This window comes from Agrobacterium tumefaciens (assembly GCF_009649785.1).
Classification (GTDB): Bacteria; Pseudomonadota; Alphaproteobacteria; order Rhizobiales; family Rhizobiaceae; genus Agrobacterium; species Agrobacterium tumefaciens.
Genome location: NZ_WJOK01000031.1, coordinates 1 through 56,590, shown reverse-complemented (window position 1 = coordinate 56,590; position 56,590 = coordinate 1). Strand labels below are relative to the sequence as shown.

54 protein-coding genes (1 of these 54 cut by a window edge) are annotated in these 56,590 nt (G+C 59.0%); 32 read left to right on the top strand and 22 right to left on the bottom strand.

Features of this window, described 5'->3' with window-relative positions; genetic code table 11:
- From chvE to araD1, 4 genes are all read left to right on the top strand, one after another.
- Positions 1-497 carry the final stretch of a sugar ABC transporter substrate-binding protein ChvE gene (gene chvE, locus GH784_RS24235; protein ID WP_003513717.1) on the top strand. The gene continues 568 nt to the left of window position 1, outside the view, so 497 of the gene's 1,065 nt are visible here — the last part of the coding sequence; its start codon lies beyond the left edge, outside the window; it ends in the stop codon at positions 495-497.
- A gap of 90 nt (positions 498-587) precedes the next feature.
- Positions 588-2,126 carry a sugar ABC transporter ATP-binding protein GguA gene (gene gguA / locus GH784_RS24230; protein WP_003513716.1) on the top strand — a complete coding sequence of 513 codons (1,539 nt, stop codon included), beginning with the start codon at positions 588-590 and terminating at the stop codon, positions 2,124-2,126.
- Positions 2,123-3,319, top strand: a complete 1,197-nt coding sequence (gene gguB / locus GH784_RS24225; protein WP_003513714.1) for a sugar ABC transporter permease GguB — start codon at positions 2,123-2,125, stop codon at positions 3,317-3,319. Before gguA ends, gguB begins: the two co-directional genes overlap by 4 nt.
- A 115-nt stretch (positions 3,320-3,434) precedes the next feature.
- Positions 3,435-4,430, top strand: a complete 996-nt coding sequence (gene araD1 / locus GH784_RS24220) for a 2-keto-3-deoxy-L-arabinonate dehydratase AraD1 (RefSeq protein WP_013636674.1) — start codon at positions 3,435-3,437, stop codon at positions 4,428-4,430.
- Positions 4,431-4,492: 62 nt separating this feature from the next.
- Here the strand turns inward: araD1 and GH784_RS24215 are convergent, their stop codons facing one another.
- From GH784_RS24215 to GH784_RS24185, 7 genes are all read right to left on the bottom strand, one after another.
- Complete coding sequence (locus GH784_RS24215) at positions 4,493-5,125, bottom strand: histidine phosphatase family protein (protein WP_065702268.1); 633 nt, start codon at positions 5,123-5,125, stop codon at positions 4,493-4,495.
- 24 nt (positions 5,126-5,149) lie between these two features.
- On the bottom strand, positions 5,150-5,560 hold the full coding sequence (locus GH784_RS24210) for a VOC family protein (protein ID WP_065702269.1): 411 nt from the start codon (positions 5,558-5,560) through the stop codon (positions 5,150-5,152).
- Between the two features lie 40 nt (positions 5,561-5,600).
- Positions 5,601-6,065 (bottom strand): GNAT family N-acetyltransferase, encoded by a 465-nt coding sequence (locus GH784_RS24205; protein WP_065702270.1) that lies wholly within the window; start codon positions 6,063-6,065, stop codon positions 5,601-5,603.
- Between the two features lie 82 nt (positions 6,066-6,147).
- Positions 6,148-6,744, bottom strand: coding sequence for a class I SAM-dependent methyltransferase (locus GH784_RS24200; RefSeq protein WP_065702271.1), 597 nt, complete (start codon positions 6,742-6,744; stop codon positions 6,148-6,150).
- A gap of 4 nt (positions 6,745-6,748) precedes the next feature.
- On the bottom strand, positions 6,749-7,564 hold the full coding sequence (locus GH784_RS24195) for a transglutaminase family protein (RefSeq protein ID WP_003513702.1): 816 nt from the start codon (positions 7,562-7,564) through the stop codon (positions 6,749-6,751).
- A gap of 21 nt (positions 7,565-7,585) precedes the next feature.
- Positions 7,586-8,527, bottom strand: a complete 942-nt coding sequence (locus GH784_RS24190; RefSeq protein WP_003513700.1) for an alpha-E domain-containing protein — start codon at positions 8,525-8,527, stop codon at positions 7,586-7,588.
- 3 nt (positions 8,528-8,530) lie between these two features.
- Positions 8,531-9,940 (bottom strand): circularly permuted type 2 ATP-grasp protein, encoded by a 1,410-nt coding sequence (locus tag GH784_RS24185; protein ID WP_003513699.1) that lies wholly within the window; start codon positions 9,938-9,940, stop codon positions 8,531-8,533.
- A 482-nt stretch (positions 9,941-10,422) separates the two neighbouring features.
- Here GH784_RS24185 and GH784_RS24180 point away from each other — a divergent pair, with 482 nt between their 5' ends.
- From GH784_RS24180 to GH784_RS24165, 4 genes are all read left to right on the top strand, one after another.
- On the top strand, positions 10,423-11,319 hold the full coding sequence (locus tag GH784_RS24180) for a DMT family transporter (RefSeq protein ID WP_065687111.1): 897 nt from the start codon (positions 10,423-10,425) through the stop codon (positions 11,317-11,319).
- 78 nt (positions 11,320-11,397) lie between these two features.
- On the top strand, positions 11,398-12,015 hold the full coding sequence (locus tag GH784_RS24175) for a L,D-transpeptidase (RefSeq protein ID WP_153793915.1): 618 nt from the start codon (positions 11,398-11,400) through the stop codon (positions 12,013-12,015).
- A gap of 241 nt (positions 12,016-12,256) precedes the next feature.
- Positions 12,257-12,646 (top strand): DoxX family protein, encoded by a 390-nt coding sequence (locus GH784_RS24170; protein WP_025594242.1) that lies wholly within the window; start codon positions 12,257-12,259, stop codon positions 12,644-12,646.
- A 163-nt stretch (positions 12,647-12,809) separates the two neighbouring features.
- Positions 12,810-13,718, top strand: coding sequence for a DMT family transporter (locus tag GH784_RS24165; RefSeq protein ID WP_013636669.1), 909 nt, complete (start codon positions 12,810-12,812; stop codon positions 13,716-13,718).
- A 91-nt stretch (positions 13,719-13,809) separates the two neighbouring features.
- Here GH784_RS24165 and GH784_RS24160 read toward each other — a convergent pair whose 3' ends face one another.
- Complete coding sequence (locus tag GH784_RS24160) at positions 13,810-15,288, bottom strand: DEAD/DEAH box helicase (protein ID WP_003513690.1); 1,479 nt, start codon at positions 15,286-15,288, stop codon at positions 13,810-13,812.
- Between the two features lie 465 nt (positions 15,289-15,753).
- Between GH784_RS24160 and GH784_RS24155 the strand changes: the two genes are divergently transcribed.
- A complete protein-coding gene (locus GH784_RS24155; RefSeq protein ID WP_065702272.1) occupies positions 15,754-19,452 on the top strand; it encodes a response regulator in 3,699 nt (1,232 codons plus the stop codon).
- Positions 19,453-19,485: 33 nt separating this feature from the next.
- On the opposite strand, the gene mnmD is transcribed toward GH784_RS24155, so the two are convergent.
- The gene (gene mnmD, locus GH784_RS24150) at positions 19,486-20,229 is read right to left on the bottom strand and encodes a tRNA (5-methylaminomethyl-2-thiouridine)(34)-methyltransferase MnmD (RefSeq protein WP_065702273.1); all 744 of its coding nucleotides are present in this window, start codon (positions 20,227-20,229) and stop codon (positions 19,486-19,488) included.
- On the opposite strand from mnmD, the gene GH784_RS24145 reads away from it, so the two are divergent.
- The 9 genes from GH784_RS24145 to GH784_RS24105 all read left to right on the top strand — a co-directional run bounded on the left by GH784_RS24145 (position 20,228) and on the right by GH784_RS24105 (position 26,194).
- A complete protein-coding gene (locus tag GH784_RS24145) occupies positions 20,228-21,454 on the top strand; it encodes an NAD(P)/FAD-dependent oxidoreductase (protein ID WP_236768930.1) in 1,227 nt (408 codons plus the stop codon). The two genes, mnmD and GH784_RS24145, sit on opposite strands and share 2 nt — an antisense overlap.
- A gap of 93 nt (positions 21,455-21,547) precedes the next feature.
- Positions 21,548-22,255 carry a DUF1045 domain-containing protein gene (locus GH784_RS24140; RefSeq protein WP_065702275.1) on the top strand — a complete coding sequence of 236 codons (708 nt, stop codon included), beginning with the start codon at positions 21,548-21,550 and terminating at the stop codon, positions 22,253-22,255.
- 209 nt (positions 22,256-22,464) lie between these two features.
- On the top strand, positions 22,465-23,388 hold the full coding sequence (puuE, locus tag GH784_RS24135; RefSeq protein WP_003513682.1) for an allantoinase PuuE: 924 nt from the start codon (positions 22,465-22,467) through the stop codon (positions 23,386-23,388).
- The gene (uraD, locus tag GH784_RS24130; protein WP_065702276.1) at positions 23,388-23,885 is read left to right on the top strand and encodes a 2-oxo-4-hydroxy-4-carboxy-5-ureidoimidazoline decarboxylase; all 498 of its coding nucleotides are present in this window, start codon (positions 23,388-23,390) and stop codon (positions 23,883-23,885) included. Before puuE ends, uraD begins: the two co-directional genes overlap by 1 nt.
- A gap of 53 nt (positions 23,886-23,938) precedes the next feature.
- Positions 23,939-24,229: a nucleotidyltransferase family protein gene (locus GH784_RS24125; protein WP_003513679.1), complete on the top strand. Its 291-nt coding sequence runs from the start codon at positions 23,939-23,941 to the stop codon at positions 24,227-24,229.
- Positions 24,226-24,588 carry a HepT-like ribonuclease domain-containing protein gene (locus GH784_RS24120; protein WP_003513677.1) on the top strand — a complete coding sequence of 121 codons (363 nt, stop codon included), beginning with the start codon at positions 24,226-24,228 and terminating at the stop codon, positions 24,586-24,588. The genes GH784_RS24125 and GH784_RS24120 overlap by 4 nt, the downstream gene beginning before the upstream one ends.
- 3 nt (positions 24,589-24,591) lie before the next feature.
- Positions 24,592-25,092 carry an ureidoglycolate lyase gene (locus tag GH784_RS24115; RefSeq protein ID WP_019565157.1) on the top strand — a complete coding sequence of 167 codons (501 nt, stop codon included), beginning with the start codon at positions 24,592-24,594 and terminating at the stop codon, positions 25,090-25,092.
- A complete protein-coding gene (uraH, locus tag GH784_RS24110; RefSeq protein ID WP_003513673.1) occupies positions 25,089-25,445 on the top strand; it encodes a hydroxyisourate hydrolase in 357 nt (118 codons plus the stop codon). Before GH784_RS24115 ends, uraH begins: the two co-directional genes overlap by 4 nt.
- A 5-nt stretch (positions 25,446-25,450) precedes the next feature.
- Entirely contained in the window at positions 25,451-26,194 is a 744-nt protein-coding gene (locus tag GH784_RS24105) for a metallophosphoesterase family protein (protein WP_065662187.1), read from the top strand.
- A 3-nt stretch (positions 26,195-26,197) separates the two neighbouring features.
- On the opposite strand, the gene GH784_RS24100 is transcribed toward GH784_RS24105, so the two are convergent.
- Complete coding sequence (locus GH784_RS24100; protein ID WP_025594233.1) at positions 26,198-27,475, bottom strand: D-alanyl-D-alanine carboxypeptidase; 1,278 nt, start codon at positions 27,473-27,475, stop codon at positions 26,198-26,200.
- A gap of 190 nt (positions 27,476-27,665) precedes the next feature.
- On the opposite strand from GH784_RS24100, the gene GH784_RS24095 reads away from it, so the two are divergent.
- Together GH784_RS24095 and GH784_RS24090 are read left to right on the top strand one after the other, a co-directional pair.
- Positions 27,666-28,250 carry a TetR/AcrR family transcriptional regulator gene (locus GH784_RS24095; RefSeq protein WP_083211486.1) on the top strand — a complete coding sequence of 195 codons (585 nt, stop codon included), beginning with the start codon at positions 27,666-27,668 and terminating at the stop codon, positions 28,248-28,250.
- Positions 28,247-28,591 carry a DMT family transporter gene (locus GH784_RS24090; protein ID WP_025594230.1) on the top strand — a complete coding sequence of 115 codons (345 nt, stop codon included), beginning with the start codon at positions 28,247-28,249 and terminating at the stop codon, positions 28,589-28,591. Before GH784_RS24095 ends, GH784_RS24090 begins: the two co-directional genes overlap by 4 nt.
- 203 nt (positions 28,592-28,794) lie before the next feature.
- On the opposite strand, the gene GH784_RS24080 is transcribed toward GH784_RS24090, so the two are convergent.
- Complete coding sequence (locus GH784_RS24080) at positions 28,795-29,928, bottom strand: alpha-hydroxy acid oxidase (protein WP_065702278.1); 1,134 nt, start codon at positions 29,926-29,928, stop codon at positions 28,795-28,797.
- Between the two features lie 148 nt (positions 29,929-30,076).
- On the opposite strand from GH784_RS24080, the gene GH784_RS24075 reads away from it, so the two are divergent.
- Entirely contained in the window at positions 30,077-30,691 is a 615-nt protein-coding gene (locus tag GH784_RS24075) for a hypothetical protein (RefSeq protein ID WP_236768929.1), read from the top strand.
- A 19-nt stretch (positions 30,692-30,710) separates the two neighbouring features.
- On the opposite strand, the gene GH784_RS24070 is transcribed toward GH784_RS24075, so the two are convergent.
- From GH784_RS24070 to puuD, 3 genes are all read right to left on the bottom strand, one after another.
- On the bottom strand, positions 30,711-31,433 hold the full coding sequence (locus GH784_RS24070) for a sulfite exporter TauE/SafE family protein (protein WP_080580902.1): 723 nt from the start codon (positions 31,431-31,433) through the stop codon (positions 30,711-30,713).
- A 210-nt stretch (positions 31,434-31,643) separates the two neighbouring features.
- Positions 31,644-32,954: a guanine deaminase gene (gene guaD / locus GH784_RS24065; RefSeq protein WP_065702279.1), complete on the bottom strand. Its 1,311-nt coding sequence runs from the start codon at positions 32,952-32,954 to the stop codon at positions 31,644-31,646.
- Positions 32,951-34,213 (bottom strand): urate hydroxylase PuuD, encoded by a 1,263-nt coding sequence (gene puuD, locus GH784_RS24060; protein WP_065702280.1) that lies wholly within the window; start codon positions 34,211-34,213, stop codon positions 32,951-32,953. Before puuD ends, guaD begins: the two co-directional genes overlap by 4 nt.
- Before the next feature lie 556 nt (positions 34,214-34,769).
- On the opposite strand from puuD, the gene GH784_RS24055 reads away from it, so the two are divergent.
- Positions 34,770-35,108: a hypothetical protein gene (locus tag GH784_RS24055; protein ID WP_003513656.1), complete on the top strand. Its 339-nt coding sequence runs from the start codon at positions 34,770-34,772 to the stop codon at positions 35,106-35,108.
- Here GH784_RS24055 and GH784_RS24050 read toward each other — a convergent pair.
- From GH784_RS24050 to GH784_RS24030, 5 genes are all read right to left on the bottom strand, one after another.
- Positions 35,084-36,010, bottom strand: a complete 927-nt coding sequence (locus GH784_RS24050; RefSeq protein ID WP_065702281.1) for a LysR substrate-binding domain-containing protein — start codon at positions 36,008-36,010, stop codon at positions 35,084-35,086. The genes GH784_RS24055 and GH784_RS24050 overlap by 25 nt on opposite strands.
- Before the next feature lie 238 nt (positions 36,011-36,248).
- On the bottom strand, positions 36,249-37,097 hold the full coding sequence (xdhC, locus tag GH784_RS24045; RefSeq protein ID WP_065702282.1) for a xanthine dehydrogenase accessory protein XdhC: 849 nt from the start codon (positions 37,095-37,097) through the stop codon (positions 36,249-36,251).
- Positions 37,098-37,108: 11 nt separating this feature from the next.
- A complete protein-coding gene (gene xdhB, locus GH784_RS24040; protein ID WP_065702283.1) occupies positions 37,109-39,448 on the bottom strand; it encodes a xanthine dehydrogenase molybdopterin binding subunit in 2,340 nt (779 codons plus the stop codon).
- Between the two features lie 3 nt (positions 39,449-39,451).
- Positions 39,452-40,921: a xanthine dehydrogenase small subunit gene (gene xdhA / locus GH784_RS24035; protein ID WP_065702284.1), complete on the bottom strand. Its 1,470-nt coding sequence runs from the start codon at positions 40,919-40,921 to the stop codon at positions 39,452-39,454.
- Between the two features lie 124 nt (positions 40,922-41,045).
- On the bottom strand, positions 41,046-41,822 hold the full coding sequence (locus GH784_RS24030; RefSeq protein WP_025594214.1) for a 3-hydroxybutyrate dehydrogenase: 777 nt from the start codon (positions 41,820-41,822) through the stop codon (positions 41,046-41,048).
- Between the two features lie 232 nt (positions 41,823-42,054).
- Here GH784_RS24030 and GH784_RS24025 point away from each other — a divergent pair, with 232 nt between their 5' ends.
- From GH784_RS24025 to sbmA, 4 genes are all read left to right on the top strand, one after another.
- The gene (locus GH784_RS24025; RefSeq protein WP_003513642.1) at positions 42,055-43,116 is read left to right on the top strand and encodes an LLM class flavin-dependent oxidoreductase; all 1,062 of its coding nucleotides are present in this window, start codon (positions 42,055-42,057) and stop codon (positions 43,114-43,116) included.
- 54 nt (positions 43,117-43,170) lie between these two features.
- Complete coding sequence (map, locus tag GH784_RS24020; RefSeq protein WP_003513640.1) at positions 43,171-43,923, top strand: type I methionyl aminopeptidase; 753 nt, start codon at positions 43,171-43,173, stop codon at positions 43,921-43,923.
- A gap of 324 nt (positions 43,924-44,247) precedes the next feature.
- The gene (locus GH784_RS24015) at positions 44,248-45,438 is read left to right on the top strand and encodes an MFS transporter (RefSeq protein WP_065702285.1); all 1,191 of its coding nucleotides are present in this window, start codon (positions 44,248-44,250) and stop codon (positions 45,436-45,438) included.
- 191 nt (positions 45,439-45,629) lie between these two features.
- Entirely contained in the window at positions 45,630-46,898 is a 1,269-nt protein-coding gene (gene sbmA / locus GH784_RS24010; protein ID WP_003513636.1) for a peptide antibiotic transporter SbmA, read from the top strand.
- Positions 46,899-46,953: 55 nt separating this feature from the next.
- On the opposite strand, the gene GH784_RS24005 is transcribed toward sbmA, so the two are convergent.
- Positions 46,954-47,937, bottom strand: coding sequence for a polysaccharide deacetylase family protein (locus GH784_RS24005; RefSeq protein WP_153793914.1), 984 nt, complete (start codon positions 47,935-47,937; stop codon positions 46,954-46,956).
- Between the two features lie 151 nt (positions 47,938-48,088).
- Here GH784_RS24005 and GH784_RS24000 point away from each other — a divergent pair, with 151 nt between their 5' ends.
- The 4 genes from GH784_RS24000 (at position 48,089) to GH784_RS23985 (ending at position 51,778) form a co-directional block, all read left to right on the top strand.
- Positions 48,089-48,673 carry an NnrU family protein gene (locus GH784_RS24000; RefSeq protein ID WP_065702287.1) on the top strand — a complete coding sequence of 195 codons (585 nt, stop codon included), beginning with the start codon at positions 48,089-48,091 and terminating at the stop codon, positions 48,671-48,673.
- A gap of 154 nt (positions 48,674-48,827) precedes the next feature.
- Positions 48,828-49,499 (top strand): tetratricopeptide repeat protein, encoded by a 672-nt coding sequence (locus GH784_RS23995; RefSeq protein WP_013636645.1) that lies wholly within the window; start codon positions 48,828-48,830, stop codon positions 49,497-49,499.
- A gap of 33 nt (positions 49,500-49,532) precedes the next feature.
- On the top strand, positions 49,533-50,963 hold the full coding sequence (gene der, locus GH784_RS23990) for a ribosome biogenesis GTPase Der (RefSeq protein ID WP_003513631.1): 1,431 nt from the start codon (positions 49,533-49,535) through the stop codon (positions 50,961-50,963).
- Positions 50,964-51,169: 206 nt separating this feature from the next.
- Complete coding sequence (locus tag GH784_RS23985) at positions 51,170-51,778, top strand: DUF2026 family protein (RefSeq protein ID WP_065702288.1); 609 nt, start codon at positions 51,170-51,172, stop codon at positions 51,776-51,778.
- 190 nt (positions 51,779-51,968) lie between these two features.
- On the opposite strand, the gene GH784_RS23980 is transcribed toward GH784_RS23985, so the two are convergent.
- Positions 51,969-53,018, bottom strand: coding sequence for a bifunctional monoglucosyl/glucuronosyl diacylglycerol synthase (locus tag GH784_RS23980; protein WP_013636642.1), 1,050 nt, complete (start codon positions 53,016-53,018; stop codon positions 51,969-51,971).
- Between the two features lie 210 nt (positions 53,019-53,228).
- Positions 53,229-54,149, bottom strand: coding sequence for a sugar kinase (locus tag GH784_RS23975; protein ID WP_003513625.1), 921 nt, complete (start codon positions 54,147-54,149; stop codon positions 53,229-53,231).
- A gap of 155 nt (positions 54,150-54,304) precedes the next feature.
- Here GH784_RS23975 and bglA point away from each other — a divergent pair, with 155 nt between their 5' ends.
- Positions 54,305-55,969 (top strand): beta-galactosidase BglA, encoded by a 1,665-nt coding sequence (bglA, locus tag GH784_RS23970; protein ID WP_065687128.1) that lies wholly within the window; start codon positions 54,305-54,307, stop codon positions 55,967-55,969.
- Positions 55,966-56,421 carry an aminoglycoside 6'-N-acetyltransferase gene (gene aac(6') / locus GH784_RS23965; protein WP_065702289.1) on the top strand — a complete coding sequence of 152 codons (456 nt, stop codon included), beginning with the start codon at positions 55,966-55,968 and terminating at the stop codon, positions 56,419-56,421. Before bglA ends, aac(6') begins: the two co-directional genes overlap by 4 nt.
- Positions 56,422-56,590: the final 169 nt, after the last annotated feature.

Here is a 56,590-nt window from a genome sequence, read left to right as displayed (position 1 = left end):
TGGTCGTAAAGTCGGGCCAGATGGGCATGGACAAGGTCGGTACGCTGCGTTGGGATCCGGCAACGGCCCAGGCTCGCATGGATAACCTCCTGTCGGCTTATTACACGGACGCGAAGGTTGACGCTGTTCTGTCGCCCTATGACGGTCTGTCCATCGGCATCATCTCCTCGCTGAAGGGCGTTGGTTATGGCACGAAGGACCAGCCGCTGCCGGTCGTTTCCGGTCAGGACGCTGAAGTTCCGTCGGTCAAGTCGATCATTGCTGGCGAACAGTATTCGACCATCTTCAAGGACACTCGCGAACTCGCGAAGGTTACTGTTGGCATGGTCAACGCCGTTCTGCAGGGCAAAGAGCCTGAGGTGAACGACACCAAGACCTATGAAAATGGCGTCAAGGTTGTTCCGTCCTACCTGCTCAAGCCGGTTGCCGTGACCAAAGACAACTACAAGCAGGTTCTCGTCGACGGTGGTTACTACACCGCAGATCAGCTGAAATAAGCCTGCAACACATGCGGGGATGGCTTGGCGCCGTCCCCGTTTTTCCATAAAAATAAAAACGCCTGAATTAATCGGGCGCTGGATTGCGATATGGCCAATACCATTCTCGAAATGCGGAACATCACCAAGACGTTTCCGGGCGTAAAAGCGCTTGAGAACGTCAACCTTAAGGTAAAGGAAGGTGAGATCCACGCGCTCGTTGGCGAGAACGGCGCTGGAAAGTCGACCTTGATGAAGGTCCTTTCCGGTGTTTATCCCGCTGGTACCTATGAGGGCGAGATCCACTATGAAGGTGCTGTGCGAAATTTTCGCGCCATCAACGACAGCGAAGATATTGGTATCATCATCATTCACCAGGAGCTTGCGCTTGTGCCGCTCCTGTCGATTGCCGAAAATATTTTCCTTGGCAACGAGGTCGCTTCGGGCGGCGTGATCAACTGGCAGCAGACCTTCAACCGTACCCGCGAACTTCTGAAGAAGGTGGGCCTGAAGGAATCGCCGGAGACGCTGATTACGGATATCGGCGTCGGCAAGCAGCAGCTGGTCGAAATCGCCAAGGCGTTGTCGAAGAGCGTGAAGCTTCTCATCCTTGATGAGCCGACCGCCTCGCTCAACGAGAGCGATTCCGAGGCTCTGCTCAACCTTTTGATCGAGTTCCGCAAGCAGGGCATGACGTCGATCATCATCACCCACAAGCTCAACGAAGTGCGGAAGGTGGCCGACCAGATCACCGTGCTGCGCGACGGCATGACGGTGAAGACGCTCGACTGTCATCAGGAAGAAATCAGCGAGGACGTCATCATCCGCAACATGGTGGGACGCGATCTAGAAGATCGTTATCCGCCGCGCGACGTGCCGATCGGCGAGACCATTCTCGAAGTGAAGAACTGGAACGCCTATCACCAGCAGCACCGCGACCGGAAGGTCCTGCACGACATCAACGTCACCGTGCGCAAGGGCGAAGTCGTCGGCATTGCCGGGCTGATGGGGGCAGGGCGCACGGAATTCGCCATGAGCGTGTTCGGCAAGTCCTACGGTCACAAGATCACCGGCGACGTTCTGATCGACGGCAAGCCCGTGGATGTCAGCACCGTTCGCAAGGCAATCGATGCCGGTCTTGCCTATGTGACCGAAGACCGCAAACATCTCGGTCTGGTGCTCAACGACAACATTCTGCACAACACCACGCTTGCCAATCTGGCCGGCGTGTCTAAGGCCAGCGTCATCGACGACATCAAGGAAATGAAGGTGGCGAGCGATTTCCGCACACGCCTTCGCATCCGCTCTTCAGGCATCTTTCAGGAAACGGTCAATCTTTCGGGCGGCAACCAGCAGAAGGTCGTGCTTTCCAAGTGGCTCTTCTCCAATCCTGATGTCCTGATCCTCGACGAGCCGACACGCGGTATCGACGTTGGCGCGAAATACGAAATCTACACCATCATCAACCAGCTCGCTGCCGACGGCAAAGGCGTTCTGATGATCTCATCGGAAATGCCTGAATTGCTCGGCAATTGCGACCGCATCTACGTCATGAACGAAGGCCGCATCGTCGCTGAATTGCCGAAGGGAGAGGCGAGCCAGGAAAGCATCATGCGCGCTATCATGCGCTCAGGGGAGAAGAACTCATGAGTTCGGCAAACACCACAAACGAAGAAAGCAACGTCATCTCGGTCGGGTCGTATATTCGCTCCAATATCCGCGAATACGGCATGCTGATCGCGCTCGTCGCTATCATGGTTTTCTTCCAGTTCTATACCGGCGGCATTCTGTTCCGGCCCGTTAACCTGACCAACCTCATCCTGCAGAACTCGTTCATCGTCATCATGGCGCTTGGCATGCTGCTGGTCATCGTTGCCGGACATATCGACCTTTCGGTCGGTTCCATCGTCGCCTTCGTCGGCGCGATTGCGGCCATATTGACCGTGCAGTGGGGCATGAACCCGTTTCTCGCGGCGCTGATTTGTCTTGTCATCGGCGGCATCATCGGTGCTGCCCAGGGTTACTGGATCGCCTATCATCGCATCCCGTCCTTCATCGTGACGCTGGCGGGTATGCTTGTGTTCCGCGGCCTCACGCTTTTTGTGCTCGGCGGCAAGAACATCGGCCCGTTCCCGACGGATTTCCAGATCATCAGCACCGGCTTCCTGCCTGATATCGGTGGCATCGAAGGTCTGAACACGACGTCGATGATCCTGACATTGGTGATTACGGTCGTGCTGTTCTATCTGGCGTGGCGCCGTCGCGTGGTGAACGTGAAGCACGGCATTGACGTGGAGCCGTTCGGTTTCTTCATTGTGCAGAACCTGCTCATCTCAGGCGCTATTCTGTTCCTTGGCTACCAGCTGTCCACCTATCGTGGCCTGCCGAACGTCCTGATCGTGATGCTGGTTCTGATTGCGCTTTACAGCTTCGTGACGCGCCGCACGACCATTGGCCGCCGCGTTTACGCCATGGGCGGCAACGAGAAGGCGACCAAGCTTTCCGGTATCAACACCGAACGCCTGAGCTTCCTAACCTTCGTCAACATGGGTGTACTGGCCGGTCTGGCCGGCATGATCATCGCGACACGCCTCAACTCGGCAACGCCGAAGGCAGGCGTTGGCTTCGAGCTTGATGTGATCGCGGCCTGCTTCATTGGCGGTGCTTCGGCCTCCGGCGGCGTTGGCAAGATCACCGGTGCTGTTATCGGTGCCTTCATCATGGGCGTCATGAACAACGGCATGTCGATCGTCGGCCTCGGCATCGACTTCCAGCAGATGGTCAAGGGCCTCGTGCTGCTCGCTGCCGTATTCTTCGACGTCTACAACAAGAACAAGGGCTGATTGCCCAGCCAATATAGCAAGTCAAAAAAGTGGCCGGTTTCCGGCCACTTTCATAAGGTGAAGGCGCAGCGCGCCGAAGAAGATAAGGCGCGTTGCGCCGCAGGAAGGAAATCCCGTGCTCATTTCACAGATCAAGGATGCCAGTGGCAAAATAACCGTCGCCGTTCGCGAAGAAGGCGGACAGGCGCACGCCGTCAACGGCGCTCAATCGGTTTACGCGCTCGCCATGGAAGCTGCCAATGGTGGCAAGAGCCTTGCCGATGTTGTGTCCGCCCATGGTCTCGGCGATGCCGTCGATCTTGAAAAGGCTTACGCTGAAGGTCGCTTTCTGCCGCCGATCACCCATCCCGATCCGGCGCATCTGCATCTGACAGGCACAGGCCTGACCCATCTCGGCTCTGCCGCTACCCGCGACAGCATGCACAAGAAGACCACGGAAGCCGCCGAGGAAAGCCTGACGGATTCCATGAAGATGTTCCGCATGGGTCTGGAAAATGGCAAGCCGAAGGCTGGCGAAAAGGGCGTTCAACCCGAGTGGTTCTACAAGGGCAACGGCTATGTCGCAGCGGCACCCGGTGCTGCTCTCACCTCTCCGTCCTTCGCGCTTGATGGCGGCGAAGAGCCGGAAATGGCCGGCATCTACGTGATCTCCGACAAGGGCGAACCCGTGCGCATCGGCTTTGCCGTGTCGAACGAATTTTCCGATCACGTCACCGAGCGGATCAACTATCTCTACCTCGCCCATTCGAAGTTGCGCCCGGCAAGCTTCGGCCCGGAAATCCGCGTCGGCGTTGCGCCGTCGGATATTCGCGGCACCTCGCGCATCCGTCGTGGCGACAAGGTCATTTTCGAAAAGCCGTTTGTTTCGGGTGAGGACAACATGTCCCACACTTTCGCGAACCTCGAATATCACCACTTCAAATACGGCCTGTTCCGCGCACCTGGTGACGTCCATGTGCACATGTTCGGCACCGCGACGCTCTCTTTTGCGGAGGGCATCAAGCCGGAAGCGGGTGACGTGTTCGAGATCGAGGCCGCTGGTTTCGGCCTGCCGCTGAGGAACCCGCTTGCGGTTAATGCGGAAGAAGAAATCACGGTTCGGCAGATCTGATCTACCGGGGCTGCACGTTAAACGGTTGAGGGAGGGGGTCGCTCAGCGTCCCCCTCTCGACGTCATCCCCGGCTTGTCTTCAGGTGGGACACATCCGCCAAAGCGATAACGCCGCGGTTTTGCCAGTAATCGTCTTGTCTTAGGTGCGTAATGCTGCCGGAAGACGCCGGAAAGCTGACATAACCGACGCTGTCGATCGGCATTTTGATCCATGCCGCGATGACGAAGGTAAGAGCGAAGCCATGGGTAACGATGATCTGCGTGGGGCAAGGACGCGATATAATCGTGTCCACGGCGCGGTACACTCTTTCGGCCAACTCTCGTCTCGTTTCGCCATCAGCAATTCCGCCACGATGATCCATCCGGTCGTGATGGGGGGCCGGTATCTGACGGGCGTCGAGCCATTGCTGCGGTATACCACCCGCCGAACCGTAGCTGATTTCCCGCAGGCCATCCGTGGTTTCAAAAGGGGACTTGAGGTGTTCAGCAATGATTGCCGCAGTCTGGGAGGCCCGCAGAAGATCGGAACTGAAGATTTCGACTGATGCGTTGCCGATCAAGGCCACAAGTTTCTCGGCCGTCGCCTGCGCATCGGCTTTTCCCTTGGGTGTCAGTTCGGTATCATACCAGCCACCAACCTTGTTCTCGACATGATGGACGGACTGGGTGTGCGTGACGACAAAAATGTTCTTCATAGTGTTCTTCCGGGTATCTGGGGCTTACTCGAACCCCCACAGCCTGCCTTCGCCCACCTCCACGGAATTGCCGGCCGGGTCGCGGATGTAGACGGAATAGCTGTCATTCGGCCAGCGGTGATAGTGTTCGATGGGAATTCCAAGCTCCTCGAAGCGGGCTTTCCAGTCGTCCACTTCCGACTTGTCTTTCGCATAAAAACAGAAATGGCCTTGTCCGGTGGCGCCGTGGCGCGGGATCGGATTGTCGGGGGTGGCCGTGCGCGATTGTTGCGGATCGAAGACCAGCAGCATCTGGCGGCCACATTTGAAGAACACGAACTGGCCCGGCAGCCTGCGCACCACCTCCAGCCCGAAGACATCGCGATAAAAGGCCTCGGCGGCGTCGAGATCGTTGGCGTAGATCGCCGTTTCCATAAGGGCGGTTGGCGGTTTCATGGTTCCTCCCTGATGTCCGGCAACGGATATAGCGGACAGTCTATGTTTTCGTGCTGTAGGTCAGCACCGTCAGGTCGTGCTTGCCAACACCACGTTCCAGAACGGTCCAGCCGCAGTTCGTATAATAGGTTTCGAGACGGCGCTGGCAGCACAGGTAGCTGATGTCGTGACCAAGTTCGGCGGCCCGTTGTGTTGCGGCCTGCATCAGCGCCCGGGCGACACCTGAGCGTCTGCTGTTTTCCTCCACCCAGAGTGCGGCAACCCATGGTAGATATTGTGGCCGCTCCTCCAGATCGCAATGGATAAGAAAGGCGGAGCCGACGTAACCCTTGTCGTCATGGGCGACGAAGCCGGTTGGCAGGGCATGGGGGTTCACCATGTCCTTCAGATGTTCAGCCACATCGCCGACCTGGAGGCCACTATCCTGCCACCATGCCGTCCAGACCCGTTCCGCAATGATGGGTCCATGGGACTGGCAGTCGCGATAGTCGGAAATACTGTACAAAAAGCCCTCTCCCTGATCGGTTGCTGCGGCGATTTAACCGGTCACGGCGGGCTTTCGCAACCCACAGGTTGTTGAAAGCGGATCAGGGTTTCGTTGCCGTCACATGCAGCCAGTCGGTTGGCAGCTTGTCGTAACCGCTGCCGTGCCGTGCTTCTATTTCCACCCCTGCCCAGGCGAAATGCCCGTACAGGTCCTCAAGCCAGGTTTTCGAAGGATAGTTGTAATAGCGGCCGAACGTGTCGCGGCCTTCCGCTTCTCCGGCCTTGAAGCTGGCGTAAAAAACGCCGCCCTGTTTCAGCGCCGTATGGATGCGGCGGATGATGCCGGAAAGAGCGGGGCGGGGGACATGCAACAGGCAGGCATTTGCCCACACGCCGTCATAAGTCTCCACGTCGCAGATATCTTCGAACAGCAATGTTGCGACGGGAATGCCGAGCCGCGTTTCGGCCGCCTTGGCGATTTCGGGTGTGCCGTCCGTCGGGCGCACGTCGAAGCCTGCAGCGAGCATGAATTCACTGTCCTGCCCGCCACCGCACCCCAGTTCGAGGATGGTCGCGCCTTTGGGCAGGCGCGTCAGGAATTTTTCCAGATGGGGAAGGTCCGGCGTCTGCCCTCTCGACGTATAGGCTCCGGCATTATCCGTATAAAAGCCGATCGTTTCGTCGTCTCTGCCGGCCATTGTCTCAGCTTTGCGATTGGCTCTGCGATTGCTGCACGGTCACCGAAACGTTCAGCGTTTCGCCGGCCGGGCCGATCCGCATGCCCGATATCGGCGCGCAGTCGCGGTAGCAGAGGCCAAGGGCAATGCGCACGTAGCGATCGTCAGGGCAGATATTGTTGGCGGCGTCAAAGCCAACCCAGCCGAGGCCCTGCAGATGCACCTCGGCCCAGGCATGGGTTGCCGTCTGCTCCGCCACGTCTTCCATCATCAGATAACCGGAAACATAGCGGGCGGGCAGGCCCATCAGCCGGGCGGCGGAAATGAGGATATGGGCATGGTCCTGGCAGACGCCCTTGCCGGCTTCGAGTGCGAGTTCGGCGGTGGTTTCCGTGTCGGTCGAACCCGGCACATATTCTACCTTGCTGTTGATCTTCTCCATCAGGTCGTGCAGGCGCTCGAGCTCGCTGTTGCCGGTGCTGGCCTTCGCCAGTTCGCGCACGAGTTTGCCGGGCTTCGTCAGCGGCGTCTCGCGCAGGAAGAGCCATAGCGGCGCACTGCCGGTATGGGGGCCGACCATGCCGGCCCTGTCTTCGGTTATGACGAGGCCACCAGCCACGACCTTGACCCTGCGTTGCGGGCCTTCGGTCTCGACCAGTGCGACACGGTTGCCGAAATGGTCGTCATAGCTCACTTCGACGGTGGCGCCGTCGACCGATACATCCCAGTCCTCCACCGTCTGGCACGGGCCGGTCTGTGGCGTCAGGCGCAGCCGCTGCAATGCATAGGGCATCGGCTCGTCATAGACATATTCGGTCGTATGGGTGATTTTCAGACGCATAAGCTGTCCCCGTCCACGCGCTTACAGATAAAAGCGGTAGCCTTCCATGATTTCCTGCCCCAGCTGCCCGTTCCGGTTGACAAATCTCTCCAGAAACTCGTGCAGGCCTTCATCCATGACGCGATCGATCGTTGTCTTGCGCAGACTGTCGCGAATGCTCTCCGCCGTTTCATGCGCCTTGTGCTTTTCACCGTAATCCTCAGCTATGTAATTGAGGTTGCTGGTGATCTTCTCATAGCAATAGGCGAGCGAGCGCGGCATGCGGCCGTTGAGAATGAGGAAGTCGGCGATGTTGGCGGGCTTGTATTCCGCATCGTAGACCCAGCCATAGGAGCGGTGCGCCGAGACGGAGCGGAGGATGGATTCCCATTGGGCATTGTCCAGCGAGGAGCCGACATGCGCCACGGCCGGCAGCAGCACGTAATATTTTACGTCGAGAATGCGGGCGGTGTTGTCGGCGCGCTCGATGAAGGTGCCGATGCGGGAGAAATTATAGAGATCGTTGCGCAGCATCGAGCCGTGGAAGGCGCCGCGCACCAGACCGGCGCGATGCTTGATGACATCGATGGTCTGCGGCAGTTCGGCATGGCTGAGCTTGCGGCCGAGGATGTTCTTCAGCTCGATCCAGAATTCGTTGGTGGCTTCCCATGTCTCGCGCGTCAGCGCGGTGCGCACCATGCGGGCATTGTTGCGGCCTGCCTCGATGCAGGACATGACGCTCGAAGGGTTTGCCTTGTCCCGCAGGAGATAATCGATCGCATTGGCCGCCGTCACTTTCTCGCGCGTTTCGAGAAAGGCTTCGTGCACGCCGGCACTCTGCAACACGCCGTCCCAGTCCTCATCGCCGCTGCCGCTGCGCGTCAGGGAAACGCGCAGGCCAGCATCGATAAGCCGGGCGATGTTTTCAGCGCGCTCAATATACCGGAACATCCAGTAGAGCCCGTTTGCCGTTCTGCCCAGCATGGCTTAGTCCTCCAGTACCCATGTATCCTTGGTGCCGCCGCCCTGGCTGGAATTGACCACCAGCGAGCCCTGCTTGAGGGCAACACGGGTCAGTCCGCCGGGAATGATCTTCACCTTGTCTGAAACCAGCACATAAGGACGCAGATCGACATGGCGCGGCGCGATGCCGTTTTTCACCATGATCGGCACGGTGGAAAGCGACAGCGTGGGCTGCGCGATGTAATTGGAGGGGCGGGCTTTCAGCTTTTCGGCAAAAAGCGCCCGTTCCTTTTTCGACGCGGTGGGGCCGACCAGCATGCCGTAACCGCCCGAACCGTGAACTTCCTTGACAACCAGTTCGGCAAGGTTGTCGAGAACGTATTTCAGGCTGTCCGGCTCCGAACAGCGCCATGTCGGCACGTTTTCCAGAAGCGGCTTGCGGCCGGTGTAGAACTCGACGATCTCAGGCATGTAGGAATAGATTGCCTTGTCGTCGGAAATGCCGGTGCCCGGCGCATTGGCGATGGTGATGTTGCCGGCGCGGTAGACATCCATGATGCCGGGTACGCCGAGCGCCGAATCCGGCCGGAAGGTGAGCGGATCAAGGAAATCGTCGTCGACGCGACGGTAAAGCACGTCGATGGCCTCGTAGCCACGGGTAGTGCGCATCTTGACCTTGCCGTCCATGACGCGCAGGTCGGACCCTTCCACCAGCTCCACGCCCATCATGTCGGCCAGGAAGGAATGTTCGTAATAGGCGGAATTGTAGATGCCGGGGGTCAGCACCGCGACGCGCGGCTTGCCGGTGCAGCCGGGGGGTGCAAGCGAGGCGAGCGATTGGCGCAGCTGATAGGGATAATCCTCCACCCGCTGCACCCGGTTTTCATGGAAGAGTTCCGGGAACATCTGCATCATCGTTTCACGGTTTTCCAGCATGTAGCTGACACCTGAAGGCGTGCGTGCGTTGTCTTCCAGAACATAGAACTGGTCTTCGCCGGTGCGGACGATATCCGTGCCGACAATGTGGGTATAAACGCCGCCGGGTGGCGTGAAACCGATCATTTCCGGTAGGAATGCGACGTTCTTCTCAATGATTTCGCGGGGAATGCGCCCGGCGCGAATGATTTCCTGCTTGTGGTAGATATCGTCGAGGAAAGCGTTGAGAGCGAGAACGCGCTGTTCGATACCCTGGGCCAGTTTGCGCCACTCGCGCCCGGAAATGATGCGCGGAATGATATCGAAGGGGATCAGTTTTTCTGAACTGTCGGCGTGGCCGTAGACTGCGAAAGTAATGCCGGTTTTTCGAAAGATGTTTTCCGCGTCTTTAGACTTCTGGATCAGGTGTGCCCTGTCCTGCCGGCTGTACCACTCGTTATAGTTTTCATATGGGCTTCGCGGCGCGTTGTCCGCATTTATCATTTCGTCAAATGCCAACTTCGATGTCCCCTTTTTTGCCATATGAATACAACGACAAATGCAATGCAAGAACTATGCGGAGGCCTCCGTGAAGATTTTTTACCGCCCTAGAGTTTTAAAAAAGAAGCGTTTTTTCGCTTTCAGCCTATAAATGCGGCATTGGCAAATTGGTTGCAGGGCAAGGTGGGGTGGAACGGGGTGGTGGCACTGTGTGCGCCGTGGGCGAATGCACAAATTTTGTTCGTTCGCTTTCGGTTGATGGGTTTTGGGTGTGGCATCAGAAAATCTGAAAGATGCGATCACCAAAACACTTTTGACCTTTTGCGGGGATGGGGATACCGGCTAGCTTGGACGGCTGTGTTTCGCCAAGGGGTGCGCGCCGAGATCCGGCCGGGTAGTTCACCGGTTGCTTCAAGTCGTAAAAATGTCAATTCGCCGCATGCCTTATGTCCCGGGCCCATGTCCGGTTGCGGGGCATCACGCGGCACAGGGGAATTCCCATGTCGCTCGACCGTCTGGCTCCGGCCATCTTCGTCTTTCTCTGGTCGACCGGCTGGGTCACCGCGAAATATGCCGTTTATTATACTGGTCCGCTGACCTTCCTCTGTCTGCGTTACCTGTTGGCGGGTGCGATATTGTGGGCGATCTGCCGGTTTTCCTCCATTCAATGGCCTGAACGGCGCATCGATGTTTTCCGGGCAATCTTGTCCGGCGTGTTCCTGCACGGCCTTTACCTTGGCATGATCTGGTGGGCGATAGGGCAGGGCGTGCCGGCGGCGATCGGCGGCATTATTGCCGGTTTGCAGCCGTTGATGACGGCGGTTGCCGCCCGTTACATGATCGGCGAAAAGATCTCTCCGGTGCAGCGTGCCGGCTTGCTTCTCGGCTTTGTCGGCATTGCCATCGCCGTGCTGCCGAAGGTCATGGCGTCAGGCGCGCTCGGCCTTTCCGTGCCGCTTTATGCCGTGGCGGTGAATGTGCTGGGCATGACGTCCGTGACCTATGGCACCCTCTACCAGAAGAAATACGTCCATGGCGGAAACATCATGGCGGTCGCCACGCTGCAATATGTCGGCGCCCTCATCGTCACCGTTCCCTTCGCGCTGTTGCTGGAGGATGGTCATGTGGACTGGAGCCTCGGGCTTGCCGCCACGCTCGTCTGGTCGGTAGGCGCGATCTCCATCGGTGCGGTGGCCCTGCTGCTCTATCTCATCCGGCGCGGGCAGGTCTCGCGCGCTGCCTCGCTGATCTATCTCGTGCCGCCGCTTGCCGCCGTGGAAGCGGCCCTGCTTTTCGGGGAAACGCTGACGCCTGCCATGATTGCCGGCACGGTCCTGGCGGTAACGGGGGTGTATCTGGCCAACCGCCGGCCCGCAGCGCCGGTTGAGGCACATTAATTCCTACAACCTCATATTAGAGATTTGTTAACCATAAAATTATACCTCTCGTTAATCTAGAGATTTGGCGGGGGTTACATGTCTATTTCACGTCGTGGTGTTCTGTTCGGATTGCCGCTGTTGCTGGCCGGCTGCGCAAGTTCCGGCATCGGGCAGCAAAGGCTTAATTTTGCGGCGAAGCCGGACGAGAAGTTTCCGCTTCCGGAAATGCATCTCGAAAAGGTGAAGCCCGAGCTGCGCCGGCAGGAAGTGGCATACGATACCGCGCATCCGGCTGGAACGGTGATTGTGGATACGCCCGCGCGGCGTCTTTACTACGTACTTGGCGATGGACGGGCAATGCGTTACGGCGTCGGCGTCGGTCGCCAGGGGCTTGCGCTGAAGGGCGACGCCTATATCGGCCGGAAGTCGGAATGGCCTTCCTGGACGCCGACCGCAAACATGATGCGCCGTGATCCGCGCAATCTGAAATACGCCGGCGGCATGGAGGGGGGGCCTAACAATCCGCTCGGCGCACGGGCGCTCTACCTCTATCGCGGCGGCAACGACACCATGTTCCGTCTGCACGGCACCAACCAGCCGCAATCCATCGGCCACGCCATGTCAAGCGGCTGTATCCGGATGCTGAACCACGACATCATCGATCTTTACAGCCGCGTGCCGGTTGGCTCCAGGGTCGTGGTGCTTCAGGCCTGACGTAGAGGCGGATTTTTCCGCCTTTGCCACTCGAAAAAATGCCTGTATCCTTGGGTTGATTTTTTCCACATGGGCGCAGTTTTATGGTGGAAAATCAACCATGTGTAGAATGACTTCCTTTATGTATTTAAGGGAGTTCTGCTATATCGGAAATGTGATTTTCGGTGTTCGAGACGTGTATCCATAAAGGCATGATTGCGCTGTATCGAGCGTCGCACCACTTCAACGGGGACACATGAACATGGCAATTTTCGACAATCTCTCCCGCTACCGCCCGCAGGCACTCGGGGCGCTGCGCATCATGACGGCGCTGCTTTTCATTTCGCATGGAACGCAGAAGCTGTTCGGTTTCCCGGCATCACAGATGGACGGCTCCCTGCCGACGATGCTGCTGGTGGCGGCGCTTCTGGAAGCCGTTGGCGGCATTCTCGTGCTGGTCGGCCTTTTCACGCGTCCGGTTGCCTTCATCCTGTCCGGCCAGATGGCTGTTGCCTATTTCATTGCGCACGGGCCTAAGAGCTTCTTCCCCGCTCTCAATGGGGGCGACGCCGCGATCCTGTTCTGCTTCATCTTCCTTTACCTCGTGTTTGCCGGTCCGGGCGCTTTCTCGGTGGATGAACGCCGGGCCTGATCGGCCGCTGCAATCACCGGTCTGTCATTGAAGCCCCGCATGGCTGGTACCGTGCGGGGCTTCATGCTTTTGAAGCGGTGGAAACTTCGGCCGTCACCGAAGCATAGATGCTTGTTTTCGGGTTAGGAACGGTTCATCCTGAACGCAGTTGGAAAATTGATCCGTGACCAGTCAAAACCCTATCGCCCGCGAATTGCTGCTGCTTGCCCTGTTGTCCACTCTGTGGGCCGCATCCTACACTTTCATCAAGATCGGGGTGGAAACCATACCACCGCTGACCTTCATTGCCGCAAGAACCCTGATTGCCGGTCTGTTGCTGCTGGCGGTCATTCGCCTGCGCGGGCTGCGGTTGCCGCGGGATTTCGCCACATGGCGGCTCTTCTTCGTTCAGGCCTGCATCAACAGCGTATTGCCTTTCACGCTGATCGCGTGGGCGGAGCAGAGCATCGATGCCGGTCTCGCCGTCATCCTCAATGCGACGACGCCGATCTTCACCTTTCTTCTCACTGCGCTGATCATCCGGCATGAGCAGGTCAGCGGGCGCAAGCTGTTCGGCACTGTTGCGGGCATGACAGGTGTCTGTCTCATCATCGGTCTGGATGCGTTAAACGGGGCGGGTGAGGCGCTGTGGAGCCAGATTGCCGTGCTGACTGCGGCCTTTTCCTACGCCTGTGCCGCCATCTTCAGCAAAAACTTCAGGGGTCTCGATCCCGTTATGCCTGCCGCCGGCTCGCTGATCTGCGGCGCCGTGCTTCTGCTGCCGGTGAGCGTGATCGTTGACCGGCCCTGGACATTGTCGCCATCTCCGGCGTCGCTCACCGCACTTGTGTGCCTCAGCGTCTTTTCAACCGCGCTCGCCTTCATGGTCTATTTCCGGCTGATGCAGACGCTCGGTTCGGTCGGTACCACGTCGCAGGCGTATCTGCGGGTTCCGATAGGTGTCGCCATTGGCATGGTGTTTCTTGGAGAAGTGCCGACGCCTGCCATGTGGGTGGGTCTTGTCTGCGTGATTGCCGGGGTGCTGGCCATGACCCTGCCGTCGCGGCGCCGGTCTTTGGCGCAGGGCGGTTGAGAGCAAAAAGAAAACCCCGCAAGCCTGCGCTTGCGGGGTTTGAAGGTAGACACGCGATACCGGGGAATCGGCTCGCGCAGAGTTAAGTTACTTAGCGGTTACGGCCGCGATTGCCGTTTCCGTTGCCGGAAGCGCGCTTTTCCTGACCGTTGCCGCCAGCAGGAGCGTGACGGTTGCCACCGCTGCCGCCGGGCTTGCGGGCAGGGCGGCGCTGCTTGCGAGGGCCGGCCGGGCGACCTGCGTCACCTTCCGCCGTCTTCACGCGCTTGAAGTCTGACGTGACTTCCAGATCGTTGTCCGCATCACGCGGGGCGTGGTGACGCGAGGGACGGGGCTCGCCATTGTGGCGTCCGCCTTCGCGGGGTCCACGCGGCTGGCCGCCATTGTTGTTGCGACCACGGTTGTTGTTGTTCGGGCGCGTCGGGCTGGCAAGACCGGCCGGACGTTCACCGGATGCAACCGGGATATCGATCTTCATCAGCTTCTCGATATCGTGCAGCAGACGTGTTTCGTCCGGTGCGCAGAACGCGATGGCAATGCCGTCGCGGCCGGCACGGGCGGTACGGCCGATGCGGTGGACATAGGCGTCGGGCACTTCCGGCAGGTCGTAGTTGAAGACGTGCGTCACGGCCGGAATATCGATGCCGCGGGCAGCGACGTCGGTTGCGACCAGAACCTTGATCTCACCGTCCTTGAAGCCCTTCAGTGCCCGCTCGCGCTGTCCCTGGCTCTTGTTGCCGTGGATGGAAGCGACCTTGAAGCCGATATGTTCCAGATGCTTGTAGAGCTTTTCCGCGCCGTGCTTGGTGCGCAGGAAAACGATCGATCGGCCATCCGGGTTTTCGTTGAGCGACTTCTTCAGAAGGTCGGTCTTGTCATTCTTGCCGGCGACGAAATGCACGTACTGCTCGACCTTGTCGGCGGCCTTGCCCGGAGGTGTTACCTCGACCTTGATCGGGTCCGTCAGGAAGTTGCTGGCAAGCTCGGAAATCGCCTTCGGCATCGTTGCCGAAAACAGCAGGGTCTGGCGCTTGGCCGGAACCATCTTGGAAATCTTGCGCAGATCGTGAATGAAGCCCAGATCGAGCATCTGGTCGGCTTCATCAAGCACCAGATAGGTGACCTTGGAAAGCGAGATCGCGTTGCGGGCGATGAGGTCCAGCAGGCGGCCGGGTGTCGCCACCAGGACGTCCGTGCCTTTTTCGAGCTGAAGCTGCTGCTTGTTGATCGACGCGCCGCCGACAACCTGGTTGATGCGCAGCGGCGTCTTCTTCACGAAGGAGCGCAGGTTTTCGCCGATCTGGTTCACCAGTTCGCGGGTCGGTGCAAGGATGAGGGTGCGGGTGGTGCGGTTTGCCGGGCGGTCGGCTTGCTTCATCAGCATTTCGATGATGGGCAGGCCGAATGCTGCTGTCTTGCCCGTGCCGGTCTGTGCGAGGCCGATGAGATCACGGCCTTCAAGCAGCAGCGGAATGGCCTTTGCCTGAATGGGGGTGGGGGTTGTGTAGCCGAGCTGGGTAACGCTGGCCACAATCTTTTCAGAGAGGCCGAGTTCGCTAAAACTGGTCAATAGTAATGCCTTTCGGGGCGCCAAAAACCAATCGTCCGGAGCAGTTGCTGCTGTCCGGCGGTTTCGGCGTCAAGAACCCCGCGTGAATTGGGAACTTGTGGGTTGGAATAACTTTCTGCGCATCAGTGCGGCAAAACGCCGTCTTCTGTATTCGTTGCGCTTTTCCTTCATGCGGGCCAAGTCATCTTGGTCATGTGCTGCAGCTCACGCGGCTGCCGAAGGTGAAAGCTTGACCGGCATGTGGGCGTTTTATGGCGTAAAGTCAAGCAATAGTTTTGTAACGCTGCCGTCCCGCGGCGCATGGCTGCCATGCAGAAGGAAGGCTGGCGATTACCGGCAAGGCGCGGAGGCTCGCGAATAATTATGGTTAAAAAAGGGTAAAGCGACCATTCCGCACATAGCAAATAGCGGTTTTCTCACATAACGTTTTTGCAACGACGTCTGGAAATATTTGATTCGACAAGGATGGAACTGCACGGTGTGGAGTATCGCTTGACCCAAGGATGCGGGTTGCTGGAAAAAGCTTACGGGGCAATCGCCGCCCTGGATTTGCCCGCGTGCATCAAGGACAGCGAGCTTCACTACCTCATGGTCAATGCAGCCTATGGCCGGGTCATGGGGCGTCCGCCCGCCGCGTTCACGGGCCACACCAGCCTTGCCCTTTCCGCCGATATTCGCGATGCCGAGCGCGAGGACAGGGAGCGCCGCTCGCTGGTCTTTGCCACGGACGAAGTGATTTCATGCCATGGTGCAGCATCTTCAGGGCCTTACAAGCTGCGTTGCGAACGTTTCACCGGCGATGACGGCAGTCTGTTCCTGTTTGAGGTGTTCGAAGAGGCGCCCTCTGTCGTGAAGGGTGTTTCGGACGGCGGCAGCGCCGACCTGCTGTTCGACAGCGGCGTTATCGACCTCATCGATGCCGGCATCGTAATTTATGACCGTGAAAACCGGCTCGTCTATTGCAATGCGCGTTTCGTGGAATTCTACAGTGATTTCAACCTCCAGCTAAAGCCCGGCACCCGGCTTGAGACGCTGATGGAGGCGGTCTATTTCTCGAGCGGCTACCGCAGCGTGAAATCGGACGATCCGGATTATCAGGCATGGCTGCAGAAGCAGTTGCGGGATTTTTCCCTGCCCTATCTCGAAAGGGTGGAGCAGTTTGCCGATGGCCGCTGGGTGCGTATGGTCAACAAGCGGCTGGAAAACGGCATGCTGGTGGGGCTTCGCGTCGATGTGACGGAGTTCAAGGCGCATGAGACCCTGCTTAGCAAGCAGATCCGCGAGACTTGGCTGCTGCGCGCCGCGCTTGAGCAATTGCCCGTGGGCGTGTTCCTGCGGGATCAGGACAGGCGGCTGACCTTTGCCAATGCGGCCTTTGAGAAATTCCGGGGCGGCAGCCTCGCCGACTATTTGGGCAAGACCGAATGCGAGATGTTTCCGGAGGAGGGCGCAGAGTTCCAGCGGGAAAACGAGCATATCCTGCAAACCGGAGAGGCGATTGAAAAGACGGGAACCATTCCGCTTTCGGATGGCGGTGCCGTTCCGGTCATAACCCGGCTCGGCCGGGTCACGACGCCCGATGACGAATATTATCTGGTGGGTTCAGTCACCGATGTCAGCCTGCTGAAGGAGCGGGAAAATGCGCTGATCGCGGCGCAGGCGCAGGCCGAAGCGCTGCATCGCCAGTTCGAAACGGTTCTTCATGCCCTGCCGGTTGGCGTACTGCTCCTCAACGCGGATCTCGTCATCGAATATGTCAATCCGTGCTTCGACACGTTATGGGGCGAAATCGGCGGCGAGAAGTCGCTTGTCGGCAAAAGCTATCGCGAATTCATGGAGGCGAATTTCGAAAGCGGCCTTTATGACTATGGCGATATACCCTTCGAGGAGCTCTACAACCAGCGCGCAGAACGGCTGCTCAACGACAAGGTCTTCACGCCGCGCGAGGTGCGCAGCAAAAGCGGCAAGGTCACCGTCATTTCCAAGACCCGCCTCGACGGCGGAAAAATCCTCAGCACCTATGCCGATGTGACCGATGTGCGCATGCGCGACGCCGAGATCAGTGAGGCAAAGGCCGAACTTGAGCGTGTCGGCGAATATATGCAGGGTGCCACGCGCGCCATGGCGCAGGGGCTGGTGCTGGTCGAGCAGGGAACCATCATCATGTCCAACGAGGCTGTGGCGCGAATGTTCGATGTGCCGCCGCAGCTGCTGGAAAAGGGCTGCAACTGGTCGGGGTTCTTTGCCCATTGCGCCGGGCGCGGAGATTTTGGCACCAAAGAGGAGGCGGCCGCGACGCTGACCGCCTGGAGAGAGCACATAGCCGCCAACAGGCCGTTCTCCTGGCTGATCCATATTGCCGGAAAGACGTGGCTCAATCTGGAAGCGACCAACAGTTCCGGCAATTACTGGCTCATCATCGTCACCGACGTCACCGAGATGAAGATGCGCGAGGAGGAGTTGCAGCGGCTGCTTTCCCGCGCGGAAGCGGCAGATCGCGCCAAATCTGAATTCCTTGCCAATATGAGCCATGAAATCCGCACGCCGATGAATGGCGTGCTCGGCATGGCGGAACTTCTGGCCAAATCCAATCTGGATACGCGGCAGAAAACCTTCACCGATATCATCGTCAAATCCGGCAATGCGCTCCTGACGATCATCAACGACATTCTCGACTTCTCCAAGATCGAGGCCGGGCAGATGAAGCTGCGCAGCGTGCCTTTCGATCCGGCGGAAGCGGTGGAGGATGTGGTTTCCCTCCTGTCCTCAGCGGCGCTGGAAAAGAACATAGAACTGGTCGTCCGGATCGATCCGTCGGTTTTCGGCAAGGTCATGGGGGACGCCGGGCGGTTCCGCCAGGTCGTCACCAATCTTGTTGGAAACGCCGTCAAGTTCACGGAAATGGGGCATGTGCTGATCGAACTTTCGGCGCAGTCGGCGGAAGCTTCGGAGACCATTCTGTCGCTGCGCGTCGAAGATAGCGGCATCGGCATTCCCGCAGACAAGCTCGAAACCATCTTCGACAAATTCAGCCAGGTCGACGGCTCAGCGACGCGGCGGCACGAGGGAACGGGATTGGGACTGGCGATCACGGTCGGTCTTGTCGGTCTTTTCGACGGTACGATCAATGTGGTGAGCGAAGTCGGCAAGGGATCGACCTTCGAGGTCAATATTCCGTTTCACGTTACGGAAAAACGGCGCGACGCTCCGCTTCTTGCCATGGCGATCGAGGATATACGCGTACTCGTCATCGACGATAACGACGTCAATCGCCGCATATTGACGGAGCAACTGAAGACTTGGGGTATCGACGGCCATGCTGTGCAGGACGGGCCATCAGGCATTGCCGTGCTGCAGGAGGCTGCGTCCCTCGGTTTTGCCATCGACGCCATCATTCTCGATTATCACATGCCTGTTATGAACGGGCTGGATGTGGTCGAGCGGATCAGGGCGGATAGCCGTTTCGACGATATCGCCATCGTGTTCCTGACGTCTATGGATGTCGTAGGTGACGAGAGCCTTTTCACCGATCTCAGCGTGCAGGCGCATCTGATGAAGCCGGCGCGGGCGCGTCTGTTGCGTTCCACCCTGTTCGATGTGGTGCGGGACGTGCGGCAGAAACGCGCCCGGCAGGATCCGCAGGGGCTGGGGTCAGGCGGCAGCGATGCGCCGGTGCGGCCAGACAATGGCCCCACGGACAAGAAGCGGCGGGTTGTGTCACCTCCGACGACGGTTCCAGACCGGCGCCGACCCTGCCTTGTGGATGTGCTGGTGGCCGAGGACAACGACGTCAACCAGATCGTCTTCACCCAGATATTGCAGCAAGCGGGTTTGCGGTTCCTGATCGTCGGCAATGGCAAGAAGGCCGTTCAGGCGTGGGAGGAGCACAATCCCGCCGTCATCCTTATGGATGTGTCGATGCCGGTGATGAACGGGCATCAGGCGACACTGGCCATCCGCGCTGCCGAACAGGCGGCTGCCGACGGCCGGCATGTTCCGATCATCGGCGTTACCGCGCATACACAGGACGCGGACCGCGAGCTTTGCATCGCAGCAGGCATGGATGATTATCTGTCGAAGCCCATCAGCCCCGAAATTCTCGAGGACAAGATCGCGCAATGGCTGGGAGACGCGATGCCACGCCGCGACGTGCCGACCGCCTGACAGTGAAGGCCGGTTGCTGCTGTGGGAGCCGTCTCAGTGGGATGGCTTGGTGCCGCACAGCATCTCACGCTTTCCGGCAAACCCTTTGCGGCGCTCCAGTTCAAAACCGGCGGCGATGAGGTTGCGGCGGACGAAGCCAGCGGCGGCATAGGTGGCGAATGTGCCCCCCGGTACCGTTTTGCCGAACAGCGTCTGCATGATTTCCAGCGACCACATGTCGGGATTGCGGGCAGGGGCGAAACCGTCCAGAAACCAGGCGTCGAAGCCTTCGCTTCTGCCGGAAATGCCGGTGAGCGCTTCGCCGCACACCACTGTCAGGCGCGTCTGGTCGTCCAGTTCGATATCGACCTCGCCTTTCGGGTCCGCCGGCCAGCGGGCGACCAGTGCCTTGCGTTCGGTATCAACTTCCGGCCAGCGGGAAAGCGCCCGGTCAATCTCGTCCGCCTTCATGGGGTAGAGTTCGAAGGACATGAAATGCAGCTTGGAGTGACCGTTGCGCACCTCTTTCCATTGACGCCAGGTCTCGCAGAGATTGAGACCGGTGCCGAAGCCAAGTTCGCCGATGCGGAAGATGCTCTCTCGCTCAAGCCAGCGCTGCGGCAGGCCGTTTCCGGACAGAAAGACATGGCCGCATTCCAGCCTGCCATCCGTCTGGCAATAAAAATGATCGTCAAAGGCTAGCGAATAGGGCATATCCCCCTCACGCCAGTCGAGCGCGGCGGGCGGATTGTCGGCCGCCGAACCGAGATCTGCGGTGTTTTCCTTGGAATGTGTCATGACTAATGCCGATAGTCCCGCTTTCGAATCTGGTCAATCACCAAGATTGCGGGCGCCAAGATTGCCTGGCTCGGTGCCGCTCCTCATCGTCGGTGGCGGCATTTTGGGACTGTGGGCTGCCGTCAAGGCAGAGAGGATGGGCATAAACGCCCTGCTGCTGGAAGCGGGCTGTCTTGGAGATGGTGCAAGCGGCGGGCTGTTGGGCGCACTGATGCCGCATATGCCGGACCGCTGGTCGGACAAGAAGCAATTCCAGTTCGACGCTCTCGTCGCGCTGGAAAAACAGATCGCCGAGTTGGAAGCCGAGACCGGGCTTTCCGCCGGTTATCGGCGCTGCGGCCGGATCATTCCCCTGCCGAAACCACATTTGCGCAGCATTGCCGAACGGCACGAGCGGGATGCCGGGGAAAACTGGGTTTCAGACGGGCGCCGGTTCCACTGGCATGTCGGTGACAGCCCTTCCGTTGCCGGATGGGTGGACGATGCGGCGGGACAAGCGGGCTTCGTGCTGGATACGCTGGCTGCACGGGTTTCTCCCCGGGCGATGATAACCCTTCTGTCGGCTTTCCTCCGCAACGCCGGGCATGTGCGGGTGGCGGAACAGTGCCGCGTCGTCTCGCTCGATCCGGATAAAGGATGGGCGGTGCTGTCGTCGGGCGACGAGGTCGCCTTCGATCATGTCATCGTCGCCAACGGCCATGGTTCCTTCACGCTGATCCGCGATGCCATAGGTCTGGAACCCGGCATTGTGCTTGGACAGGCGGTGAAGGGGCAGGCCGCCCTTCTGGATGCTGCGGCCGATCCGGCCATGCCGGTCGTTTTTCTGAACGGCCTCTACATCGTGCCGCATGAGGATGGCACCGTCGCCATCGGCAGTACCAGCGAAGATTGTTTTTCCGATCCATTCAGCACCGACGAAAAGCTGGAAAAATTGCTCGCGGATGCATGCGCCGTGGTGCCGTCGCTTGGCCGTGCGCCGGTGATCGAACGCTGGGCCGGGTTGCGGCCGAAGGCGGTTGGACGGGACCCGATGGTGGGTACACTTTCCGAATATCCGCGGCTCGTGGCGTTATCGGGCGGCTTCAAGGTCAGCTTCGGCCTTGCCCACTATCTTGCAGATGCTGCGTTGCAGGCCGTGTGTGGCCACACGCCGGACGTGCCTTCCGGTTTTCGCCTTCAAGAACACGTGAGTATTGCCGTCCGGACTTTAGAAACTTCTGATTAGTTTGGTCCACGTCGTTAATCTGTCACGCAAATCGCTTACTTGCTGGCCTGCAAAGAGCCCCGTTTGGCCGCATTTGCGGCGAGGTGATAGCGCATGCGATACGCCATCCATTTCACGCCTTCCCCCAACGACCCGCTGACGCAGGCGGCTGCCGCGTGGCTGGGACGCGATGCCTATTCAGGCCATGCGGTGGAGCCGCCGGGCACGATCGATCTCGGCATGCAGGAGATTTCCTACCATACTGCCCTGCCGCGCCGTTATGGTTTCCACGGCACCATAAAAGCCCCGTTCCGTCTTGCCGAAGGTCATTCCGAGGCCGCATTGTTGCGCGACCTGATGTATTTTTCCGGCAGGCAGGACCCCTTCATGCTGCCACAACTTATAGTGGCGCGGCATGACAATGTCTTCAGCCTCGTTCCCGAGCGCCCCTGCGAAGTGCTGAATTTTTTCGCAGCCCGTGTGGTGCAGGAATTCGACCGCTACCGCGCGCCGCTCTCCGAGGCGGAAATCGAGCGGGCGGATCCCGACCGGCTTTCGGCTTCGCAGCTGACCAATCTGCATCGCTGGGGCAGTCCGCATGTGATGGACGAGTTCCGTTTTCAGATGTCGCTGACGGGCGGTGTCGAGCCTTCCAGCAGCCAGAGGATCGAGCGTGCCGTGCGCAAGGTTTTCGAGCCGCTGCTCACTCGGCCTCTGTCATTTTCCAGCCTTGCGCTTTTCATCGAGGATGAACCCGGTGCGCCTTTCCGGGTGCACTCGCTGCACCCCATGGGTCGTGTTTCCGCCCGAAAGATCGCCTGAGAAGCGCCCCACAGAAATCGTACACAAAAAAGCATCGGAATGTCGGCAAAATTGCTCTCGACATTCCGAATGCGGATGCTACCGTCCGTGCATCGCATGTCTGAAGCGTGTCGTGTTTACCCGTGTCGGGCAGACACCTTCGGATGGTTGTTTTGCTCATGTCTTCCAGAAGCGGGTTCCGCGTCGGGAGAGGTGTTTTGGGTGGCTGAATGATTTCCGAGAATTACTCCCGCAATCTGGTGGGCTACGGCCGCAATAGTCCCGATCCGAAATGGCCGGGCGGCGCACGCATCGCCGTGCAATTCGTCATCAATTACGAAGAGGGCGGCGAAAGCTGCATTCTCGACAACGACAAGGCGTCGGAATCGCTGCTGTCGGAAATCGTCGGCGCGCAGCCCTGGCCCGGCCAGCGCAACCTGAACATGGAATCGATCTACGAATATGGCTCACGCGCCGGTTTCTGGCGGCTGTGGCGCATGTTCACCGATCTCGGCGTCACCACAACTGTTTATGGCGTGACCGCTGCCATGGCGCGCAACCCGCAAGCCGTTGCGGCAATGAAGGAAGCGGGTTGGGAAATCGCCAGCCACGGTTATCGCTGGCTGGAATACAAGGATTTTTCCGAGGAGGAAGAGCGCAAGCATATTGCCGAAGCCGTGCGCCTGCATACGGAGCTGACGGGCGAGCGCCCCTTTGGCATGTATCAGGGCAAGCCTTCCGACAATACGTTGCGTCTCGTCATGGAAGAGGGCGGTTTTCTCTATTCGTCCGATTCCTATGCCGACGATCTGCCCTATTGGGTGAAGGGATTGCAGGATGAACCCTTCCTGATCATTCCCTACACGCTCGACACCAATGATATGCGTTTCGCCACGCCGCAGGGTTTCAATTCCGGCGACCAGTTCTTCGCCTATCTGAAAGACGCTTTCGACGTTCTTTATCAGGAAGGGCTTGAAGGCGCGCCGAAGATGATGAGCGTCGGCCTGCATTGCCGTCTCGTCGGCCGTCCCGGCCGCGCCGCAGCCCTTCGCCGTTTCATCGAATATGTGCTGGGCCATGAAAAGGTGTGGATCCCGCAGCGTATCGAGATCGCTCGTCACTGGCATGAAAACCACAAGCCGGGAACGCTCTGATGCTGACGCGAGATGAATTTGTCAGCCGTTTCGGCGGTGTGTTCGAACATTCGCCTTTTATCGCCGAACGGGCCTATGATGTCGGAGGCGCAGGTCTGGAGTTAACGGCGAAGGCGGTTCATGGCGGATTATGTGCGCAGTTTCGTGCCGCCTCCGAAGCGGAACGGCTGGGTGTTTTGCGCGCGCATCCTGATCTTGCCGGCAAGCTCGCAATAGCAGGTGGGTTGACCGCCGATAGCCGCAATGAACAGGCAGGCGCAGGGCTTGACCGGCTTTCGCCCGAGGAGCATGCGCGCTTTTCCGAGCTGAACTCCGCCTATACGCAAAAATTCGGCTTTCCGTTCATCATTGCGGTCAAGGGGCTGAACAGGCACGATATTCTCTCCGCCTTCGAGACGCGTATCGGCAATGATGCGGCGACAGAATTTGCGACGGCGACGGCGCAGGTGGAAAAGATCGCCTGGCTACGCCTTTCCTCGATGCTGCCCGAGGGTTGAATTGGCGAGCGGCGGTCGTTCCGCTATACTCGTGCTATCTGGAGATTGAGGCCATGAGACCTTCCGAGGTGCTGGAAAAGAACAGGGAAGCGATCCGCGAAGCAACGAAGCGCTTCAACGCGGCAAACCCGCGCGTGTTCGGTTCCGTCGCCCGTGGCGAGGACAGGCCGGACAGTGATCTGGATATTCTGGTGGATGCGTTGCCGGGGACCACTCTGTTCGATCTTGGCGGATTGCTGGAGGAACTGAAGACTATCCTCGGTGTCGAGGTTGACGTCGTCACCTCAGGCGGCCTGCACTCGGATATCCGGGCGCGTGTTCTGATGGAAGCCAAGGCAGTATGAGTACGGATCGACTTCTGCTCTACCTGAAGGAGATGGATGTTGCCGCCTCCCGAATACGGGATTTCATTCAGGATATGGATGAGGCCACTTTTTCTTCCGATACGCGAACCCAGATGGCGGTGATGATGTGCCTTGCCCTGATTGGCGAGGCGGTCGCAAAACTGGACAAGCATTACCCCGCGTTTTTACAGCAGCACCCGGAAATCCCCTGGATAAAGATGAAGGGTATGCGCAATTTGATCGTGCATGATTATTTCCGGGCGGAACTCTCGGTGGTCTGGAAAACGATAACGCAGAGCATTCCGGATTTGCAGGCGCGTCTCTCACTCCTCCGAAACTGGCATGCCCAAGGTGAATGACATTTGACTGATTTTCTCGAGATCAAGCCTCTCACCAAAGAGGCGTTCGCATCCTTCGGTGATGTGATCGAAATTACACCCTCTTCCATGCGCCACATCAATGGCGGCCAGACCGAGCGGCATCATGCGCTTGCGGCACCCGAGGCCGCGGGCGAGGGTGCGCGCATCATCCTCAATATTTTCCGCGGACAGCCGCGTACCTTTCCCCATACAATCGAGATGATGGAGCGGCATCCGCTCGGCAGCCAGAGTTTCTCGCCGCTGTCCGGCAGGCCTTTCCTTGTCGTCGTTGCCGAGGACGAGGGCGGCAAGCCTGGTCGGCCGCAGGCTTTTCTGGCGGGCGGCGATCAGGGCGTGAACTACCGCCGCAACGTATGGCATTATCCGTTGATGCCGCTGCAGGCGATTTCGGATTTTCTGGTTGCCGATCGCGAGGGGCCGGGCAACAATCTGGAAGAGCATTTTTTCGATGCGCCCTACATGATCGCGGAGCCTAGCCTATGACCGGTTTGACCACCCACGTCCTCGATGCCGCCCATGGCACGCCCGCCGAAGGGCTGACGATCGAGCTTTACCGGCTCTCGGGTGATCGTCGCGAGAAGATTAAGACGGTTAAGACCAATAGCGATGGCCGCGTTGATGGCGGGCCGCTACTTGTGGGCGACAGTTTCAAGGCCGGGGAATACGAGCTGGTTTTCCATGCGGGCGATTATCTGCGTGGCAAGGGCGTCACCCTGGCGGAACCCGCCTTTCTCGACATCATCCCCATCCGTTTCGGCATTGCCGACGAGAGCGGCCATTACCATGTGCCGCTTCTGCTTTCGCCCTATAGTTACTCCACCTATCGAGGAAGCTGACCGCCATGATCTTTGCCGCCATAGCCGATATTCATGGAAACTGCGCCGCACTGGAGGCCGTGCTTGAGGATATCGCGAGGCTTGGCATCAAGGACATCGTCAATCTCGGCGATTGCTTCAGTGGTCCGCTGGAAGCGGGTTTTACCGGCGATGTGCTGGTTGGCAACTGGATACCCAGCGTTCTTGGCAATCATGATCGCGAATTGATCGAGCGCGCGCCGGAAGAGATGGGCAGCTGGGAGAGGCCGGCGCATGCGCAGCTGACCGCCGCGCATCTGGACTGGCTGCACACCCTGCCGTTCAGCATGGTGTTCAAGGACGTCGCCTATTGCTGCCACGGCTCGCCGCGCGGTGATCTGGAGTACTGGCTGGAGACGCTTTCGACGGAAGGGGTGCTGAAATTGCGACCGCTTTCCGAAATCGAGGCCATGGCTGATGGCATCACCCAGCCGCTGATGTTGTGCGGCCACACACATATCGCCCGCACCGTGCAGCTCTCCGATGGCCGCCTGATCGTCAATCCCGGCAGCGTCGGCTGCCCCGGCTGGAAGGATGACACGCCGTTTGACCATCATGTCGAGGTTGGTCATCCGCTTGCCAGCTACGCCGTGCTCGAAGAAACCGCACGCGGCTGGCAGGTCTATTTCCGGCAGATACGCTACGATAATCTTGCCATGGCCGAAATGGCGAAGGTCAACGGCATTCCGTATCTGGCCGATGCGTTGGAAAACGGTTGGCTCAAGCGGTAGAACTCACCCTTCGCTGTTCATGACAACGCAGGCATAAGACTGCGCCTTCAACTCCTTGCAGGCGGAAACCGCCGAAGACTGGTCTTCAAAGCCGGTAAAGCGGGCGCGGTAGAGCGTTGCCGATCCGCTTTGCACCGCTTCGGTATAGGGCGCGATGCCGGAGTAGCTGCCGGCGATGTTGGAGCGGGCATTGGCGAGCAGCGAGCGGGCGGCAGCTTCGCTGTCGGTGGCGGCGATCTGTACTTCCCAGCGGCTGCGTTGGCCGGTCATTTGTGCAGCGGGTGCGGGTTTCGGAATGGCAGAGACCTGGATCATATCCGCCATCTGGCTGTTCGCCGTGGCGATCTGCATGGCGATCGGATCGGCGCGACGCTCGGCAAACATCGGCAATGGTACGGCTGCCGGAGGGACGGCTGCGGGCGGCACATCGAAGGTGCGGCTGACATTGGCGCTTGCCACGAGCTGTTCGGTATTACGGCTTCTCGAGGCCTGCGGCATCGCCTTGTCCAGCAGAGCAGCCATCTGCGCATCGCGGCTGCGCGCGGTCTTGCCGCCCAGCACGACGCCAACGACACGGCGGCCATTGTGATTGATGGCGCTGACGAGGTTAAAGCCCGACGCATTGGTGTAACCGGTCTTGATGCCGTCCATGCCCTGATAGCGATACATCAGATTATTGTGGCCACGGATGCGCTTGCCCCGGAAGCTGAAGGATTCCATGGCAAAGAGGCCGTATTCTTTCGGAAAGTCGCGCTGCAGCGCAAGTCCGAGTTTCGCCATGTCGCGCGCCGTCGTCACCTGCGATTTGCTGGGCAGGCCGGAGGCGTTGCGGAAAACCGTCTTGGTCATGCCAAGCTGGCGGGCCTTACGGGTCATCATCTGCGCAAATTGTGCCTCGGACCCACCGAGATGGTCACCCATGCCTTCCGCCATGTCATTGGCGGATTTGACGATCATGCCGTAGACGGCTTCGCGGACCGTAAACGTCTGGCCCTCACGCACATAAAGCTTCGAGGGGATGACGGCTGCGCCGTTCCTGGACATCCTTATCTTCTGGTCCCAGCGAATTCGGCCGGCGTGCAACGCCTCGAAGGTCATATAGAGCGTCATCATCTTGGTCAGCGATGCCGGGTGGTTCAGCACATCGGCGTTCTGCGCGGCGAGGACCTTGCCGGTATTGGCATCCATGATGAAATGGGCATAACCGGCCTGCGCAGGCGATGCCTGCAATGAGAGGATCGCGCAAAAGAAGGCGAGTGCGAATACCCATGCGCCCGCCATTCCCCGTTTGATCGTTCCCGACATGGTCCACCCCTTTATGTTCGATCGCCGCGATGGGCGAAGTTTTACTGACACTTTCCGGCAACAAAACCGCTAAAACTTTAGAGATCGCTTTCATGCTTAATTAAGTATGAAATTCAAGTCGGCCGTCGCCCTCACAATTTCCTTGCAAAGAAACCAACCATCCGGTATGTTTATCGCCATGACAAATGCACATGAACGCAAAAAGCAGCCTGAGATCGTTCGCCGCAATCTTCTCGATTGCGCGGCGAAACTCGCTGCCGAGCAGGGGGTTGCGGCGCTTTCCGTGCAGGCAGTGGCCGATGCCGCCGGGGTGACGAAGGGTGGGTTGTTTCATCATTTTCCCTCCAAGCAGGTGCTGCTGGAAGCGGTGATGACTGACCTTCTGGCGGCTCTGGACACTGAGATCGACGACCTCATCTCACAGGATTGTGAAGCTTTTGGGAGCTTCACAAGGGCCTATGTGAACGCGGTTTTCTCGGATCGGGGCAGGGATTCGGGCAGGCAATGGGCAGCGATCTCGGTTTCCATGGTCGGTGAACCGTCGCTTCGGCGCATGTGGAACAGCTGGATTGAGGGGCGCCTTGCCCGTCATAAAGAAACGGATGACGGGGTGGTGCTGGAGATGGTGCGGCTTGCGGCTGACGGCATCTGGTTTGCCGATCTACTCGCCGACGACGGGAAAGCGGGTGGCGACAGGGCGGCTCTGAGGGCCCGGATGATCGCCCAGACGAAAAAGGAAGTGGAACGATGAACGCGGCTGTTTTGACTTATGGAGCGCTTGTCGCGGCTATCGTCTGCGAGGTCATCGCAACTTCCTTTCTGCAGCAATCGCAGCAATTCACCAAGCTGTTGCCGACGGTGCTGATGGCGCTGTTTTACGGTGCGGCCTTTTATCTCCTGTCGTTCACGCTCCGGGCGCTGCCGGTCGGCGTTGCCTATGCGATCTGGAGCGGGCTTGGCATCGTGCTCATTTCCGGCATTGGCTATTTCGTGTTCCGCCAGACGCTCGATATTGCTGCGGTGGTTGGTCTTGGGTTCATCGTGACCGGGGTGGTGATCGTCAATGTGTTTTCGAAGACGGTGGGGCATTGAGCGGACTTCTCCACCTTATTCCTGTGCTTGTCACAGGAATCCAGCCACCGCGCGTCTGCGCGACGAAAATAGTCCTTTCAGCCCAAGGGCTTGGGCTGGCTGGATCCCTGTGACAAGCACAGGAATGAGGGAGGCGGCGTAAAGGCGATGTTCTTACCGAAGCATCGGCTTCTATCTTTACGTTGTATGCCGTGTCGTCACCATCACGCCAGAATGCTGCGGTCGACGTCCGTAATCAGCCGCTTCCCGCAAAGCGCCATGCTGATATCCATTTCCTTGCGGATGATCTCGAGCGCCGTCGTCACGCCCTGCTTGCCATCCGCGCCGAGGCCGTAGAGGAACGGGCGGCCGATGTAGGTGCCCTTGGCGCCGAGTGCTACTGCCTTCAGCACGTCCTGGCCGGAGCGAATGCCGCCGTCCATATGCACCTCCACCCTGTCGCCAACGGCATAGACGATCCTCGGCAGCATGGCGATCGAGGAATGCGCGCCGTCGAGCTGGCGACCGCCGTGGTTGGAAACGATGATGGCGTCCGCGCCGGTATCGAGCGAGGCGCGCGCATCTTCCTCGTCAAGGATACCCTTGAGTATGAGCTTGCCACCCCAACGCTCCTTGATCCATTCGACATCCTTCCACGACAGGCGCGGATCGAATTGCTCGGCCGTCCAGGAGGAGAGCGACGAGAGGTCGGAGACGTTCTTGGCGTGGCCGACGATATTGCCGAAGCTGCGGCGCTGGGTGCGCAGCATGTCGAGGCACCATTTCGGCCGTGTGGCCATCTGCCAGATGTGTTTCGGGGTGAATTTCGGCGGGGCGGAGAGGCCGTTGCGCAGGTCCTTATGGCGCTGGCCGAGAATTTGCAGGTCGAGCGTCAGCACCAGCGCCGAGCATCCGGCGGCTTTGGCGCGATCGATGAGATTATTGACGAAGTCGCGGTCCTTCATCACGTAAAGCTGGAACCAGAAAGGTTTGGAGGTGACGGAGGCGACATCCTCGATGGAGCAGATGCTCATGGTGGAAAGCGTGAAAGGCACGCCGAATTCTTCCGCCGCTTTTGCCGCCAGCATCTCGCCATCGGCATGCTGCATGCCGGTGAGGCCAGTGGGGGAGAGCGCCACCGGCATCGAAACCTTCTGGCCGATCATTTCGGTGGCGAGCGACCGGTCGGTCATATCCACCAGCACACGCTGGCGTAGCTTTATCTTGGAAAAATCCTCCTCATTGGCGCGGTAGGTGCCTTCCGTCCAGGCGCCGCTATCGGCATAGTCGAAAAACATCTTCGGCACACGGCGCTGAGCCTGTTTCTTCAGGTCCGCTATGGTGAGGATTTTGCCCATGGATAAAGCCTTCACATTTGAATGATGGCTTCACATAACATGGTAATCGCGTTTACGCGATGGCAATCGTCTTTGCAGCAGTGCTTTTTGCACTCGCAAATGGCTAGGAATTATGCTTGAAATATACTGTATTTCGATAATAATTCAGATGGTTTCTCAAGTAATATCGTATTTTAATATGTTAAATTATTTACTCAGATTATTTATCGCAGTTCTTATTTCGCCCGCGATTGTTTTAGCCGCCGAGTGCCCCTCCGGTAAAAATGATGGAGATGAGTTTGTTCTTGCCCACGGTCAGGTGCGCAGCGAATTCAGGCGATCCGGACCGATCGTCTTGGTGGAGAATGATTTTCAAGGCGCAGGCAAACAGAGGCTTTTTCTCTTTCGGGGGTTAATCGAGCTGGCGCGTTCGGGCGATGACGGCAATTACAGCCAGCACTTTACGTCAAATCTGGAAGCATTCTGGCCTCTGAAAGTTGGCGCTCGACGCACTTTTGAATTTCTGCCCCTCGAAACTACCAAAATCGAGGATAAGTGGTCACTGACCCTTGCAGTTACGAAGCGGCGCGCCTTTCCGATTAAATTCTGCAATTACGAGGTGTTTTATGTGACCTACGACATTCGTAAAAACGGCAAAGAGGAGGAACGATGGACAGCGGTTTATTCGCCGGATCTGCGCGCCACGGTGGCGAAGATTTACGATGAGGGGACGGAAGACGAAGAAATTGTCGCCTATAATTTGATTGCGCCTCTGAAGCGGTGACGGTTCGACTGCGCTTGAATCAGCTCCAGAATGCTCGCAAAAACAGCTCAGCCCCAAGCAATAGCAGGCAGATTAGGAACCAGCGCCTGAATGTCGCGGGAGTGACGATGCGGCGGATATTCTGACCAAGCCACATGCCGAGAAGCGCTGGCAGGACGGCGAGTGCGGAAAGCGACATGTGCTCGACGCGGAAGGCGTCCTGAGAGGCAAGGCCGGCGGCAAGCGCAACGGTGGAAACGGTGAAGGACAGGCCAAGCGCCTGCACGAGATCGTCGCGGCTGAAGCCAAGCGACTGTATATAGGGCACGGCGGGGACCACGAAAATTCCGGTGCCGCCGGTCAGAAGGCCGGTCGCCAGCCCGACGGCCGGGGAGAGTTTCGGTTCCAGCCTTGCGGGAACGGCGAAGGGCTTTGCAAGAAGGCTGTAGGCTGCGTAGGCCGCGAGGCACAATCCGAGCGCCGAGGTGGTCCAGACGCCGGTGCCTGATGTCATCAGCCGGATGCCGAGAAGCGTGCCGACGGCAATGGCGATCATCATCGGCCATAGTCGCGAGACAATCGCCTTGAAATCGGGTCCGGCCAGCAATTGCCAGATATTGGTGATGAAGGAGGGTAGAATGAGCAGGCCAGCTGCAACGACCGGCGGCATGAAAAGGCCGAGAACGCCCATGGCAACGGTCGGCAGGCCCATGCCGGTGACGCCCTTGACGACGCCCGCGACGATGAATGTCGCGACAATCATGAGCGTTGTGGTTGTCTCAAAATCCGGCACGGCGCACTCCAGAGGTCATTCGCATTTCGGCTGACTTGGGCTGTCAGGCAATCATATGAAACGGGCGAGTGCGGCCTGTTTCTTCTCCCCGGCGTGGAGAGAAAAACAGGCGACGCCCGCTCGTTTCAATATGTACTGATATAGATGAGGCCACGACCTGATGTTTCGGCCTAAACCGAACTATGCAAGCGCGCTTTTCATCGCCTTGCCGGCCACGTAGGTTTCGACGACGGTGCGGTCGTCGCCCATGGTCAGCATCAGGAACAGTTCTTCGGTCAGGCTTTTCACCACTTCCATCTTCAGCGCCATGGCGGGCGTGGAAGAGGCGTTGAGTACCGTGATGTCGGCATCCGTGCCGGCGTCCAGCGTGCCGATGCGGTCGACCATGGAAAGCGCTTCGGCGTTGCCGCGCGTCATCAGATACCAGCTTTCCAGCGGGTTCAGGCGTTCGCCCAGCAATTGCTGGATCTTGTAGGCCTCATCCATGGTGCGCAGCATGGAATAGCTCGATCCGCCGCCGATATCGGTAGCAACCGCAATACGCACCGGCTTTTCGCGCCGTTGCAGCTTTTTCATCGGGAAGAGGCCGGAGCCGATGAAGAGGTTCGATGTGGGGCAATGCACGGCGACTGCACCAGTTTCCGACAGCACGTCCGCCTCACGTTCCGAGAGGTGGATGGCGTGGCCGAGCAGGGTCTTGTTGCCCATCAGGCCGTAACGCACATAGATGTCGGTGTAATCGGTCGCTTCCGGGTAGAGCTCGCAGGTATATTTGATCTCGTCCAGATTTTCGGAAAGATGCGTCTGGATGAAGAGATCGGGAAATTCCTGCGCCAGCGCCTGGGCTGCTTCCATCTGTTTCGGCGTAGAAGTGATGGCGAAGCGAGGCGTGATGGCGACGTGGTTGCGGCCCTTGCCGTGCCAGTCGGCGATGACGGCCCGGGTCTCGTCATAGGAGGTTTCCGGCGTGTCCAGCAAGCCCTGCGGGGCGTTGCGGTCCATCATCACCTTGCCGCCCACCATCAGCATGCCGCGGTTCAGGGCCTCAGTGAAAAACGCATCGGCTGAGGTCTTGTGCACGGAGCAATAGGCGACAGCCGTGGTGGTGCCGTGGCGCAGAAGCTCATCGTAAAAATGTGTGGCGATGCGCTGGGCATGCGCGCTTTCGACGAAACGGCATTCTTCCGGGAAAGTATAGGTATTCAGCCATTCCAGAAGGTTGGCGGCATAGGAGCCGATGACCTGCATCTGCGGGAAATGCAGGTGCATGTCGATCAAGCCCGGCACGATGAGATGAGGGCGGTGGTCCTTCTCCTCAATGTCATCAGGTGCCTGCTTGCGAATATCGGCATAGTCGCCAATGGCGGCGATCTTGCCGTTTTCGATAAGCAGGCCGCCATCCTCGATGTAGAGATAGCTTTGCGTATCGTCGATTGCGAGCGGCGCGCGGCGGAAGCTTAACAGGCGGCCACGCAGCAGAACCATGCTCATTCGGTTTTTTCCTTGGCGTCTTTGCCCGCGGAAACGGCGCTTTCGTACCATGCGGTCAGCACTTTGCGCTCCTGCGGGGTGATGGCGGTGATGTTGCCGGGAGGCATGGCATGGCTGCGGCCGGCTTGCAAATAGATTTCGCGGGCGTGTGCGGCGATCTGCGCGTCGGTTTCGAGCTTCACAGATTTCGGCGTGAAGGGCACGCCTTCCCACACCGGCTCGGCGGCGTGGCACATGGAACAGCGGCCCTGAACGACATCGCGGGCGCTCGCGAAATGGGCGTCGCTGACGAATTGCTGCTGCATCGGCGAAAGCGTTGCCGCCTTCTGTTCTTCTTCGCCGGTCAGCACCTTCGGCACGGTGGAAAGCCACATGATGACGATGAAGATGAGCGCGGTCAGCAGCCAGGTCCATGTCGGCTTGCCCTTGCGGGCATGGGTGGTGTTGAACCAGTGGCGGATGGTGACGCCCATCAGGAAGACAAGTGCTGCGATGATCCAGTTGAACTCGGTCGCAAAGGCCAGCGGATAGTGGTTCGACAGCATGAAGAAGATGACGGGCAGCGTCAGGTAGTTGTTGTGCAATGAGCGCTGTTTGGCGATGCGGCCATATTTCGGGTCCGGCGTGCGCCCGGCGATCAGGTCGGCAACGACGATCTTCTGATTGGGAATGATGATGAAGAACACATTCGCCGACATGATGGTGGCGGTAAAAGCGCCGAGATGCAGGAAGGCGGCGCGGCCGGTGAAGACCTGCGTATAGCCCCACGCCATCGCCACCAGCGCGACGTAAAGCACCACCATCAGGCCCCAGGTGTTGTTGCCAAACGGCGATTTGCAGAGGAAATCGTAAAACAGCCAGCCGACGGCAAGCGATGCCAGCGACAGACAGATGGCTTGGAACTGGGTGAGCGCCAGCACCGAATGGTCGATGAGGAAAAGGTCGGCGCCGCCGTAATAAACGATGCACAGCATGGCGAAGCCGGACAGCCAGGTGACGTAGCTTTCCCATTTGAACCATGTCAGGTGTTCGGGCATCTGGGCCGGGGCGACCAGATATTTCTGGATGTGGTAAAAGCCGCCGCCATGCACCTGCCACTCCTCGCCATAGGCCCCCGGCGGCAGATGCGGCCGTTTGACCAGCCCAAGATCGAGCGCGATGAAATAGAAGGACGAGCCGATCCAGGCGATGGCGGTGATGACGTGGAGCCAGCGGACGGCAAAGGCCATCCATTCCCACGCAATGGCATATTCGTACATTCGGTTCCCCTGATCCTTGTGCAGCGCACCTTGCGAGAAATTTGACCGTTAGGAAAGGGAAAAGCAAACACCGCACTATGATTGTTCACAATCCCGTACGCTCGTGTCCACAACTTTGGCGCAGGCGCGGCGACGCCCCGCTTCCGGCCCCGCCCAATCGTCAAGGAGCCGTCCTGCCGCTGAGTTTGTGCTTAGCTGGCTAACGCGACTCAGCTATTATCCGTTGAGCAGTCTGCTGATGTGCAAAACTATTGGGCTGCGGGGCCTTGGAGCGACCTGCGTCCGAAAGGACGCTTCGAAGGGCACTCTGACACATTTATGTTGCGCATGTTCTTTCCGGTTTTCGGTCAGAGGCGCAGGGCTTCAATGACATGTTTTCGCTGGCGGTTCATTCCGAAAGCGGGTGCTGCGAACCCTGGGGGCGGGGGCAGATCAGGGGCAGGTGTTGCAGTTCCCGGTGCCGTTGCGTCCGGGTATGCGTTGATGCTTGGATTTTGAATGAAGTGACGCAATGACCTTCCGGCAGCCGCCGTTGTTTTCAACGGAGACCGTGCCGATGCGCCTTGTTCTGACAGTTCTTTTCCTGCTGATGGCGTTCAACGCCACGGCGCTTGCGCATGAATCCCACAAGGGGTTCAAATATGAAAGCTACTGCTGCAATGGCGACGCCGAAACCGGCGATTGCCAGATGATCCCTACGCGAAGTGTTCGTGTCACGCAGGATGGTTACGAGGTCTCGCTTGCGCCCGGCGATCATCGTCTGGTGACGCGGCGCCATGTCTTCAGCTGGTCGCAGCGTGAGGCAAGACGATCCGAGGATGGAGAATATCATCTCTGTCTGTTCCCGGACGAGGACACGCCGCGCTGCTTTTATGCGCCTGATATGGGGTATTGAGATGTTTGCGGCCGGTTTTCGTCGATCCGCTTCAGTATCCAGTCGCGAAACAGCCTTATCTTGCGAATGTTCCTGCGGTTTTCAGGGTAGACGAGCCAGTAGTTCTTACCTTCGTTGCTGAGGTGCTCGAAGGGCTGATAAAGGCGGCCGAGGGCAATCTCGTCCGCATAAAGTTCAGGGGTGAGCATGGCTACCCCCTGGCTGGCAATTGCCGCTGCGGCTTCGAAAGCCTGCACGCTGAGGCGGCTGCGCGGATAACGGTCGAGGCCCGGATTTTCGATGCCGACTTCCCGGAACCATTGGCTCCACCAGATGTCACCCGGATCGATGATGCGCAGGCGCAGAAGATCCTCCGGCTTTTTCAATCCGCCGATGCTTTCGGCAAGGTTCGGATGCAGCATCGGCGTGTAAACGCCCCGCAGCAACTGATGATAGATCAGTCCTTTGCCATCGTCGCTGCTCCAGCGGATGGCGACATCGCAATCGGACTGCGTAAAATCGATCAATGCGCTTGATGTGTCGAGCCGTACGGCGATCGAGGGATGTTCAAGCTGGAAAGCTCCCAGATGCCGCGAAAGCCAGCGCGATGCGAAAGTCGCGGTGGAGTGAATGGTCAGGGTGGAGTCAGAGGTGTCACGGACATTGTCGACGGCCTCCCGTAAAGTGTTGAAGGCTTCCGCAACTTTCGGCGCCAGTTTCTGCCCGGCCTCGGTCAGCACAACCTGCCGCGCCTTTCTGATGAAAAGCGGCTCGCCAACATTCTCTTCCAGCAGTTTCACCTGATAGCTGACCGCCGTCTGCGTCATACCCAGTTCCTCACCGGCCTTGGTGAAGCTGAGATGCCGGGCGGCGGCTTCGAACACGCGCAGGGCGTTCAGGGGGAACTGGCGGGACATTTTCATGGATAAGTTCTCTTTATGCCAACTGCCAAAGGTTTCATTGGTTTTTATCCGGAAAACAGAGCATTTTTAGCTCAATTCATCAACTGAGCTTCTGACATTTTTTAAATGGAGACGAACATGCGCACAGCACTCTTGCGCGCGTGGTCCCGCCTGCGCGCGGGTCTGCGGACCGCGGAACGGTTTTTCCTTGAAAGCCTTCGACCGGACAATCTGGTAGATGAAAGCCTGCCCGACGGGATCAGGCGTGATCTTGGTCTTGAGGATGGCCGCGCTGATTTTCGGTGCGACGGGTTTCGGCAGCGGAAAATGCTTGCAGCAACTCGGCTGCCACAAGGGCCGCTATGACGGCGGGGCGCTTGTCCCTGACGCTACTTCCACCGATCGGCAGGATGAGTTTTTGAAGGCGGGTAGTGGGTTCTCCCTCCCGCTCCAGCCAATGGGCGAAGGTGGCGCGTTTGGTTTTCGAGCCGATCATGCCTACATAAGCGAGATCGTCGCGGGCAAGCGCTTCCTTTGCAATCAGGAAATCGAGTGCGTGATCGTGGGTGACGATGATCGCAGCGCCGTTTGCGGGAATTTTCGCGATCAGCGCTTCCGGCATGGGGGTCAGCACGGATACGACACCGGCTGAAAGATCGCGCAACTCGTTTTCACGGGTTTCCACCACGGTCAGTGTCAAAGGCAGAAGGGACAGAGCATCTGTCAGCGCCTTGCCGACATGGCCCGCCCCGAAAATGAAGACGGCCTGCTGCTGCTCGGTTTCAGCCTTAAGCCTTGCCTCGAGTGCTGCCGCGATGTCCGGCGTTACCAGCCGGAAGCGGAGCAGGGTGCGGCCGCCGCAGCATTGGCCGATTTCGGGGCCGAGCGGAATATCCATGCCGTCTTCGGTCGTACCGTTCTTCAACATGGCACGGGCATGGTCTATCGCCATATATTCGAACTGCCCGCCGCCGATGGTCTCCCACAGCGCCTTCCGGCTTACCAGCATGAAAGTTCCCGCCTCGCGCGGCGATGACCCTTTCACGGCCTCGATTTCCACGAGGATTGCAGGTCCGGAGCTGGCGAGGAAGCGGGAGAGGGACGTCATTATGTCTCCCCTCACACCTTCTTCAACCGTTCCACCGCCATCAGCACCCGCTCGGGCGTTGCCGGCGCATCGAGGCGTGGGCAGACCTTGTAGTCGGCGATGGACGCGACGGCCATGGAGAGTGCTTCGAGAACCGAGATCGCCAGCATGAAAGGCGGTTCGCCCACGGCCTTGGAGCGGCCGATGGTGGGCTCGGCGTTTTCCGACCATTCCGCCAGTTGAACGTTGAAAATCTTCGGCCGGTCGGAGGCAAGCGGGATCTTGTAGGTGGAGGGAGCGTGGGTGCGCAGCCGCCCCTTGCCGTCCCACCATAATTCCTCCGTCGTCAACCAGCCCATGCCCTGTACGAAGGCGCCTTCCACCTGCCCGATATCGATGGCCGGGTTCAGCGACTTGCCGACATCGTGGAGAATATCGGTGCGTTCCATCATGTATTCGCCGGTCAGTGTATCGATCGACACTTCCGAACAGGCCGCGCCATAGGCGAAATAATAAAACGGCGTGCCGCGGCCTGCGGCACGATCCCAATGGATTTTCGGCGTCTTGTAAAAACCGGCGGCGGAAAGCTGGACGCGGGCGAAATAGGCTCGTTTGATGAAATCGTTGAAGGCGACTTCCTCAAGCCCGATGCGCACCCGGTTTGGCAGGAAGACAACCTCTTCTTCCGGCACGTTCCAGTTCTCGGCGGCGAATTTGATGAGCCTTTCACGGATCTGGCGGGCAGCGTCATAGGCCGCCATGCCATTGAGGTCCGTACCGGACGAGGCGGCCGTGGCCGACGTATTGGGCACCTTGCCCGTGGTCGTGGCGGTGATTTTCACCCGGCCAATATCCACCTGGAAGGCATCGGCCACCACCTGCGCCACCTTGGTGTAGAGGCCCTGGCCCATTTCGGTGCCGCCATGGTTCAGGTGGATCGAACCGTCATTATAGATATGCACCAGCGCGCCCGCCTGATTGAAGGCGGTCATGGTGAAGGAGATGCCGAATTTTACCGGGGTGAGCGCAATGCCCTTGCGGATGATCGGGCTGGTCTTGTTGAACTCGACAATTGCCTGCCTGCGCGCGCGGTATTCACTGGATGCTTCCAGTTCCTCAACGATGCGGGCGATGATGTTGTCCTCGACCTCTTGATGATAGGGGGTCGTGGTGCGGCCCGAACCGGTCTCGCCGTAGAAATTGAGCTTGCGGACATCGAGCGGGTCCTTGCCGACGGCATAGGCGATTTCCTCGATGAAACGCTCAGCCCCGAGCATGCCCTGCGGGCCGCCGAAACCGCGAAAGGCGGTGTTGGAGACGGTATGGGTTTTGAGCGGCCGGGAGGTCAGATGCACATGCGGATAGAAATAGCTGGAATCGGCGTGAAACAGCGCGCGGTCGGTTACCGGGCCGGACAGGTCGGAGGAAAAGCCGCAGCGGGCCGCATAGGTGGCGTCGACGGCGTGGATGCGGCCTTCCTCATCGAAGCCTAGCTCGTAATCGACGCGGAAATCGTGGCGTTTGCCGGTGGCGGTCATGTCTTCGTCGCGGTCGGGGCGGATTTTCACGGCCCGGTTCAGCTTCTTGGCGGCAATGGCGCAAAGGGCTGCGAAATGGTTTCCCTGGGTTTCCTTGCCGCCGAAACCGCCGCCCATGCGCCGCACCTGCACCGTGACGGCATTGGACGGCACCTGAAGGATGTGGCTGACAATGTGCTGGATTTCGCTCGGATGCTGGGTGGAGCTCCACAGCGTCACCTCATCGTCCTCGCCCGGTACGGCCATGGCGATGTGGCTTTCGAGATAAAAATGCTCCTGCCCGCCGATCCGCATCGTACCGGTCAGGCGGCGGGGTGCCACGTCCATTTCGAGCTTCGCATCACCACGCTTCAGCGTCATCGGATCGATGACGAGCGCGCCGCCATTTTCAATCGCCGTGTCGATATCGGTGAAATGCGGCAGGTCCTTGTAGACGATTTTCGCCTTGCGGGCGGCCTTGCGAGCAATATCGCGGCTTTCAGCAAAGACCGCGAAGATCGGCTGGCCGTGAAATTCAACCTTCGTTTCGGCCAGTAGCGGCTCGTCATGACGCCCGCCGGAGGAGACGTCGTTTTCGCCGGGCACGTCTTTACCTGTCATCACCCATAACACGCCCGGCGCAGCTTCCACTTCCGAAAGGTCCATCGAGACGATTTCGGCATGGGCCCGGTCGGAAAGGCCAAGCGCGCCGTGAACGAGGCCGGCGGGTTCGGGAATATCGTCGATATATTCGGCGCTGCCCGTCACATGTTTATGGGCAGAATCGTGCCTGAGCGAGGCGTGTACAGGGCCGTCGATTTCGGTCTTGGTCTTATCGAAGCTTGTCGTGTCCATGGTTCAAGCCTCCTCCAGCGAGAAGCGGGCAAGTTCCTGCTTTTCCCCTGATGTCTCGAGGAAAAACCGTGTCAGCAAATTCTTGGCTGTGAGTTGCCGGTATTCGGCGGTCGCGCGCCAGTCGGTTAGCGGGGTGAAATCATCGTCCAGCGCATCGCGTGCCGCATCGATCGTTTCCTGAGACCAGGGCTTGCCGAGAAGTGCCGCCTCCAGATGTGCGGCGCGTTTCGGCGTGCCGGCCATACCGCCAAAGGCGATGCGGATGTCTTCGACCGTGCCATCGGCCTCGAGCGTCAGATTGAAGGCGGCGCAGAGAGCGGAGATATCCTCGTCCCGGCGCTTGGAAATCTTGTAGACGGCGTAGTGACTTCCCGGCGTCTGGAACGGAATGAAAAGCTTTTCGACGAATTCGCCGCTCAGCCGGTCCTGTTTGCCATAATCGATGAAATAGCTTTCCAGCGGAAAGGTGCGGCTGCCGGAAGACGAGCGCAAGGTGAGCGTGGCGCCGAGCGCGATCAGGGCCGGGGGCGTGTCGCCGATGGGCGAACCGTTGGCGATGTTGCCGCCGATGGTTCCCATATTGCGCACCTGTTCGCCGCCAAGACGATCGAACAGCCGGGCAAGCGGCGGGAAATGTTCTGCAATGGTCTTGAAGGCCTGGCTGTAGGTGACACCTGCACCGAGCGTCACGCCGTTCTCATCCACGGCAATACCCTGCAGATCGCCGAGGTTGTTGATGAAGATGACAGGGTTAAGCGCCCGCATCTGCTTTGTCACCCACAGGCCGACATCAGTGGAACCGGCAACGATGGTAGCCTTCGGCTCGGCGGCATAGATATCGGTCAATTCAGCAAGCGTTGCCGGGATGATGGTCCGATCTTCGCCGCGGGTAACCGTAATGGTTTCATTGGCGCGGATCGCCCAGAGCCTTGCCATGATATCGGTGCGGTCGCGTTGCAGCGGGTCGAACAGCGCACTCGGGCGGGCGGCTGCAATCTTTTCGGCAGCCCGTACAATCGGCTCGTAACCCGTGCATCGACAGAGATTGCCTTGCAGTGCCTTTTCAATATCGGCGCGGGACGGGTTTTCGCTGGCAAGCCACAGGCCGTAGAGCGACATGATGAAGCCCGGCGTGCAGAAACCGCATTGGGAACCGTGGAAATCCACCATTGCCTGCTGCACGGGGTGAAGCGTGCCATCGCGGCCGGCCAGATGCTCTACCGTCACGATATGGGTTGCATGCAGCGAGCCCAAAAAGCGGATGCAGGCATTGACGCTTTCATAACGCAGCGAGCCATCAACAAGCCGCCCGACCAGCACCGTGCAGGCGCCGCAGTCACCTTCAGCACAGCCTTCTTTCGTCCCGGTCAGCCGTCTTTGAAGGCGGAGATAATCGAGAAGCGTGTCTGTTGGTCCGAAACCCTTAAGCGAAATGGTTTCGCTGTTGAAGATGAAGCTGATCGCGTCGTTCATGCACTGCCTTGCTTTTTGTCCGGTTGAGCCGGTTCCCAATCTGCTATCTATGCACGCCCGCGCGCGCATATCGATTTCCGTTTTGGCAATTCATTGTTTCCAAAACGGAAAGAGATGTCATCGATTATTGCGCTGTCCAGCCGCCATCGACGGAAATATGCGTGCCGGTAATGTTGCTGGCGGCATCGCTTGCCAGAAACAGCGCCGCTGCCGCCACGTCATCGATGGTGACGAATTGCTTTGTCGCCTGCAATTCCAGCATCACGTCGTTCTTCACCGCCTCTTCGCTGATGCCGCGCACCTTGGCCATTTCCGGTATCTGCTTTTCGACGAGCGGCGTCAGCACATAACCGGGACAGATGGCGTTGACGGTGACGCCCGTCTGCGCAAGCTCGAGCGCCGCCGTCTTCGTCAGGCCCATGATGCCGTGCTTGGCTGCCACATAGGCCGATTTGAACGGCGAGGCGACGAGACCGTGGGCAGAGGCAATGTTGATGATACGGCCTTTGCCGGCCTTCTTCATCAGGGGTATCGCAACGCGCATCGTATGGAAGGAACTGGTCAGATTGATGGCGATGATCCAATCCCACTTTTCCGTCGGAAACTCCTCGATCGGAGCGATATGCTGAATGCCGGCATTGTTGACGAGCACATCGACCGAACCAAGCTTTTCATGCGCGGAATTGATGAGATCGGCAATCTCGTCCGGTTTCGTCATATCTGCCGGGTGGTAGAGCACACGCCCGCCACTTTCGGCTTCCAGCAAGAGGCGGAGTTTTTCAATTTCGTCTTCGTCGCCGAAGCCATTCAGCACGATATTCGCGCCCTCCCTCGCAAATCTCTGTGCGATGCCAAGGCCGATGCCACTTGTGGAGCCTGTCACGATAACTGTCCGATGCATGCTTTCCCCTTTTTGCATTACTTCGCACATATTTAAGCAGGTTATGCCCAAAGGGGGCGGGCTGGCAATCGCGATTTCGGGCGCGATTTCGGGGGAGGCCGGCATGGGGCATAATGCGCCGGCGCCCATCCACTTTTTCGAAGCTAAGCATCCAGATTTTACGCCAGATTTTGCATTTGTCTGGAGGGCCGTCCGTGCCTATCTCTCAGACAATCAAACAGAGGTATCGTCTATGGAACTCGGTCTTTACACTTTTGCGGATGTCAATCCCAACCCCGCCGATGGCCGTGGGCCGGAAGGTGCGCGCCGGCTGCGCGAACTGCTTGAGGAAATCGAGCTTGCCGATCAGGTCGGACTGGATGTGTTTGGGCTGGGTGAACATCACCGCCCGGACTATGTCGCGTCCTCACCCTCCACCGTGCTTGCGGCGGCGGCGGTCAAGACGAAGAATATCCGCCTGACGAGCGCTGTCTCGGTTCTGAGTTCGGATGATCCGGTCCGGGTCTTCCAGCAATTCTCCACCGTCGATCTCCTGTCGAACGGCCGTGCCGAAATCATGGCCGGGCGCGGTTCCTTCATCGAATCTTACCCCCTGTTCGGTTACGACCTCGAAGACTATGACGTGCTGTTTGCGGAAAAGCTCGACCTGCTCTTGGCGCTGCGCGAGAACGAAATCGTCACCTGGTCCGGCACCAAACATCCGGCCATCAATGGGCGCGGGGTCTATCCGCGTCCTCTTCAGGAGCGTCTGCCGGTCTGGATCGCGGTTGGCGGCACGCCGCAATCGGTGGCGCGGGCCGGCGCCATGGGGCTGCCGGTGGCGCTCGCCATCATCGGCGGCGAATATCGCCGCTTCGCGCCGCTGTTCGATCTCTATCACGAAGCTGCACGCCGGGCGGGGCAGGAAAAGACCAGGCTGCGCACCAGCATCAACGTGCACGGCTTCATTGCCGACACCACCGACAAGGCAGCGGACCAGTTTTACGGACCGCAGGCGGAGGTGATGAACCGCATCGGCCGCGAGCGCGGCTGGGGTCCGACAAACCGCGCGCATTTCGATGCGGCGCGTGGGCCGGAGGGCAACCTCTTCCTTGGAGAACCTGAGCTGGTGGCGGAAAAGATCATCAAGGCGCATGGCGTTTTCAAGAACGACCGTTTCCTGTTGCAGATGGCAATCGGCCTGATGCCGCATGACCAGATCATGCGCGGCATCGAGCTTTATGGTACGAAAGTCGCGCCTGTTGTCAGAAAAGAATTGACGGGGAGTGCCGATCCGGTGAAAGCCACGGCCTGATTATTACCAAGGCGGGCGTCTTCAGACCCGCCATTTAGAACGACGGACAAAAACATGGTCATCTCCACCGACGAAGAACTGGTTTTGCTAAAGGATATCGGTCGCATCTGCGCCGTGGCCATGCAGACCATGGCGGATGCGCTGGAACCCGGTATCACCACGGCCGAACTGGATGCGATCGGCCGAAAGGTACTGGAGGATAACGACGCGCAATCGGCGCCGGAGTTCTGCTACCAGTTTCCCGGCGCGACCTGCATCAGCGTCAACGAAGAGGTTGCGCATGGCATTCCCGGCCCGCGCATCATCAAGGCGGGCGATCTCGTCAATATCGATGTCTCGGCGGTGAAGAGCGGTTTCTTCGGCGATACGGGTTCGTCTTTCGCCGTGCCGCCGGTGAAAAAGGAGATCGAGCGGCTGTGCCGCGATGGCAAGCGCGCCATGTGGACGGGCTTGCAGCAGGTGAAAACCGGTCGGCCCTTTGCCGATATCGGCAATGCCATCGGCTCCTTTGCAAAAAAGAACCGCTACACGCTGATCACCAATCTGGCGAGCCACGGCATCGGCCGCTCCCTGCATGAGGAGCCGAAGGAACTGGCGACCTGGCCGGACAAGGGTGAGCGGCGCATCATGCAGGAGGGCATGGTCTTCACCGTTGAACCCTTCCTGTCGACGGGTGCCTATTGGGCCGAAGATGGCGACGACGATCCGTGGACGCTCTATAGCGATCCGAGCGCGCCGACCGTGCAGTATGAACATACCGTGGTTGCTACGAAGAACGGCCCGCTGGTGCTGACGCTGGTTGAGTGAGTGGTGAAGACCGCCACTTTACGAGACACCAAGTTTCGTAGCTGAGTGCGCCAATTACGACGTTTGCCGCATTCGTTGACCTTTCTCCTCCCTCATCCCTGTGCCTGTCACAGGGATCCAGCCAGCCCAAGTCCTTGGGCTGAAAGGACTTCTCTCGCCGCGCGGACGCGCGTCGGTTGGATTCCTGTGACAAGCACAGGAATGAGGGTGGATAAGGATGCGCAGACAACAAGGTCCTTGCATCTCGTACCAACAAAGACGGCTTATGCTGCCGATCAAAATAACTCGCTTGTTCCGTGGCAGTGCGGTTGCGATAAGCCGTACATGAGCATCGACAAGCCACTTTCCCCCAAACATCTGACTGCACTCGGTTTCGCCGGCGCCTTGATGATGGCGTCCGCCATGGGCTTCGGCCGTTTTTCCTTCACCCCCATTCTTCCCGGCATGATGGCTGATGTTCCGCTATCGGCGGGGGATGCGGGTATCGTCGCGGCTGGAAATTTCGCCGGTTATCTCGCGGGGGCGGTTCTCGCCGCCTATTCATGGGGCTCGGGACGGGAACGGCTGGTCGCCCTTTGCGGCTTGTTTTCCACGGGCGCGTTGCTGCTCGCCATGGCCGCATTCAACTCCGTTGCGGCCTTCACCCTGATCCGGTTTTTCGCCGGCATTGCCAGTGCGATGACCATGATCTTCACGTCGCAGATCGTCATCGGCCACGCCATGAAAGCCGGCAAGGACCATATTCAGGCGCTGCATTATGGCGGCGTCGGTGCCGGCATCGCGATTTCCTCGCTTGTGGTCTATCTCATCGGCGTCGTTTTTGATGGCGGCGGTGCCTCCTGGCGGGAGGAGTGGATTGCCGGTGCCGTCTTTTCCTTCGCTACGTTTCTTCTCGTCTGGCGGGTGCTGCCCGCCGGGCCACCCCGGCATGCCTCTGCGCTGTCGGAGCCGCCGCTCAAATGGACGAAGCCGCTTTTTCTGACGACGCTCGCCTATGGGCTGTTCGGCTTCGGTTACGTCATCACCGCCACCTTCATTGTTGCGATTGCCCGCATGGCTGCTGCCGGCGCTTTCGTGGAGTTTCTGGCCTGGTTCGTGACGGGATGTGCCGCCGCCATTTCGCTTTTCCTCTGGAAGCCGGTCTTGAAATCGCAAGGGCTGAAGCGCGCTTTCGTGATCGTGCTTGCCGTGGAAGCCGTCGGCGTCTTCGCTTCCGTCATGCTGCCACCCGTTCCGGGCGTGCTTGCCGGCGGTCTGCTTCTGGGGCTGACCTTCATGGTCATCACCGCCTATGGCCTTCAGCTCGGCCGGGAATTCGCAGGCCCAAGCCCACGCCGCGCCTTTGCCCTGATGACGGCAGCCTTCGGTACTGGACAGATCGTCGGACCACTCGCCGCCGGCTGGATTGCCGAGGTGACGGGAAGTTTTACTGCACCAAGTATTCTCGCCTCTGGCGTGCTTGTCGCCAGCATTCTCTTGATGCTACCGGTTCTCGCCACGGAGCGGCGGCGCTAAATTCGCCCGGGCATATTGCGCCTCCAAGGGGCGATTTCAGGGGTTCCTTGCGGGATCGATCCGCCTTTTGCGCCTTACATCTTGTTAAGGTCGTCGCTTCTTCGTTGCTGTGCACAAATTTCTGCCCTAGGTTCGGGCCATCTAGTGCTTCGCCAATAATGGCTGACTTCAAACGCGCGTGAGTTCTAAACGTGTTTCATTCTTTCTTTCCCAAACCGAAATTGTTCTTCACCTCCGCCATCGTCTGGGCCTTTGTCGCCATTCTTGGATGGTACTTCATCGTTGAAGGGCTAGGCAGGTCTTGGGGCTACGTGATGCCCGAGCAAGAACCTTACGATCTCAGCTATTTTCTGGTTCCCGCCAATCTGTTCTTCTACGCCTATCTGGCATTGTGCCTGGTGTTGTTCGGGGCTGTCTGGACCGTTCTCGCCAAGGATCACCCCTGGAAGTTCTGGTCCATATGGGGATCGCTGCTGATTATCGCGGTGACCTATTTCGGCGTTCAGATTTCCGTCGTCATCAACAATTTCCGGCGGCCTTTCGGCGATCTCCTGCAAAATGCGCTGTCAAAACAGCCGGGTATCGAAGTCTGGGATTTTTACAGTCTTCAGATTGTCTTCGCCAAGATCGCCTTTCTCAGCATGGCTGTGTCGATCCTCACGGATTTCTTCACCAGCCATTATATCTTCCGCTGGCGCACCGCGATGAACGACTTCTACATGTCAAAATGGGAAAAGCTGCGCCACATCGAAGGTGCCTCGCAGCGCGTTCAGGAAGATACGATGCGGTTCTCCTCCACGCTGGAGGGATTGGGTATTACCCTGATCAATTCGGTCATGACGCTTGTTGTGTTTCTGCCGATCCTGTTTGCGCTGTCGTCGTACGTCTCCGAATTGCCGATCCTTGGCGAAGTGCCGCACGCGCTGTTCTGGCTGGCGATTGTCTGGTCCGTGTTCGGCACCGTGCTTCTGGCGACGGTCGGCATCAAGCTGCCCGGCCTGAATTTCCGCAACCAGCGTGTGGAAGCGGCCTATCGCAAGGAACTGGTCTACGGTGAGGATCACGCCGACCGCGCCCAGCCGCCGACTGTCAAGGAGCTTTACTCCAATGTGCGGAAAAACTATTTCCGCATGTATTGGCACTACCTCTACTTCAACGTCGCGCGGTATTTCTACATTCAGGCCGATGCCGTGTTCTTGCTCCTGATGCTTGTTCCCACCATCGTGGCGGGCAAGATCACCTATGGTATCTACCAGCAGATCGCCACGGCCTTCGGTCAGGTCAGTAATTCGTTCCAGTATCTGGTCAATTCCTGGACCACGATCATCGAGCTGCTGTCCATCCACAAACGTCTTGTGGCTTTCGAGGCCGCGATCGATGACAAGCCACTGCCTGAAATCGACGAGCGTTATCTTCAGCGGGAAGCGGAAGCCGGAGAGCTGGCGGCCAACAAGCCCTGACGGAAAACAAAAAGGGCGGCCGACTGGCCGCCCTTTTGCATTGTATCCGGGGACCTTAGCCCTCGGTCTTCTGCTTCCTGCGCGCCTTGATGATCGGCATGGCCTCGGCGTAACTCACGCAGGCGACATCGTCCCTGCGGCAGACTTCGCGCAGCAGCCGCTCGTAGGCGTTCCAATAGGCGCCGCCATTCATCTTCACGAAATGGAAGCCCATCTGCAGAGGGATGCGTTCGCCATTATACTGCTTGTCGAACGCGGTGCGGAACGCCGCATAGGCGCGGTCCTCGAATTCCTGCGCGCGGTCCGGCGTCTCGATGCCGATGGAGTGGCGGATGAAGAGATTGTAGTCCATGGCGATGATCGGGCGATTGCCGGGGCCTTCCGGAACCAGCGGCAGGCCGAAATGTTCGATGCCGCCGCGCTCCACCGGCCATTCCGGTCCCTTGGTGATGCTGGTGGCGTCATAAACGAAGCCGTGTTTCTTCTGAGCCGCGGTCAGCGCCGGCCCCTGCGAAAGATAGGGCGCGCGGAAACCGTCGATGTTTTTCACCATGTCGCGCCAGCCTTCGGGTTCTTCACCCTTCTTGCCAATCATCTGCCAGGCATTTTCCAGCGTGCTGGTGAAGGTGGTGAACTCGCCGTCCCATTGCTCGGCGGTCCATTGGCCGCCATCGAAATGCCCGCAGGTGTGATTGCCGATCTCGTGACCTTCGCGATAGGCCGACCAGATGTTGCGCAGCCGCGTCTCCACCTCTTCCGGCGACTGGCCAAAGCCGACATTGGAGCGCCCGGCCTTCTGGCCGGGGCCTTGATAGGTCTTGGCGCTGGTCTTGCGGTCCATCACCAGTGTGCAGGCAAGGAAATAGGTGAAATGCGCGCCGACCTCCTTCGCCGTCGCACGACTTCTTTCCCACAGCGAATTGTCGCCCGCACCGTCGAAAGAAACGATGACGAGCTGCTTCGGCTTCTCCGCATTTTCGGCAAAAGCGGGAAGGGCAAGGCAGAGCGACAGGGAAAAAGCAGTCAATGGGCGAAACATCAGGCATCCGTCATGTGAAACACCGCTGCCTTTTGCGGGTGGAATAAGGCGAAGCTTTGAATAAACTGGCTTTTTTACGTCTTTCAGCCTAATTCCTTTTCTGCGTCGCGGTAATGAGGCCGCATTCCGTTCCACCGGGGGACCGTGTTCCATGCTTTTTCTCGTACTCTGTCTTGCCTTGTTTTTCCTGACGCATCTTTTGAAGGTGTTTGCGCCGCGATTTCGCGCGCGGATGATCGCGAAGATGGGAGAAGGACCGTTCAAGGGCGTCTATTCTCTCGCAAGCCTCATAACGCTCGGTCTCGTCATCTATGCGTTTGGCGAGGCGCGACAGGAAACCGGCGTTCTGTGGAACCCGCCGGTCTGGACGAGCCATCTCGCCGTGACCCTGATGCTGCCCGCGATGATCTGTCTTATCGCCAGCCTCATCCCGGCTGGCCACATCGCAACCAGAACCAAACATCCGCTCATTCTGGCGGTCAAGATCTGGGCGCTCGCCCATCTTCTGGCGAATGGAGAGACCTCTTCGATTCTTCTCTTTGCATCGTTCCTCGCCTGGGGTGTGGTGATGCGAATTTCGCTGAAGCGCCGGGAAAGAGCGGGTGAAAAAGTGGTCCGTCCCTTCGTCTCGGGCCGTTACGATCTGGTGGCCATCGTCGGCGGCATCGTTCTCTGGGGCGCTTTCATCCTGAAACTGCACGAATGGTTGATCGGCGTTCAGCCCATCGCCATGTAGGAAATCAACGTTTCCCCCTTACATATCAGGCAAAATAGGCTAGAAGGCCGACCATGACCCGTCGGCCGGACTTTTGCTGACCCGGGTAAGCGGCTTGGTATGTCTGCGAACGGATGGATCGGCGACGATCTCCGCGCGGGTAACGGAGAATTTGATGGCAAACGAAAATGATACCTTTATCCGCGAAGTGAACGAGCAGATCCGTTCCGAGCAGCTTTCCCGTTTCTGGGGCCGCTACGGTATCGTGGTCGTTGGCGCAGCCGTTCTCGTGGTTGTGGGCGCCGCCGGTGCTGGCATCTACGAATACTGGAACACCAGCCGCGCTTCCAATTCCGGCGACCAGTTCATTGCGGCGCTGAAGCTTGCTTCCGACAACAAGACGGACGAAGCGCTGAAGGCCTTTGCCGATCTTGAAACCTCCGGTCATGGCAATTATCCGGTGCTGGCGAAGTTCCGTTCTGCGACGCTGCTTTCGCAGAAGGGCGATGCGGCCGGCGCCATCGCTGCCTTCACCGCGATCGGCAACGACACGTCTGCCCCGCAGGTCTTCCGCGATACGGCGAAGGTGCGCGCGGCGTGGCTGCTGGTTGACAACGGTACGTATGATCAGGTCGTTGCACTTGCGGAGCCGTTGAGCGGCGAAGGCCAGACCATGCGTGCATCGGCTCGCGAAGCCCTTGGTCTTGCCGCCTACAAGGCTGGCGATTTCACCAAGGCCAAACAATGGTTCGAGCAGATCGTCAGCGACGCGCAGGCGCCACGCAATGTGACGAACCGCGCGCAGATCATGCTCGACAATATCACTGCTTCGGGCAAAGCTGTCTAACACGGCTTTCCCACCTCCAAGGATGAACGATCAATGAGCTTCACCGTCGCCATAGTCGGGCGCCCCAATGTCGGCAAGTCCACGCTTTTCAACCGTCTGGTCGGAAAGAAGCTGGCGCTTGTCGACGATACGCCGGGCGTGACCCGTGACCGCCGCCCCGGCGACGCGAAGCTTGTCGACCTTCGTTTCACCATCATCGATACTGCCGGTCTGGAGCAATCCGGACCGGAGACGCTTCAGGGCCGCATGTGGGCGCAGACCGAAGCGGCGATCGACGAAGCCGATGTGACGCTTTTTGTCGTTGACGCCAAGGCAGGCCTGACGCCCGCCGATGAAACGCTGGCCGAAATGCTGCGCCGTCGTGGCAAGCCGGTGGTTCTGGTGGCCAACAAGTCCGAGGCGCGCGGTTCCGATGCGGGCTTCTACGATGCCTTTACGCTTGGTCTTGGCGATCCGTGCGCCATCTCTGCCGAACATGGCCAGGGCATGATCGACCTGCGCGACGCCATCGTCGAGGCGATTGGCGAAGACGTTGCCTTCCCGCCTGAAGTGGATGAGGCGGAGACCGATATCGTTCTTCCGCGCACTGAGCCCGGCAGCGAGGAAGAGGAAGAAGAAGAGCCTGTTTATGACGAGACCAAGCCGCTGCGCGTCGCCATCATCGGCCGACCGAATGCGGGCAAGTCCACCCTCATCAACCGTTTCCTTGGTGAAGACCGCCTGCTAACCGGCCCGGAAGCGGGCATTACCCGCGACAGTATTTCCGTCGAGTGGGATTGGCGCGGCCGCACCATCAAGATGTTCGACACGGCCGGCATGCGCCGCAAGGCCAGGGTAACGGAAAAGCTGGAGAAGCTCTCGGTCGCGGATTCCCTGCGCTCCATTCGTTTCGCCGAAACGGTGGTGATCGTGTTTGACAGCACCATTCCGTTCGAAAAGCAGGACCTGCAGCTGGTCGATCTCGTTATCCGCGAAGGCCGCGCCGCCGTGCTTGCCTTCAACAAATGGGATCTGGTTGAAGATCCGCAGGCGTTTCTGGCCGATCTGCGTGAAAAGACCGAGCGGCTTCTGCCGCAGGCCCGCGGCATTCGCGCCGTGCCGATGTCCGGCCAGACGGGCTATGGCCTTGACCGGTTGATGCAGAACATCATCGATACCGACAAGATCTGGAACCGCCGCATCTCGACCGCCAAGCTCAACCGCTGGCTCGATGCGCAGACCACGCAGCATCCGCCGCCGGCCGTTTCCGGCCGCCGCCTCAAGCTGAAATACATGACGCAGGTAAAGGCGCGACCGCCGGCCTTCATGATTTCCTGCACCCGACCGGAAGCCATTCCGGAGAGCTATACGCGGTATCTGGTGAACGGTCTGCGCAAGGATTTCGACATGCCGGGCGTGCCGATCCGCGTGCATTATCGTGGCTCCGATAATCCGTTCGAGAGCAAGGCGAAGAAGAGGCGGTAATCGGCTGCTGAAAACCTCCCTCCGTTATTCTCGCGCTAGTCCCGAGAATCTGCAAACTTTCGATTTTGCGACTCGGGAGGTAGATCCTCGGGACAAGCCCGAGGATGACGTTGCGTGGGGCAGAGGTCTCACCAATATCGAGATCGACGGTGAACCGGTCTCTCCCGTTGCCTTCCGATAATCATAAAACTGGCGAGTAAAAAACCATGTTGATCAAGCAGACCGACTATCACCGGATTTACCGCGTCATCAACAGCCTGCTCGTCAACGACAATGCCGACCCGGCTACGGCCTGCATGTATTTCAGCACCTTCGGCGCCTTCATCCTTCAGCAGCATTACAAGGTGAAAGCTGTGCCGAAGGGCGGGCTTGCCGCTTATAATCTGGGCGGGACGGTCATGCTTTTTGCGGACCATCGTGACGATGGTTACGTAACGGGCGCTGGCGATAATTTCCATTGCTGGGTCGAAGCGGACGGATGGGCTATCGATTTCATGGCGCCCGCTTTTTCGCAGAGCGCACGCGAACTTTCCGTGCCCCCGAAGATGTTTCAGCGTCCGCTATCGGCCATGGCGGCTTCTATCAACGATCTCGATCATTCCGGCAATTTCTTCTACCGCTCCGAGCCGGAAGCCACCGCGCGGCGTTTTGCCGACTGGCATAAGCAGGCGATGATTGGCGATCTGGCGAGCGTCGCCGCAAACTGGTTCCGCAAGTCGCCGAAACAGATGTCCCCGTCGCTTTCGGTCACGGAGCGGAACGGCAAGGCGCGGACGGTGCCGCTTTCCGGCCAGGCGCTCGTCGGCGCGTGGTGATCTGAGACGGGATAAGTCTTTGTGAAATTAGGACGGCCAGCGTGATCTCGCGGCAGCCGCCTGACGTCAATCAGCAGCCCGACCCCGTTCTAAAGATAACGGCGGTCGCGTCCAGATCGTCTTGTGACACTCCTGCTTTGTTTCGTCCACCGTTCCCCGATAAAATGTCGGGGATCAATGTGTCTCCACGTCAGGCAAGTCGTGAGCGGGACAAAAGCGGCAGGGATTTTCCGGCGGCGTGAATGACGTTGTCGAGGAATTGCCGCGATGCCTTTTCCCAGCTGTAGCTTTTGGAAAGCGCCAGAGCCTCCTGCGATGAACAATGGAGCGCTGCAAGACACGCGTCGCGAAGATTGTCATTCAGCGCGCCTGCCCCGGGATTGCCGCCGAGAATGTCGATCGGCCCGGTAACGGGGAAGGCGGCCACCGGCACACCGCTCGCCAGCGCTTCCAGAATGGTGTTGCCGAATGTGTCGGTCTTGGACGGGAAAACGAAGACATCGGCCTGCGCATAGGCAGCCGCGAGTTCTTCCCCGGTCTTGATGCCGGTAAACAGCACGTCCGGATATTTTTCCTGTAATTCATGGCGGGCCGGGCCATCGCCGATCACGACCTTCGATCCGGGCAGCTCGAGGTCGAGGAATTCAGGCAGGTTCTTTTCCACCGCCACACGACCGACCGTCATGAAGATCGGTCTTGGCAGATCGAAAGGCAGCGACGTTTTTGGACGTGGATGGAACAGTTCGGCATCGATGCCGCGGCTCCAGCGCTTCAAGTTGCGAACCCCGCGGGCCTCAAGCTCGGTCTCGAGGCTTGGCGTCGCCACCATGCAGGTGTTGCCGCCATTGTGAAACCAGCGCACGAAAGCGTAAAGCCAGCTTTCCGGGATGGGGAAGCGCGCCGCGACATATTCGGGAAAGCGGGTGTGATAGCTGGTGGAAAAACGCATCCTGTTCTTCACGCACCAGCGCCGCGCCATGAAACCCAGCGGACCCTCGGTGGCGATGTGGACGAAGGAGGGCTGGCTTTTTTCAATCTCCGCCGCGACACGGCGATAGCCGGCGACTGACAGGCGGATTTCCGGATAGGTCGGGCAGGGGATGCTGTAGAAACTCTGCGGTGTCACCATGTGCACATCCACGCCCAGCCGCGCGAGTTCCGTATTGGTATTTTCGATGGAACGGACCACGCCGTTGACCTGCGGGTGCCAGGCATCTGTGACAATCGTGATTCTCGTCATGAAACACCGATCCTGCTCGACTGCGCACGGGCGATTCCCCACCACCCGGCTTCCGCCCGTATATGCGGCGTGCGTGTTACAGGATCATGTCAGGGCGGATGAGGGTAGAGAAGTGTCCTTTGCACATACAAGCTTGCTCTTGTCCGTAATGCGCTCTCTTGGTCATCCCTGTGACAAGCACAGGTATCAGGAAGCCGGTTCCGTCTGGCATCATCCGACCAGCGGAAGAAGCTCGGGGCTGATCAGCGCGCCGTGATGGCCGATGACGGTTGCCGCTGCCCGTGCGGCAAAGACGGCGGCGTCATGCGGCGAACTGCCGGTTACATATCGGGCGAGAAACGCGCCGTTGAAACTGTCGCCTGCACTTGTCGTATCCACCACATCCACGGCTTCTACCGCCGGAGCGTGGCTGCGTGCGCCGCTGAAATCGAGTGTCGCACCCTTTGCGCCATCCTTGACGACGATGTTGGCGACGCCGAGCGCACGGTAACGCTCGATTGTGGCCTCGACGGATGTGTCACCAAAATGGCTGGCTTCGTCATCGAAACTCGGCATTACCAGCGTTGCGGCGCGTGCGCCGTTGGTAATCGTCTCCAGCATCGTGTCCTTGTCGGACCAGAGGCGCGGGCGGATGTTCGGGTCGAAGACCACGGGCTTGCCCGCTGCCTTGGCGCGGCGCAGTTCCGCAAGGAAAGTATCTACATCGTGGGGCGAAGCGAGAATGGCGAGCGTGATGCCAGAAAAATAGATGACGTCGGCGCTTTCCACCGTCTTGCGCAGGTGGTCCGCATCTGCTGCGAGTTGCCTTGCTGCGGCGGCGTTGCGCCAATAGCTGAAGGTGCGCTCACCATCCTTGAGGTTGATGAGGTAAAGGCCGGGTGTGCCGCCCTTGATGCGGCGGATTTTTTCCGTGCCGATACCGGCATCTGCAATGAAGGCCAGCATGTCCTGCGAAAGAGGATCGTCGCCGAGTGCCGTGAAATAATCGACGGACCAGTCTTCTGGCAGACAGGCACGTGCATACCATGCCGTATTGAAGGTATCACCGGCAAAACCCTTGCGCAGCAGCCCGTTTCCGGCCTGCGACAGTTCCACCATACATTCGCCAATCGACAGAAACCGTCCGCCCACGCCGTCATCCTCCACTTACTTTACCTTCGGGATTACGACGACAGGAGGTGCCTGACAAGCCCGCTTCGAGGTGATTTTGGGCATTTGCGAAGTTCCGGTTTACGCAGGGACAGCTGCTTTATATTCTCGGACCAACCCTCATCAGGAGATCGCTCATGCCGACAACCCATGCCCCGGTCCACAAATCCCAAGCGCAATCGGACTGGTGGAAGGGGGCGGTGATCTATCAGGTATATCCGCGATCCTTTCAGGATACGACCGGGGACGGTTACGGCGATCTTGCCGGGGTGACGAAGCGGCTGTCCTACATCGCCTCGCTCGGCGTCGATGCCATCTGGCTCTCGCCTTTCTTCACCTCCCCCATGGCCGATATGGGCTATGACGTTTCCGATTATTGCAATGTCGATCCGATGTTCGGCACGCTTGCCGATTTCGATGCATTGATGGCCGAGGCGCACCGGCTGGGGCTGAAAGTCATCATCGACCAGGTGATTTCGCATACATCCGATAAGCATCCCTGGTTCGTGGACAGCCGTGCAAGCCGCATCAACAGCAAGGCGGACTGGTATGTCTGGGCCAATCCCAAACCGGATGGCACGGCGCCCACCAACTGGCTTTCCGTGTTCGGCGGGCCGGCATGGGAATGGGATGGCGTGCGCAAGCAATATTACATGCACAGCTTTCTCGCCTCGCAGCCGGATCTCAATTTTCACAATCCGGATGTTCTGGATGCGCTTCTGGAAACCGTACGGTTCTGGCTCGATCGCGGCGTGGACGGTTTTCGTCTCGATACCGTCAATCACTATTTCCACGACAAGCTGTTGCGCGACAACCCGCCGCTTTTGGACGACGAAAGCTTTGGCCTCGATGCGTCCGACGTCAATCCTTACGGCATGCAGGATCATCTCTACGACAAGACGCGGCCAGAAAACGTGGCCTTCCTCCAGCGCTTCCGCGCGCTTCTCGATGAATATGAGGGCCGCGCCACCGTGGGCGAGGTGGGGGACGGCGCACGCTCGCTGAAGACGGTCGCGGCCTACACATCCGGCAATGACAAACTCAACATGTGCTATACCTTCGATCTGCTTGGCCCGGATTTCAGCGCAAAACACCTGCGGGGCTCGGTCGAGACCTTTGGCAAGGTGGTGACGGATGGCTGGGTTTGCTGGGCCTTTTCCAACCACGATGTGGTGCGCCATCTGAGCCGGTTTTCCGAAGGCTCCGAGGAGCAGACGCAGGTTGCGAAGCTCGCCATCTGCGTTCTCGCCAGCCTGCGCGGCTCGATATGTCTGTATCAGGGTGAGGAGCTGGGCCTGACCGAGGCCGAACTGGCCTTCGAGGATTTGCGTGACCCCTACGGCATTCGCTTCTGGCCCGCCTTCAAGGGGCGTGACGGGTGCCGCACGCCGATGGTGTGGGAAACCGGCAAGCCGAATGCGGGTTTTTCAAGCGCGGAAAAGCCGTGGCTGCCGGTGCCCTATGCCCACGCCATGCAGGCGGCGGATGCGCAGGAGCGCAAGCCGGACTCGGTTCTTAACCACTACCGCGCGGTCTTGTCCTTCCGCAAAACCCATGGAGCATTGCGCGACGGCGATATGGACTTCATCAAGACCAATCTCGATGTGCTGGCCTTCACGCGCCACAAGGGTGACGAAAAACTACTTTTCGTTTTCAACCTGACCCGTGAGGCGGTGGAATTTCCTGTCCCGAAGGGTATGGAGGTCACGGATATCCTGCCGATGCCAAGTTTTGAGCCGCTGTTCGACGCCGGGATCGTGAAGCTTGAGGGGTTGGACGTGTTTTGCGGGGTCGTCGCTTGAGCCTGCAATTTTCCATCAGGCACGCCGCAGCATCTCTGGATGACTGGTCCCTTTTGCGCCACCGTTTATGGCCCGATGCCTCTGTTGCCGAACACAGGGCGGAATTGCAGAACCTTTCCGACAACGACGCCGGTTTCATTGCCTATGATCTGGTCGGAATGGCCATCGGTTTTGCCGACGTCAGCCTCCGGCGTGATTATGTCAACGGATGCGATACCTCGCCTATTGCGTTTCTGGAAGGCGTTTATGTGGAAGAAGAATTCCGCGGTCAGGGCGTTGCTGCGGCATTGATCGCCGAGGTCACCCGCTGGGCGATCAGCCGGGGCGTGAGCGAGCTTGCCTCCGATGCCGATATTGCCAATGTCGATTCACACCGCATGCACGCGGCGCTGGGGTTTGAGGAGACCGAACGGGTGGTTTATTTCCGCAAGCTGCTGCCATCGCATTCATGACTTGCCGATGCTGTAAGTCAGCCGATTTAGCAATCCGTCCGTTTCGCCTTGTCTGAGCCGGTGTTTTTTATGCGGACGTCGCTCGGCTCTTTTATGATCATTCCGGGAGCTTGCGCCACGCTGGACTTGGTGACGCGATGCAAATTGCCCATAGGCGATAGTACATATT

Excerpts from the sequence above, each read along its gene's own strand:
- gguA (WP_003513716.1), top strand. The coding sequence starts at position 588 with ATGGCCAATACCATTCTCGAAATGCGGAACATCACCAAGACGTTTCCG.
- gguB (WP_003513714.1), top strand. The coding sequence starts at position 2,123 with ATGAGTTCGGCAAACACCACAAACGAAGAAAGCAACGTCATCTCGGTC.
- GH784_RS24215 (WP_065702268.1), bottom strand. The coding sequence starts at position 5,125 with ATGAAGAACATTTTTGTCGTCACGCACACCCAGTCCGTCCATCATGTC.
- GH784_RS24210 (WP_065702269.1), bottom strand. The coding sequence starts at position 5,560 with ATGAAACCGCCAACCGCCCTTATGGAAACGGCGATCTACGCCAACGAT.
- GH784_RS24200 (WP_065702271.1), bottom strand. The coding sequence starts at position 6,744 with ATGGCCGGCAGAGACGACGAAACGATCGGCTTTTATACGGATAATGCC.
- GH784_RS24195 (WP_003513702.1), bottom strand. The coding sequence starts at position 7,564 with ATGCGTCTGAAAATCACCCATACGACCGAATATGTCTATGACGAGCCG.
- GH784_RS24190 (WP_003513700.1), bottom strand. The coding sequence starts at position 8,527 with ATGCTGGGCAGAACGGCAAACGGGCTCTACTGGATGTTCCGGTATATT.
- GH784_RS24180 (WP_065687111.1), top strand. The coding sequence starts at position 10,423 with ATGTCGCTCGACCGTCTGGCTCCGGCCATCTTCGTCTTTCTCTGGTCG.
- GH784_RS24175 (WP_153793915.1), top strand. The coding sequence starts at position 11,398 with ATGTCTATTTCACGTCGTGGTGTTCTGTTCGGATTGCCGCTGTTGCTG.
- GH784_RS24170 (WP_025594242.1), top strand. The coding sequence starts at position 12,257 with ATGGCAATTTTCGACAATCTCTCCCGCTACCGCCCGCAGGCACTCGGG.
- GH784_RS24155 (WP_065702272.1), top strand. The coding sequence starts at position 15,754 with ATGGAACTGCACGGTGTGGAGTATCGCTTGACCCAAGGATGCGGGTTG.
- GH784_RS24145 (WP_236768930.1), top strand. The coding sequence starts at position 20,228 with ATGACTAATGCCGATAGTCCCGCTTTCGAATCTGGTCAATCACCAAGA.
- mnmD (WP_065702273.1), bottom strand. The coding sequence starts at position 20,229 with ATGACACATTCCAAGGAAAACACCGCAGATCTCGGTTCGGCGGCCGAC.
- GH784_RS24140 (WP_065702275.1), top strand. The coding sequence starts at position 21,548 with ATGCGATACGCCATCCATTTCACGCCTTCCCCCAACGACCCGCTGACG.
- puuE (WP_003513682.1), top strand. The coding sequence starts at position 22,465 with ATGATTTCCGAGAATTACTCCCGCAATCTGGTGGGCTACGGCCGCAAT.
- uraD (WP_065702276.1), top strand. The coding sequence starts at position 23,388 with ATGCTGACGCGAGATGAATTTGTCAGCCGTTTCGGCGGTGTGTTCGAA.
- GH784_RS24125 (WP_003513679.1), top strand. The coding sequence starts at position 23,939 with ATGAGACCTTCCGAGGTGCTGGAAAAGAACAGGGAAGCGATCCGCGAA.
- GH784_RS24120 (WP_003513677.1), top strand. The coding sequence starts at position 24,226 with ATGAGTACGGATCGACTTCTGCTCTACCTGAAGGAGATGGATGTTGCC.
- uraH (WP_003513673.1), top strand. The coding sequence starts at position 25,089 with ATGACCGGTTTGACCACCCACGTCCTCGATGCCGCCCATGGCACGCCC.
- GH784_RS24105 (WP_065662187.1), top strand. The coding sequence starts at position 25,451 with ATGATCTTTGCCGCCATAGCCGATATTCATGGAAACTGCGCCGCACTG.
- GH784_RS24100 (WP_025594233.1), bottom strand. The coding sequence starts at position 27,475 with ATGGCGGGCGCATGGGTATTCGCACTCGCCTTCTTTTGCGCGATCCTC.
- GH784_RS24095 (WP_083211486.1), top strand. The coding sequence starts at position 27,666 with ATGTTTATCGCCATGACAAATGCACATGAACGCAAAAAGCAGCCTGAG.
- GH784_RS24090 (WP_025594230.1), top strand. The coding sequence starts at position 28,247 with ATGAACGCGGCTGTTTTGACTTATGGAGCGCTTGTCGCGGCTATCGTC.
- GH784_RS24080 (WP_065702278.1), bottom strand. The coding sequence starts at position 29,928 with ATGGGCAAAATCCTCACCATAGCGGACCTGAAGAAACAGGCTCAGCGC.
- GH784_RS24075 (WP_236768929.1), top strand. The coding sequence starts at position 30,077 with ATGGTTTCTCAAGTAATATCGTATTTTAATATGTTAAATTATTTACTC.
- GH784_RS24070 (WP_080580902.1), bottom strand. The coding sequence starts at position 31,433 with ATGATTGTCGCGACATTCATCGTCGCGGGCGTCGTCAAGGGCGTCACC.
- guaD (WP_065702279.1), bottom strand. The coding sequence starts at position 32,954 with ATGAGCATGGTTCTGCTGCGTGGCCGCCTGTTAAGCTTCCGCCGCGCG.
- puuD (WP_065702280.1), bottom strand. The coding sequence starts at position 34,213 with ATGTACGAATATGCCATTGCGTGGGAATGGATGGCCTTTGCCGTCCGC.
- GH784_RS24055 (WP_003513656.1), top strand. The coding sequence starts at position 34,770 with ATGCGCCTTGTTCTGACAGTTCTTTTCCTGCTGATGGCGTTCAACGCC.
- GH784_RS24050 (WP_065702281.1), bottom strand. The coding sequence starts at position 36,010 with ATGAAAATGTCCCGCCAGTTCCCCCTGAACGCCCTGCGCGTGTTCGAA.
- xdhC (WP_065702282.1), bottom strand. The coding sequence starts at position 37,097 with ATGACGTCCCTCTCCCGCTTCCTCGCCAGCTCCGGACCTGCAATCCTC.
- xdhB (WP_065702283.1), bottom strand. The coding sequence starts at position 39,448 with ATGGACACGACAAGCTTCGATAAGACCAAGACCGAAATCGACGGCCCT.
- xdhA (WP_065702284.1), bottom strand. The coding sequence starts at position 40,921 with ATGAACGACGCGATCAGCTTCATCTTCAACAGCGAAACCATTTCGCTT.
- GH784_RS24030 (WP_025594214.1), bottom strand. The coding sequence starts at position 41,822 with ATGCATCGGACAGTTATCGTGACAGGCTCCACAAGTGGCATCGGCCTT.
- GH784_RS24025 (WP_003513642.1), top strand. The coding sequence starts at position 42,055 with ATGGAACTCGGTCTTTACACTTTTGCGGATGTCAATCCCAACCCCGCC.
- map (WP_003513640.1), top strand. The coding sequence starts at position 43,171 with ATGGTCATCTCCACCGACGAAGAACTGGTTTTGCTAAAGGATATCGGT.
- GH784_RS24015 (WP_065702285.1), top strand. The coding sequence starts at position 44,248 with ATGAGCATCGACAAGCCACTTTCCCCCAAACATCTGACTGCACTCGGT.
- GH784_RS24005 (WP_153793914.1), bottom strand. The coding sequence starts at position 47,937 with ATGTTTCGCCCATTGACTGCTTTTTCCCTGTCGCTCTGCCTTGCCCTT.
- GH784_RS24000 (WP_065702287.1), top strand. The coding sequence starts at position 48,089 with ATGCTTTTTCTCGTACTCTGTCTTGCCTTGTTTTTCCTGACGCATCTT.
- GH784_RS23995 (WP_013636645.1), top strand. The coding sequence starts at position 48,828 with ATGGCAAACGAAAATGATACCTTTATCCGCGAAGTGAACGAGCAGATC.
- der (WP_003513631.1), top strand. The coding sequence starts at position 49,533 with ATGAGCTTCACCGTCGCCATAGTCGGGCGCCCCAATGTCGGCAAGTCC.
- GH784_RS23985 (WP_065702288.1), top strand. The coding sequence starts at position 51,170 with ATGTTGATCAAGCAGACCGACTATCACCGGATTTACCGCGTCATCAAC.
- GH784_RS23980 (WP_013636642.1), bottom strand. The coding sequence starts at position 53,018 with ATGACGAGAATCACGATTGTCACAGATGCCTGGCACCCGCAGGTCAAC.
- bglA (WP_065687128.1), top strand. The coding sequence starts at position 54,305 with ATGCCGACAACCCATGCCCCGGTCCACAAATCCCAAGCGCAATCGGAC.